Source organism: Nevskia sp., from assembly GCF_051860985.1.
In the GTDB taxonomy this organism is placed as follows: Bacteria; Pseudomonadota; Gammaproteobacteria; order Nevskiales; family Nevskiaceae; genus Nevskia.
In genome coordinates, this window is sequence record NZ_JBIMKV010000016.1 from 1 (window position 1) to 56,688 (window position 56,688).

The 56,688-nt window shown below is 67.4% G+C and carries 50 protein-coding genes and 2 pseudogenes; 12 read left to right on the forward strand and 40 right to left on the reverse strand.

The genetic code is table 11. The features are described 5' to 3' along the window. A partial coding sequence (locus ACTIGJ_RS15125; protein WP_439641163.1) for a polysaccharide lyase family 7 protein occupies positions 1–1,115 on the forward strand: 1,115 nt, incomplete at its 5' end. Positions 1,116–1,348: 233 nt separating this feature from the next. Here ACTIGJ_RS15125 and ACTIGJ_RS15130 read toward each other — a convergent pair. The 6 genes and pseudogenes from ACTIGJ_RS15130 to thiC all read right to left on the reverse strand — a co-directional run. Next, positions 1,349–1,554 (reverse strand): annotated as a pseudogene (locus ACTIGJ_RS15130) (REP-associated tyrosine transposase); the annotation flags it as partial. Positions 1,555–1,850: 296 nt separating this feature from the next. Further along, positions 1,851–5,780: a phosphoribosylformylglycinamidine synthase gene (gene purL / locus ACTIGJ_RS15135; RefSeq protein ID WP_439641164.1), complete on the reverse strand. Its 3,930-nt coding sequence runs from the start codon at positions 5,778–5,780 to the stop codon at positions 1,851–1,853. A gap of 7 nt (positions 5,781–5,787) precedes the next feature. Next, entirely contained in the window at positions 5,788–6,549 is a 762-nt protein-coding gene (locus tag ACTIGJ_RS15140) for an MBL fold metallo-hydrolase (RefSeq protein WP_439641165.1), read from the reverse strand. 27 nt (positions 6,550–6,576) lie between these two features. Then, positions 6,577–6,912, reverse strand: a complete 336-nt coding sequence (locus tag ACTIGJ_RS15145; RefSeq protein ID WP_439641166.1) for a DUF1820 family protein — start codon at positions 6,910–6,912, stop codon at positions 6,577–6,579. Positions 6,913–6,984: 72 nt separating this feature from the next. Continuing rightward, positions 6,985–8,010, reverse strand: a complete 1,026-nt coding sequence (locus ACTIGJ_RS15150; protein WP_439641167.1) for a Wadjet anti-phage system protein JetD domain-containing protein — start codon at positions 8,008–8,010, stop codon at positions 6,985–6,987. A 16-nt stretch (positions 8,011–8,026) separates the two neighbouring features. Continuing rightward, positions 8,027–9,940 carry a phosphomethylpyrimidine synthase ThiC gene (thiC, locus tag ACTIGJ_RS15155; RefSeq protein WP_439641168.1) on the reverse strand — a complete coding sequence of 638 codons (1,914 nt, stop codon included), beginning with the start codon at positions 9,938–9,940 and terminating at the stop codon, positions 8,027–8,029. A gap of 380 nt (positions 9,941–10,320) precedes the next feature. Here thiC and ACTIGJ_RS15160 point away from each other — a divergent pair, with 380 nt between their 5' ends. Further along, entirely contained in the window at positions 10,321–12,789 is a 2,469-nt protein-coding gene (locus ACTIGJ_RS15160) for an esterase-like activity of phytase family protein (protein WP_439641169.1), read from the forward strand. Between the two features lie 71 nt (positions 12,790–12,860). On the opposite strand, the gene ACTIGJ_RS15165 is transcribed toward ACTIGJ_RS15160, so the two are convergent. From ACTIGJ_RS15165 to ACTIGJ_RS15220, 12 genes and pseudogenes are all read right to left on the reverse strand, one after another. Next, positions 12,861–13,283, reverse strand: a complete 423-nt coding sequence (locus ACTIGJ_RS15165) for a glycine zipper family protein (RefSeq protein WP_439641170.1) — start codon at positions 13,281–13,283, stop codon at positions 12,861–12,863. Between the two features lie 67 nt (positions 13,284–13,350). Beyond that, positions 13,351–13,875, reverse strand: a complete 525-nt coding sequence (locus ACTIGJ_RS15170) for an NUDIX hydrolase (protein ID WP_439641171.1) — start codon at positions 13,873–13,875, stop codon at positions 13,351–13,353. Positions 13,876–13,975: 100 nt separating this feature from the next. Further along, positions 13,976–16,039, reverse strand: coding sequence for a hypothetical protein (locus ACTIGJ_RS15175; protein WP_439641172.1), 2,064 nt, complete (start codon positions 16,037–16,039; stop codon positions 13,976–13,978). 34 nt (positions 16,040–16,073) lie between these two features. Further along, positions 16,074–16,961 (reverse strand): 23S rRNA (adenine(2030)-N(6))-methyltransferase RlmJ, encoded by an 888-nt coding sequence (locus tag ACTIGJ_RS15180; RefSeq protein WP_439641173.1) that lies wholly within the window; start codon positions 16,959–16,961, stop codon positions 16,074–16,076. A gap of 87 nt (positions 16,962–17,048) precedes the next feature. Then, positions 17,049–17,567 carry a hypothetical protein gene (locus tag ACTIGJ_RS15185; RefSeq protein ID WP_439641174.1) on the reverse strand — a complete coding sequence of 173 codons (519 nt, stop codon included), beginning with the start codon at positions 17,565–17,567 and terminating at the stop codon, positions 17,049–17,051. Positions 17,568–17,653: 86 nt separating this feature from the next. Further along, a complete protein-coding gene (locus ACTIGJ_RS15190) occupies positions 17,654–19,921 on the reverse strand; it encodes a protein kinase domain-containing protein (RefSeq protein WP_439641262.1) in 2,268 nt (755 codons plus the stop codon). Between the two features lie 117 nt (positions 19,922–20,038). After that, positions 20,039–20,437, reverse strand: a pseudogene (locus tag ACTIGJ_RS15195) (winged helix-turn-helix domain-containing protein); the annotation flags it as partial. A gap of 244 nt (positions 20,438–20,681) precedes the next feature. Continuing rightward, positions 20,682–21,161 carry a hypothetical protein gene (locus tag ACTIGJ_RS15200; protein WP_439641175.1) on the reverse strand — a complete coding sequence of 160 codons (480 nt, stop codon included), beginning with the start codon at positions 21,159–21,161 and terminating at the stop codon, positions 20,682–20,684. A 130-nt stretch (positions 21,162–21,291) separates the two neighbouring features. Continuing rightward, positions 21,292–22,410: a hypothetical protein gene (locus tag ACTIGJ_RS15205; protein ID WP_439641176.1), complete on the reverse strand. Its 1,119-nt coding sequence runs from the start codon at positions 22,408–22,410 to the stop codon at positions 21,292–21,294. Continuing rightward, positions 22,407–22,925, reverse strand: a complete 519-nt coding sequence (locus tag ACTIGJ_RS15210; RefSeq protein WP_439641177.1) for a hypothetical protein — start codon at positions 22,923–22,925, stop codon at positions 22,407–22,409. The genes ACTIGJ_RS15205 and ACTIGJ_RS15210 overlap by 4 nt, the downstream gene beginning before the upstream one ends. Then, entirely contained in the window at positions 22,912–23,484 is a 573-nt protein-coding gene (locus tag ACTIGJ_RS15215; protein WP_439641178.1) for a hypothetical protein, read from the reverse strand. The genes ACTIGJ_RS15210 and ACTIGJ_RS15215 overlap by 14 nt, the downstream gene beginning before the upstream one ends. A gap of 151 nt (positions 23,485–23,635) precedes the next feature. Then, positions 23,636–24,121, reverse strand: a complete 486-nt coding sequence (locus ACTIGJ_RS15220; protein WP_439641179.1) for a YHS domain-containing (seleno)protein — start codon at positions 24,119–24,121, stop codon at positions 23,636–23,638. 213 nt (positions 24,122–24,334) lie between these two features. Here ACTIGJ_RS15220 and ACTIGJ_RS15225 point away from each other — a divergent pair, with 213 nt between their 5' ends. The 3 genes from ACTIGJ_RS15225 to ACTIGJ_RS15235 all read left to right on the forward strand — a co-directional run bounded on the left by ACTIGJ_RS15225 (position 24,335) and on the right by ACTIGJ_RS15235 (position 29,079). Next, positions 24,335–26,140 (forward strand): N-acyl-D-amino-acid deacylase family protein, encoded by a 1,806-nt coding sequence (locus ACTIGJ_RS15225; protein ID WP_439641180.1) that lies wholly within the window; start codon positions 24,335–24,337, stop codon positions 26,138–26,140. Between the two features lie 2 nt (positions 26,141–26,142). Continuing rightward, complete coding sequence (locus ACTIGJ_RS15230) at positions 26,143–26,778, forward strand: TetR/AcrR family transcriptional regulator (protein ID WP_439641181.1); 636 nt, start codon at positions 26,143–26,145, stop codon at positions 26,776–26,778. 159 nt (positions 26,779–26,937) lie between these two features. Further along, on the forward strand, positions 26,938–29,079 hold the full coding sequence (locus ACTIGJ_RS15235) for a putative bifunctional diguanylate cyclase/phosphodiesterase (RefSeq protein WP_439641182.1): 2,142 nt from the start codon (positions 26,938–26,940) through the stop codon (positions 29,077–29,079). A gap of 31 nt (positions 29,080–29,110) precedes the next feature. On the opposite strand, the gene ACTIGJ_RS15240 is transcribed toward ACTIGJ_RS15235, so the two are convergent. Next, positions 29,111–30,001, reverse strand: a complete 891-nt coding sequence (locus ACTIGJ_RS15240) for a hypothetical protein (RefSeq protein ID WP_439641183.1) — start codon at positions 29,999–30,001, stop codon at positions 29,111–29,113. Positions 30,002–30,003: 2 nt separating this feature from the next. Further along, positions 30,004–30,840, reverse strand: a complete 837-nt coding sequence (locus tag ACTIGJ_RS15245) for a HEAT repeat domain-containing protein (RefSeq protein WP_439641184.1) — start codon at positions 30,838–30,840, stop codon at positions 30,004–30,006. A 288-nt stretch (positions 30,841–31,128) separates the two neighbouring features. Here ACTIGJ_RS15245 and ACTIGJ_RS15250 point away from each other — a divergent pair, with 288 nt between their 5' ends. After that, entirely contained in the window at positions 31,129–32,304 is a 1,176-nt protein-coding gene (locus ACTIGJ_RS15250; protein WP_439641185.1) for an acyl-CoA dehydrogenase family protein, read from the forward strand. Between the two features lie 289 nt (positions 32,305–32,593). Continuing rightward, positions 32,594–33,376: a BPSS1780 family membrane protein gene (locus ACTIGJ_RS15255; RefSeq protein ID WP_439641186.1), complete on the forward strand. Its 783-nt coding sequence runs from the start codon at positions 32,594–32,596 to the stop codon at positions 33,374–33,376. A 39-nt stretch (positions 33,377–33,415) separates the two neighbouring features. On the opposite strand, the gene ACTIGJ_RS15260 is transcribed toward ACTIGJ_RS15255, so the two are convergent. From ACTIGJ_RS15260 to ACTIGJ_RS15335, 16 genes are all read right to left on the reverse strand, one after another. Continuing rightward, positions 33,416–34,609 (reverse strand): MFS transporter, encoded by a 1,194-nt coding sequence (locus tag ACTIGJ_RS15260; protein ID WP_439641187.1) that lies wholly within the window; start codon positions 34,607–34,609, stop codon positions 33,416–33,418. Between the two features lie 58 nt (positions 34,610–34,667). Then, complete coding sequence (gene der / locus ACTIGJ_RS15265) at positions 34,668–36,134, reverse strand: ribosome biogenesis GTPase Der (RefSeq protein ID WP_439641188.1); 1,467 nt, start codon at positions 36,132–36,134, stop codon at positions 34,668–34,670. Between the two features lie 116 nt (positions 36,135–36,250). Next, positions 36,251–37,405, reverse strand: coding sequence for an outer membrane protein assembly factor BamB (gene bamB, locus ACTIGJ_RS15270; RefSeq protein WP_439641189.1), 1,155 nt, complete (start codon positions 37,403–37,405; stop codon positions 36,251–36,253). Then, on the reverse strand, positions 37,402–38,064 hold the full coding sequence (locus tag ACTIGJ_RS15275; RefSeq protein ID WP_439641190.1) for a YfgM family protein: 663 nt from the start codon (positions 38,062–38,064) through the stop codon (positions 37,402–37,404). The genes bamB and ACTIGJ_RS15275 overlap by 4 nt, the downstream gene beginning before the upstream one ends. A 69-nt stretch (positions 38,065–38,133) precedes the next feature. Beyond that, a complete protein-coding gene (gene hisS, locus ACTIGJ_RS15280; protein WP_439641191.1) occupies positions 38,134–39,402 on the reverse strand; it encodes a histidine--tRNA ligase in 1,269 nt (422 codons plus the stop codon). A 37-nt stretch (positions 39,403–39,439) separates the two neighbouring features. Further along, on the reverse strand, positions 39,440–40,465 hold the full coding sequence (locus ACTIGJ_RS15285) for a RodZ domain-containing protein (protein ID WP_439641192.1): 1,026 nt from the start codon (positions 40,463–40,465) through the stop codon (positions 39,440–39,442). Further along, a complete protein-coding gene (gene pilW, locus ACTIGJ_RS15290) occupies positions 40,462–41,229 on the reverse strand; it encodes a type IV pilus biogenesis/stability protein PilW (RefSeq protein ID WP_439641193.1) in 768 nt (255 codons plus the stop codon). Before pilW ends, ACTIGJ_RS15285 begins: the two co-directional genes overlap by 4 nt. Continuing rightward, positions 41,226–41,393: a hypothetical protein gene (locus tag ACTIGJ_RS15295; RefSeq protein WP_439641194.1), complete on the reverse strand. Its 168-nt coding sequence runs from the start codon at positions 41,391–41,393 to the stop codon at positions 41,226–41,228. The genes pilW and ACTIGJ_RS15295 overlap by 4 nt, the downstream gene beginning before the upstream one ends. Further along, positions 41,390–42,556: a 23S rRNA (adenine(2503)-C(2))-methyltransferase RlmN gene (gene rlmN, locus ACTIGJ_RS15300; protein WP_439641195.1), complete on the reverse strand. Its 1,167-nt coding sequence runs from the start codon at positions 42,554–42,556 to the stop codon at positions 41,390–41,392. Before rlmN ends, ACTIGJ_RS15295 begins: the two co-directional genes overlap by 4 nt. A 49-nt stretch (positions 42,557–42,605) precedes the next feature. After that, the gene (gene ndk / locus ACTIGJ_RS15305) at positions 42,606–43,037 is read right to left on the reverse strand and encodes a nucleoside-diphosphate kinase (RefSeq protein WP_439641196.1); all 432 of its coding nucleotides are present in this window, start codon (positions 43,035–43,037) and stop codon (positions 42,606–42,608) included. Between the two features lie 142 nt (positions 43,038–43,179). Next, on the reverse strand, positions 43,180–43,506 hold the full coding sequence (locus ACTIGJ_RS15310) for a HesB/IscA family protein (RefSeq protein WP_439641197.1): 327 nt from the start codon (positions 43,504–43,506) through the stop codon (positions 43,180–43,182). Then, the gene (locus ACTIGJ_RS15315; protein ID WP_439641198.1) at positions 43,503–43,907 is read right to left on the reverse strand and encodes an iron-sulfur cluster assembly scaffold protein; all 405 of its coding nucleotides are present in this window, start codon (positions 43,905–43,907) and stop codon (positions 43,503–43,505) included. Before ACTIGJ_RS15315 ends, ACTIGJ_RS15310 begins: the two co-directional genes overlap by 4 nt. Next, positions 43,907–45,097: an aminotransferase class V-fold PLP-dependent enzyme gene (locus ACTIGJ_RS15320; RefSeq protein ID WP_439641199.1), complete on the reverse strand. Its 1,191-nt coding sequence runs from the start codon at positions 45,095–45,097 to the stop codon at positions 43,907–43,909. The genes ACTIGJ_RS15315 and ACTIGJ_RS15320 overlap by 1 nt, the downstream gene beginning before the upstream one ends. Next, positions 45,094–46,227 carry a cysteine desulfurase family protein gene (locus ACTIGJ_RS15325; RefSeq protein ID WP_439641200.1) on the reverse strand — a complete coding sequence of 378 codons (1,134 nt, stop codon included), beginning with the start codon at positions 46,225–46,227 and terminating at the stop codon, positions 45,094–45,096. Before ACTIGJ_RS15325 ends, ACTIGJ_RS15320 begins: the two co-directional genes overlap by 4 nt. Positions 46,228–46,285: 58 nt before the next feature. Beyond that, positions 46,286–47,218, reverse strand: coding sequence for an isopenicillin N synthase family dioxygenase (locus ACTIGJ_RS15330; protein WP_439641201.1), 933 nt, complete (start codon positions 47,216–47,218; stop codon positions 46,286–46,288). Further along, entirely contained in the window at positions 47,215–48,024 is an 810-nt protein-coding gene (locus tag ACTIGJ_RS15335; RefSeq protein ID WP_439641202.1) for an RNA methyltransferase, read from the reverse strand. Before ACTIGJ_RS15335 ends, ACTIGJ_RS15330 begins: the two co-directional genes overlap by 4 nt. Positions 48,025–48,111: 87 nt before the next feature. On the opposite strand from ACTIGJ_RS15335, the gene ACTIGJ_RS15340 reads away from it, so the two are divergent. Beyond that, on the forward strand, positions 48,112–48,915 hold the full coding sequence (locus ACTIGJ_RS15340) for an inositol monophosphatase family protein (protein WP_439641203.1): 804 nt from the start codon (positions 48,112–48,114) through the stop codon (positions 48,913–48,915). Positions 48,916–48,981: 66 nt separating this feature from the next. Here the strand turns inward: ACTIGJ_RS15340 and secF are convergent, their stop codons facing one another. The 3 genes from secF to yajC form a co-directional block, all read right to left on the reverse strand. Then, the gene (gene secF / locus ACTIGJ_RS15345) at positions 48,982–49,947 is read right to left on the reverse strand and encodes a protein translocase subunit SecF (protein ID WP_439641204.1); all 966 of its coding nucleotides are present in this window, start codon (positions 49,945–49,947) and stop codon (positions 48,982–48,984) included. Between the two features lie 15 nt (positions 49,948–49,962). Further along, a complete protein-coding gene (gene secD / locus ACTIGJ_RS15350; RefSeq protein ID WP_439641205.1) occupies positions 49,963–51,831 on the reverse strand; it encodes a protein translocase subunit SecD in 1,869 nt (622 codons plus the stop codon). A gap of 121 nt (positions 51,832–51,952) precedes the next feature. Then, positions 51,953–52,291: a preprotein translocase subunit YajC gene (gene yajC, locus ACTIGJ_RS15355; protein ID WP_439641263.1), complete on the reverse strand. Its 339-nt coding sequence runs from the start codon at positions 52,289–52,291 to the stop codon at positions 51,953–51,955. A gap of 175 nt (positions 52,292–52,466) precedes the next feature. On the opposite strand from yajC, the gene ACTIGJ_RS15360 reads away from it, so the two are divergent. From ACTIGJ_RS15360 to ACTIGJ_RS15375, 4 genes are all read left to right on the forward strand, one after another. Beyond that, on the forward strand, positions 52,467–52,994 hold the full coding sequence (locus ACTIGJ_RS15360) for a hypothetical protein (protein WP_439641206.1): 528 nt from the start codon (positions 52,467–52,469) through the stop codon (positions 52,992–52,994). A 192-nt stretch (positions 52,995–53,186) separates the two neighbouring features. Continuing rightward, positions 53,187–54,932 (forward strand): acyl-CoA dehydrogenase family protein, encoded by a 1,746-nt coding sequence (locus ACTIGJ_RS15365; protein WP_439641207.1) that lies wholly within the window; start codon positions 53,187–53,189, stop codon positions 54,930–54,932. 97 nt (positions 54,933–55,029) lie between these two features. Further along, positions 55,030–55,515: a glutathione peroxidase gene (locus tag ACTIGJ_RS15370; protein WP_439641208.1), complete on the forward strand. Its 486-nt coding sequence runs from the start codon at positions 55,030–55,032 to the stop codon at positions 55,513–55,515. 20 nt (positions 55,516–55,535) lie between these two features. Beyond that, positions 55,536–56,180, forward strand: a complete 645-nt coding sequence (locus ACTIGJ_RS15375; protein WP_439641209.1) for a DUF6989 domain-containing protein — start codon at positions 55,536–55,538, stop codon at positions 56,178–56,180. Positions 56,181–56,240: 60 nt separating this feature from the next. On the opposite strand, the gene ACTIGJ_RS15380 is transcribed toward ACTIGJ_RS15375, so the two are convergent. Continuing rightward, positions 56,241–56,582 carry a DUF4168 domain-containing protein gene (locus tag ACTIGJ_RS15380; RefSeq protein ID WP_439641210.1) on the reverse strand — a complete coding sequence of 114 codons (342 nt, stop codon included), beginning with the start codon at positions 56,580–56,582 and terminating at the stop codon, positions 56,241–56,243. Positions 56,583–56,688 lie beyond the last annotated feature (106 nt).

The following is a 56,688-nucleotide window of genomic DNA, read 5'->3' on the forward strand; positions in this document are numbered from 1 at the left end:
CCGGCGGGCCCCGGGTCTTAATCACCGACACCCCGCGCGCGGGTTCGCCGCCAAATTCCGCCGACGGCGTCGGGCCGCCCGGGCCGCCCCGACGCCTTCGTCAAACCAGAATCAATCCGGGGAATGGGATGCCGCTCTTGAACCGGTGCCGCCGTCGCGCGCACCTGCCGTTGCACCTTGCCCAGCGCAGCCGCGCGGGCCGCATCCATCGCTCCGCTTGGCTGGCCGTGATCGCACCGTGGCTGCTGCTGTCGGCCTGCTCGCCGGCGGAAACCGCCAACGGCACGCCTGCCCCATCGCCGTCACCCTCGACCCCGCCGCCAGCGCCGACGCCACCTCCGGCCCCGCCCCCCGCACCGTCACCCGGCACCACGCCGACCGCGCAACTGCCGTGGTCCACGTACGGGAAACTCACCTTGCCGGTGGATGAGGATGGGACCCGAGGCGCCGACGAGATCGCCGCCGCCGACCTCGCCAACTACTCGTCGCGATACTGGTATCACCCGGCCAGCGGACAGCTGGCGCAGTCCGGCTACCGCGCGGCAGGCGGCGAAACCGTGTTCTGGGCGCCCACCAACGGCAACGGCACCACCGGCAACTCCGACTTCCCGCGCACGGAAATGCGCGAGCAGTTGGACCTCGGCAGCAGTGACCGCAACTGGCGACTCACCGGCACCCATATCCAGCGCGGGACCGTGACCGTGACCCGGCTTCCGACGCCGTTGCGATCCGGCCAAGCCACCCACCTTGTGTTCGCGCAGATGCACAGCGTCGATAACGCACCGCCGGTGAAGCTGATCTTCGAAGCCGCCGCCGACGGCAGCACGAGCGTCTTCGGCAACTACAACCTGCGCCGCCGCGCCGGCACTTCCGAAAACTCGCGCATCGCCCTGCCGATGGCGCTGGGCCAGGCATTCAGCTACGAGATCCGCGTCGTCGACGGCGACGTCACGACGACCATCGACGGCCGGGTCATCGACAGCCGCAACCTGCGGCCGATCTGGACCTTCGAACAGTTCTACTTCAAGGCCGGCAACTACCTCGGCAACAACAGCTCCGACTCGACCGGCTATGGCGAAGTGGTGTATTCGGCCATCGAGCGCGTGCACCGCTGAGGGTTGCGGTCATTCGACAATTGATCGCTGTGCATGATGCTCGGCGGCGTAGTCGCCGAGGCCGCAATCGATAGTGGAATCGGGGCGCGGCTTGCTGTCATGCGGCAAGTCGCCCTACGTCCTACGGCCCTGGCGCGTTGAACTTCTGCGGCAGCCCCGTCTGAATCAGCTGAACGTAGCGTGCGCTCGGCGCATCACCACGCCCCCAGTGACGACTGCATCGTGACCACGCGCTAACGCTCGTCACCCGAATTGCCACTTGTCCCAACGGCCGGCGCCCAACCCTGCCGAACAAATCGGTGGAAGCTCGAATGCGGCCAATCGGCGCTCGCTCGACATGGCCGTGCTTGGCCGGATTCCAGTGGCTGTCATCGACATGCCGGGCGAAATCCTGCTCGTCGCGGATCAGGTGTTCCCAGTAACGCCGCTGCCACAGGCCGATTCGTTCAGCAGCCTTTGGCTGCCGCTGGTACTGACGGTGGAGAGGAAGCAAGCACCCGGAACGATTGCCTAACGGAACATCGCCCTGTCCGATCACTTTCCGCACCCGTGCGCCAGCGCTGTGTCACTTAGACACCAGCAAGCGAGATCCGGGATGGGCATCCCCGCAGCGGCAGCACCCGGATTTCGCGTTGCGCTATCCGGGCGACTACTTCGTTAGGACGGGCCATCGATGACCAGCCGGATCACGCCCCAAGCGCGCGCGTCGGCTGGGAAACGACCGATGCTGCGGCTCTACTTCGCGAACACGCGTGCGTTCTGGAACATCCGGAACCACGGCGTCTTGCCGTCCCAAGCCTTCGGCCAGAACGATCCCGATACCCCTGCAATCGTCCGCTCCGGATGCGGCATCAGGATCGTCACGCGGCCATCGGCGTTGGTGACTGAAGCGATGCCGGCCGGTGAGCCATTCGGGTTCGCCGGGTAGCGCGTGGCAACCCGGCCGCGGTTGTCGATGTAGCGCATCGCAATACCACCGGCGGCTTCCAGCGCAGCCTGATCGGCGGCTTCGGCGAACTCGGCGCGGCCTTCGCCGTGGGCGACGGCGATCGGCATCCGGGTGCCGGCCATGCCCTGGAAGAACATCGACTTGCTTGTCGTCAGTTCGACCATGCTCCAGCGCGCTTCGAACTGTTCGCTGCGGTTGCGGCGGAACGCCGGCCAGTGTTCGGCGCCGGGGACGATGCCTTTCAGCGCGGCCATCATCTGGCAGCCGTTGCAGACCCCGAGCGCGAAGCGGTCGTCCTTGGCCAGGAAGCCTTCGAAGACGTCGCGGGCTCTTGTGTTGAACAGGATCGAGCGCGCCCAGCCCAGACCCGCACCGAGCACGTCGCCATAGCTGAAGCCGCCCGCAGCAGCGAAGCCGGCGAAGTCGGCCAGCTGCACGCGGCCTTCGAGGATGTCGCTCATGTGCACGTCCACCGCGTCGAAGCCGGCGGCGTGGAAGCCGTAGGCCATCTCGACCTGGCCGTTGACGCCCTGCTCGCGCAGCACGGCGACTTTCGAGCGCTTGGCCACGTGGGGGCTGGCTTGGTGCGCGCTTACGGAAGTGCCTTGAATGGCACTTCCGTGCGCCGAGCCAGCGGGCGGCAGCCCCGGGGGGGCCGACGGATCAAACGTCAGCTTCACCGTGATGCCCGGATCGGCCATGTCGCCGGCGGAATCGAACTCTTCACGCGTGCAGTCCGGGTTGTCGCGAAGGCTGGCGATGCGGTGGCTGGTCTCGGCCCAGTTGCGGTACAGCGTCTGCACCTCGTCGCTGAACACGGCCTTGCCGCCGTGGGTGATGGTGATCTTTTCGTCGGCGCTCGGCTCACCGATCAGCCCGGCATGCAGGCCGGCGGCGCGGGCGCTGGCGACGGCCGTATCGACATCGGCCAGGCGCAGCTGGACGACGAAACCCAATTCCTCGTTGAACAGCGCGGCGACCGGGTCCGCACCGAGTGCGTCGAGTGCCACATCGATGCCGCTGCGGCCGGCGAAGGCCATTTCGCAAAGCGTGGCGAACAGGCCGCCATCGGAACGGTCGTGATAGGCCAGCAGCTTGCCTGCAGCGTTCATCGCCTGCAGCCAGTCGAACGCGGCCTTGAGGCGAGCCGGCTCGTCGAGGTCCGGCGCCGTGTCGCCAACTCCGCCGAACACCTGCGCCAGCGCCGAGCCACCGAGGCGGTTCTTGCCGGCGCCGAGGTCGACCAGCAGCAGTCGCGTTGCGGCCTCGGCCTTCAGCTGCGGCGTCAGCGTGCGGCGCACATCGGCAACCGGCGCGAACGCAGTGATGACCAAGCTTAGCGGCGAGGTCTGGGTCTTCGTTTCGCCATCCTGCTGCCAGACCGATTTCATCGACAGCGAATCCTTGCCGACCGGAATCGCGATACCCAGCGCCGGGCACAGCTCGCGGCCGATGGCTTCGACCGCGTCGAACAGGCGGGCGTCTTCATCGCCCTGGCCGCAGGCAGCCATCCAGTTCGCCGACAGGCGGATGTCGGACAGCTTCGTGATGTTCGCCGCCGCGATGTTCAGCACCGATTCGGCGACCGCCATGCGGGCGCTGGCCGCCGCGTTCAGCAGCGCGATGGTCGGGCGCTCGCCCATCGCCATCGCCTCGCCCGTCGTCGCCTCGAAACCCGTGGCGGTGACCGCGACATCGGCGACCGGCACCTGCCAGGGGCCGACCATCTGATCGCGCACGGTCAGGCCGCCGACGGTGCGGTCGCCGATGGTGATCAGGAACTGCTTGGACGCGACCGTCGGCAGTTTCAGCACGCGTTCGGCGGCCGACTTGATGAAGGCTTTCTGCGCCGCATCACCGGCCGGCGGATAGGCCAGCGGTGCCGCGACAGGCGCGCGGCGCGTGGCGCTGCGCTGCATCTTCGGCGGCTTGCCGAGCAGCACCGGCATCGGCATGTCGACCGGCCGCGTGCCATCCAACGTGTCTTCGACGATCAGCTGCTGCTCGACCGTCGCGGTGCCGACCACGGCATACGGGCAGCGCTCGCGCTCGCACATCGCCGCCAGCACTGCGACCGATTCCGGCGCGATCGCGAGCACGTAGCGCTCCTGCGATTCGTTGCACCAGATTTCCATCGGGCTCAGAGCACCATCGGCGCTGAGCACGTCACGCAACTTGAAATGGCCGCCGCGATCATCGGCGTGCACCAGTTCCGGCAGCGCATTGGAGATGCCGCCGGCGCCGACGTCGTGGATCGACAGGATCGGGTTGGCCTCGCCCAGCGCCCAGCACTGGTCGACGACTTCCTGGCAGCGGCGCTCCAGTTCCGGGTTGGCGCGCTGCACCGAGGCGAAGTCCAGTTCGGCACTCGAAGCCCCGGTGGCCATCGACGAGGCGGCACCGCCGCCGAGGCCGATCAGCATCGCCGGGCCGCCGAGCACAATCAGCGCCGCACCTTCGACGACAGCGAGCTTCTCGACGTGCTGGCCACGGATGTTGCCGTAGCCGCCGGCGATCATGATCGGCTTGTGGTAGCCGCGCATCGAACCATCCGGCAGCTGCTGCTCGTAACTGCGGAAGTAGCCGGTCAGCACCGGACGGCCGAATTCGTTGCTGTACGACGCGGCACCGATCGGGCCATCGAGCATGATCTGCAGGCTGCTCGCAATGCGGGCCGGCTTGCCGAGATCCTGCTCCCAGGGCTGCACGAAACCCGGAATCCGCAGGTTCGACACCGTGAAGCCGGACAGCCCGGCCTTCGGGCGACCGCCGCGGCCGGTCGCGGCCTCGTCGCGGATTTCGCCACCGGAGCCGGTCGCCGCACCCGGCGCCGGCGAGATGCCGGTCGGATGGTTGTGGGTCTCGACCTTCATCAGGATGTGCACCGGCTCGCGGTGCTCGCGCCACTGGCGATCGGCTTCCGGGAAGAAGCGCATCGCCTCATGACCTTCGATCACCGAGGCGTTGTCCTTGTAGGCGGACAGCACCCCTTCCGGGCTGGCCTTGTAGGTCAGCTTGATCATGCCGAACAGCGAATCCGGCTGAACCGCGCCATCGACCGTGAACTCGGCGTTGAAGATCTTGTGCCGGCAGTGTTCGCTGTTGACCTGCGCGAACATCATCAGCTCGGCATCGGTCGGGTTCTTGCCCGCCCCCGTGTAATGCGCGACGAGGTAGTCGATCTCGTCGCTCGACAGCGCCAGCCCCCAGTCGCGATTGGCGGCGACCAGCGCCTCGCGGCCGCCGCTCAGCACGTCGACCGTGCGCAAGGCGCGGCGAGTGCCGGTGGCGAACACGTGCTGCAGGTCGGCGGACGTGGTCAGCACAGATTCGGTCATCGGATCGTGCAGGTCGGCGAGCGCGGCTGCCGGAAGCGATTGAACGCCATCGAGCAGATAGAGACGACCGCGTTCGACCCGATTTACGCCCTTGAGCCCGCAGACCCTGGCAATGTCGGTCGCCTTGCTCGACCAGGGGCTCAGGGTGCCGAGGCGCGGCACGATGTAGAGCGTGCTGTCGGCGGTCGGCAGCTGAGCCGTCGTGGCATCGAGCAGCTGGCACAAGGCCGCCTCGTCGACGCCATCGGCATCGACCATGAAGAACTCGACGGCGCGCAGGCCGCTGACACTGGGGGCGTACGCGGCAAGGCTCGCGCGCAGGCGCTCGATGCGGAAAGGCGACAGGGCGGTGCCGCCGGCGAGGATGTGCAGGGTCATTTCAGTCTCAGTTGACGTGACGCCAGTCGAGGCCGGCGTCCTGATGGGCGCAGACCAGCCAGTCAGGCTGGGCGCCGAGCACGTCGGACGCCGCGGCGAGCGCGTGTTCCGGCGTGTTGTTGGTTTCGGACAGATGGGTCAGCACCAGATGCTGAAGCCGGGAGATATCGAGGCTGCCCAGCAGTTCGGCGGCCTGGGCGTTGCTCAGATGGCCCTTGTTGCCGGCCACGCGCTGTTTCAGGAACGAGGGGTACGGCCCGTTCATCAGCATCGCGCGGTCGTGGTTGAACTCCAGCAGCAGCGCGTCGATGCCGCTCAACACTTCGCGCATGTACGGCGTGACCGAGCCGGCATCGGTCAGCACGCCGACCCGGCGGCCCTCGAAGCCGAACACGTACTGGCAGGGCTCGCGGGCATCGTGCGGCACCGGGTACGGCATCACGTCCAGCTCGCCGATGGTCAGGTGCCGGTGCGGCGTCAGGGTGCGCAGCCATTCATCGGGTGCGGCCTTCCAGGCAGCGCGAGTGCCGGCGGTCAGCCAGACCGGCAGCTGGTTGCGCCGGGCCAGCTTCGCCACGCCGCCGATGTGGTCGCCATGCTCGTGGGTGACGACGATCGCGGTCAGGTCCGACGCCACAAGGCCGAGCCGCGCCAGCCTTGTATCGACCTCGACCAGCGGCAGACCGCAGTCGAGCAGCACGCGGGTGCTGCCGGCCTCGACGACCAGCGCGTTGCCGCGGCTGCCGGAACCCAGATAGGCGAAGCGCATCAGCGGGCGCCGGCGGAACGCTGCGGATCAGGGCTTATGGTCGCCACCCGGCGTGAACACCGGAAACGGCATGACCTTGCCGGACTCTCCACCCGCCATGATCCGCGCGGCACCGGCCTTGTCGACCTGATCGATGCGGACAATCGCGTGCACCGGCACGAAAGTGCGGGTGACGTTGGCGAACTCCGCCTTCAGCTTCTCCTCGCCGGGGTCGACGAGGATCGTGGTGCGTTCGCCGAAGACCAGCTTTTCGATCTCGACGAAACCCATCATCGAGCCGTGGCTGACCGAGCGGGCGTAGATCTCGTAGACGCTGCCCTGATTCAGGAAGGTGACGCGGTACAAGCGCTGGGGGGTGCTCATGCGGACGGCGGGCTCGCGATCCCGGCAACGGGACGCCGGGGCGCGCGATTTTCCCATACATCGGCCGAACCTTCAGGTGCCGGCGTGTCTCCCGGCCGGCCAGCCCCGCAGTTCGCGGCTGCCGAAGTTCTCCTGGGCGATGCGCTGGCCGGCGGCGAACAGCGCGGTGATCGCCGCTGCCAGATCGGCCGGCCAGCCGGCCGACGACACGGGTGCAGCCGGCCCGCCCGCCAACGGCGCCCGCCGGCCGTGCTGCAGCAGCCAGCGGTACAGCGCCGGATGCGGCTGCAAGGCCGGCACGGCCAGCCGCAGGCGGTCGAGGATGGCCAGCCCGTCCGGGTCGATGTCGCCGACATAGAACAGCGCCGACGCGCCTGCCCGCGCCGCCAGCTGCTGCAGGGCGTCAGTGGCGGCCAGCAGCGCCGGGCCGCCACCGTACACGACCGCCGAAAGCGCGCGCGCCTCCCGGTTCCAGCTTGCGACGCTGTGGTAGCTGGCCAGACCGGCCAGCACCAGCAGCGGCGCGCCGAGTGCGGCCGGCTGCATCTCGTGCGCCAGCGGCGGCGGCGGATCGACCACCCCGAGCAGCGCCAACGGCAGGCGGCCATCGAACAGGCCGTCCGGCGACTGGAAGGCCTCGAGCCAGCGCTCGTCACCGAAGATATGCAGCGACCGCTCGCGCAGCGGCACCGGCGGCTCCAGGTCCGGTCCGGATTTCAGCCAGCGGTTGATCTGCAACAGCGTGTCGCGGCGGGCCGGATGCTGCTCGTGGGCGGCAAACGCCAGCGCTGGCAGCCAGGTGGCGGCGGGCTCGGGCGGCCCGGCCGCCGGATCGCGCAGCAGTTCCACGCTGGTCGGCAGCGGCGGCGGCTGGCTGTCGTCCCAGCGCTTCGGGTCCGGCAGGCGGAGCGCGCCCCGCCCGGCCAGCGCCACCAGCAGCGCCTGCAGCCGGGCCCGGGCATCCGGCGCCGTCGCCAGCGCCGGACAGGCGCCGGTGAACGCCTGGCGGATCTCGCGCTGCGTCAGCCGCTTCTGGCCGGCGGCCCGCAGCGCGCTGTCCAGCGCCTGCAGGTCCTGGTCGGCAACCGCCGTGGTCATCGAAGACGCCGCCCGCTCACTCGCGCCGATAGACCTCGGCGCCGGCCGCCTTGAACTCGGCGGCCTTCTCGGCCATGCCAACCTTCAGCGCCTCGGCCGCATCGAGCTTCTGCTGGGCTGCGTAGTCGCGCACGTCCTGGGTGATCTTCATCGAGCAGAAGTGCGGGCCGCACATCGAGCAGAAGTGCGCGAGCTTGGCGCCTTCCTGCGGCAGCGTTTCATCGTGGAAATCCTTGGCCTTCTCGGGATCGAGGCCGAGGTTGAACTGGTCTTCCCAGCGGAACTCGAAGCGCGCCTTGCTGAGCGCGTTGTCGCGCACCTGCGCGGCCGGATGGCCCTTGGCGAGGTCGGCCGCGTGGGCGGCGATCTTGTAGGTGACGATGCCTTCGCGGACATCGTTCTTGTCCGGCAGACCCAGGTGCTCCTTCGGCGTGACGTAGCAGAGCATCGCCGTGCCGAACCAGCCGATCATTGCCGCACCGATGCCGGAGGTGATGTGGTCGTAGCCTGGCGCGATGTCGGTGGTCAGCGGCCCCAGCGTGTAGAACGGCGCTTCGTCGCAGTCCTTCAGCTGCTTCTCCATGTTCTCCTTGATGAGATGCATCGGAACATGGCCGGGGCCTTCGATCATCACCTGCACGTCGTGCTTCCAGGCGATCTGGGTCAGCTCGCCGAGCGTTTCCAGCTCGCCAAACTGCGCGGCGTCGTTGGCGTCGGCGATCGAGCCCGGACGCAGGCCGTCACCGAGGCTGAAGGTGACGTCGTAGGCCTTCATGATTTCGCAGATCTCTTCGAAATGCGTGTACAGGAAGTTTTCCTTGTGGTGCGCGAGGCACCACTTGGCGAGGATCGAGCCGCCACGCGAGACAATGCCGGTGACCCGGTCGGCGGTCAGCGGGATGTAGGCCAGCCGCACGCCGGCGTGGATCGTGAAGTAGTCCACGCCCTGCTCAGCCTGCTCGATCAGCGTGTCGCGGAAGATTTCCCAGGTCAGGTCCTCGGCCTTGCCGTTGACCTTTTCCAGCGCTTGGTAGATCGGCACTGTTCCAATAGGTACGGGCGAGTTGCGGATGATCCACTCGCGGGTTTCGTGGATGTTCTTGCCGGTGGACAGATCCATGACCGTGTCGCCGCCCCAGCGGGTGCTCCATACCATCTTCTCGACTTCTTCGGCGATCGAGCTGGTCACGGCCGAGTTGCCGATGTTGGCGTTGATCTTCACCAGGAAGTTGCGGCCGATGATCATCGGCTCCAGCTCCGGATGGTTGATGTTGGCCGGAATCACCGCACGGCCGCGCGCCACTTCGGACCGGACGAACTCCGGCGTGATCAGCGCCGGGATGCTGGCGCCGAAGCTGTTGCCGGCATGGCGCTTCAGATAGCCGGCGGCCTTGTAGCTGTCGTGCAGTTCCTGGATGCGCATGTTCTCGCGGATCGCGATGAACTCCATTTCCGGCGTGATGATGCCGGCCCGCGCGTAGTGCATCTGGCTGACGTTCCGGCCGGCCTTGGCGCGCAGCGGCTTGCGGATGTGGCTGAAGCGCAGGTGCGCGGTCTTGTCGTCGGCGGCGCGGATGCGGCCGAAGATCGAGGTCGGGCCCTTCAGCTCCTCGGTGTCGGCACGCTCGCTGATCCACGGCGCGCGCAGCGGCGCCAGCCCCTTCAGCAGATCGATGTGGACATCGGGGTCGGTGTAGGGCCCGGCGGTGTCGTAGACGGTGACCGGCGGATTGGCGACTTCGCCGCCTTCGGGGCCGTGCAGCCGGGTGGCGGTCTGGCTGATCTCGCGCATCGGCACCCGGATGTCCGGGCGCGAGCCGGTCACGTAGATCTTCCGGCTCTTCGCGAACGGCTCGCGCACTTCGGCGCTCAGGGCGTCGGCGCGGGTCTGGGTCAGCTGGTCGGCAACGGCTTTGGGGACAGCGCTCATCGGTCTTCCTCGGGCGGGAACGTCAGCGGGAAGACGCGGCCGGGGCGCGAAGCATCGCGCGCCGCCGCAAGCCTTCCCTATGCCGAGCGCCGGTGCGCTGCGGCCAGGTTCCAAGGGTTTGTTCTCAGCCCGCCGCCGATTCGAAACTTCGGCAGCCGGCACCCCCGGCTTCGTCGCGCGACGATAGGCCAGCCGCCCGGTCGTCGCAACACGGCAGGCGCTGCGCGGCCATTTCATCGGACGGCATTGACACCGGCGGCGATCCCGGCTTCGGCGGTCCGGCGCCGGTAGGCCGCGTCATCGCAGTGTTATCAAGCCGCCATGGCGACGACACCTGCGGCGGCAACGATGCCACCTCCCCGGATCAGGAGGTCTTCGGCATGAACATCAAACGCGGCACCGTGATCACCCTCGCCGCCCTCGCGGCCAGCGTCGGCACTGGCCCAGCAGGCGCCACCACCACGCTGGAAGGCCGCGCGGTGCTGCCGGCCGCCACCTTCGCCGCCGGGCCGACCTCCGGCCAGTACCTGGGCGGCGCGCCGATCAATGGCATCGCCGTGCCATTCGTGGACCGCCAGCCGGTGCAGGGCTTCTCGGCGGTGCTGCGCAATGCCGACGGCACGTTCGCGGTGATGGCCGACAACGGCTACGGCAGCCTGCAGAACTCCGCCGACTTCAACCTGCGCGTCTACACGGTGCGCACGAACCTCGAGACCGCACGCGGCGGCGCCGGCACGATCGACGTGCTGGGCCACATCGAGCTGCGCGATCCGGACCACCGGATTCCGTTCGCCATCGTCAACCACTTTTCCGAAGCGCGGGTGCTGACCGGTGCCGACTTCGACATCGAATCGATGCAGCGCGCCCCTGACGGCACGCTGTGGTTCGGCGACGAGTTCGGCCCGTTCCTGCTGCACACCGATGCCAGCGGCCGCGTGCTGGAAGCGCCGATCGCGCTGCCGGATGTCGACAACCCGGGCCGCGAGGTGCGCGCGCCGCAAAACCCGTATCAGGAGGAAACCGCCGCGCTGCGGATCATGAACGCGGTGCGCGCCAACGCCTTTGCGCATGGCGGCCGGCTGACGCCGGTGTTCTCGCCGTACTTCCCGGAGCTGAAGTTTCCCGGCTCGGACCCGAACGCAAGCTACGCGCGCGGCAGCCACTCGCCGGCGGATCTCGGCGCGGCCGCCAGCGACATCCACGACATCGCGCTGCTGCGCGCCGCCGGCTTTCCGGTGGTGCCGTACACGGTCAACGACAAGTCGACGATGCTTGCGCTGATGGCCCAGAAGGTCAGCGGCCTGATTTCCGACCGCCCGGACCTGCTGCTGGAAGCGCTGCGCGAGTTCGATGCCGATGGCGACGGCCGGCCCGGCGACTACCTCGGCGCCGACGGCCTGCCGGACGTCGCCAAGTTCGACGCCCAGGGCCATCGCGGCGCCCGCAACCTGCGGCCGGAAAACACGCTGCCGGCGATGGAAGCCGCACTCGACCAGCTGATGACCACGCTGGAGACCGATACCGGCGTCACCCAGGATCGCGTCGCCGTGCTGTTCCACGATCCGTACATCGAGGCCAGCAAGTGCCGCCGCGCCGATGGCGCGCCGTACACCACCGCCAACGAGGTACTGATCCGCGACCTGACGGTGGCCGAGATCCAGGCGCAGTTCATCTGCGACAAGCTGTTTCGCGGCCCGAGCCAGCAGAACGACCGCGCGCTGTCGCCGGTGGCCAGCGCCTATGCCGCGCGTCAGCGGCTGCGCGATCCGTACATCGTGCCGACCGTCGACCAGCTGTATGACTTCGTCGACTTCTACGCGCAGTACTACAGCGTCGGCCCTGGCCGCTTCGTGACCGGCGCCGCGCAGCGGCTGGCGACCGCGCGCAAGGCGCGATTCAACATCGAAACCAAGCTCAATCCGCGCAGCGATCGCGACGCGCTCGGCAACGTCTACAAGGACCGCACCTTCGGCCCCGAAGTGATGGCACGCGCCGTTGCCAAGGTGGTGGTGCAGCGCGGCCAGCAGGCGCGCACCGACATCCAGAGCTTCGACTTCCGCACGCTGCTGCTGGTGCAGGAAGCGGTGCCGACGATCCGCACGGTGTTCCTGTTCGGCGATTTCCCGGTGATCACCGATCCGGCGCGGCTCGGCGATTCCGACGACGGCACCAACCTGCAGCCGGAAACCGCGGGCGGCAATTCGCCGTGGCTGGCCGGCCTGTACTGGCCGTACCGCAGCACGGTGCTGACCACGCCGTTCCGCGCCGCCACCAGCGGCGGCTTCGAAGGCATGGCGATCGACCGCGCCGGCACCCGGCTCTACCCGCTGCTCGAACGGCCGCTGGTCGGCGCCGATCCGCGCCGCCTGCAGATCAGCGAATTCGATCTGGTCAGCCGCCGCTATACCGGCCGCCGCAACTTCTATCCGCTGGATGCACGCGGCAGCAACATCGGCGACTTCGTGCTCTACAACGCGCTGGGCGAAGGCCTGGTGATCGAGCGCGACGGCAGCCAGGGCACGGTCAGCGGCTACAAGGCGGTGCACCGCATCCGCCTGAATCCGGCCGATGGCGGCGAAGTCAGCAAGTCGCTCCTAGTCGATCTGCAGGCGATCGCCGACCCGGCCGGCATCTCGCTGCCGGGCCAGCCCGGCGACGTGGGCCTGGGCAACCCGTTCTCGTTCCCGTTCACGACGATCGAGGACATCGTGGTGCTCGACCAGAACCGGATCGGCGTGATCAACGACAACAACTTCCCGTTCAGCATCGGCCGCCACGTCGGCAGCGGCGCGCCGGATGACGCGGAGTTCCTGCTGCTGAAGCTCGATGCCCCGCTGAACCTGCGCTGATCTCGAGCAGGACGGCGTAATGCCCAGATGACCGGCCTGCGGGCCGGCCATCCGGGCGACCGGTCAGGCGATCACTTCCAGCCCAGCACTTCGTAACCCTGATCGCGCAGGCAGCGGTCGACATAGGCCTTGTACAGCGGGCTGGGCCCGGACGAGCGGAACAGCCCGCCGATCAGCCCGTGCGCGCCGCCGCCGGCCGCGCCGGTAGCCGCACCGCGACCGGCATTGCCGAGCACGGCGCCGACTGCCGCGCCGGTCGCTGCGCCCACGGCCGCCCCCACGCCAGTGGATTTCGCGACTTCCGTCGCCTGTCCGTCATCGACGTTTGCGGCATCGGCCTTTCGCTGGCAATCCTGCACCGCCAGCTTGCCGACCGCCGGCCCGCTCTGGTTCAGCTTCGCGTTCGGGTACAGCACCGGGCGCGACGCGGCGCAGCCAGCCAGCAGCAACAGCGGCAGCAACGCGCTGGCAACGACGGTGGACGTGGTAGTCATCAGGCAGACATCCCTTGGAAAGTTGAGCGTGATCATGCCGCGCCGAAACCGGCATGGCGACCGGGGTTCAGTCCGTCGGCGCTTGAGCCAGGAACCAAAGGCCGACGAATACCCGCGGATCGACCCGCTTGCCGGCCGCCATCTGCGCCATCAGCCACGGCTGGATGGTCGTGATCGGCACTCGGTGCACGGTGATGTTCTCGCCTTCGACCCCGCCGCCGTCATGAACGCGGGTCAGCTTCGTGGCCACATAGAAATGCAGCAGCTCCGAGGACATGCCCGGCGCCGTCGGGCCGGTCAGCAGATGCCGGATGCGGCCAGCGCGGTAGCCGGTCTCCTCTTCCAGCTCGCGCAGCGCCGCCGCCTCGAAATCCTCCTCGGCGTACGCCGCTTCATCGCCGACGATGCCCGCCGGCAGCTCGATGCACGGCGCATCGAGCGGCACCCGGAACTGCTCGACCAGCAGCAACTCGCCCTCATCGGTACGCGCCGCAATGAACGCCGCGCCACGGGCATTCGCCCGCGCCACGTACTCCCAGGTGCCGCTGCGGTACAAGCGGAGGAAACGGCCTTCATGGAGGATTTCGGGCATGGACACAGGACGATCGGGGCTCGCCGCGATTATCGTTGGTCGAGGGTGACTGCGGATGTCCGCGCGTTGGACGTGAACCGGCTCACGGGGCCGCCGCGGTTCAGGATCGAAAGGCCCATCTGCCGACCATCCACTGCCCGATAACGATCAACGATCGCAGCAGCGCATCGAACATCTGGTTCATCGCTTGGCCCATGACGGTCAATGGCTTGTGTTCCCGCAGGCAACGGCCGAGTCGCCACTCTTGCAGCCGGGTCAGGCGGGTCTCAAACATGTGCTCGACCTTCTCGCGCTCCTGCTGGCTCAGTACGGTTCGAACATCAATCAGCAATGCGGCTGCCGTCAGCTGCCTCAGATTCGCGCCTGGCAGCGCAGCGCGCCGCTTCGCCTCTATCCCAGCATAGTGCGGCCGAAGCGTACGGTTCTTCATCGCGGTTTTGATGGCTGCAATTCCCTCGCGAAGATGGTCGCCGCCAATCACCAGCGTCAGCAGCAAGTCTCGCGCGTCACGCACCGACTCCGCCGCACTCTCATCCGCTTTGCTGCGGGCTGGATTGACCATGACCGAGGCCTTGCCGACCACGATCCACGGCGTTTTACCGTCATGCCACCGCAACGCCACTTCAATTTCGTACTTGCCAGGTTTGGGGAACAACGCGCCTTCGCCACCACGCAACAAGGTGAGTGCACCCTCGACGCTAGAATTTAGCGGCAATTTCTGCAGTTTGCCGCCGTCGCCCGGAATCAGCAGCGGACGAAAACTGCGGCTCTTGCCGTCCGGATAGGGACCGAAAACTTCGCCACGCACATGCGCCCCAGACAGGCCAATGTCGGCCGGCACCAACACCTCATCGCCAGACGCGCCACAATGCTTCAGCAGTAGCTCCACGCGTACCGGGGCCCCGAGCGGAATGGTATCCAATACAGGAGTGACCGTTAGCTGCAGGTCATTCGACGGATCGGGATTAGCATCGTCCCCGTAATCAAGATCGTAGGACGGCATATCTCCGCCTGGCCGCACTAGAGGATCAGGTGCATGACGAAGAAACATTGCATCAGCGTCACTGAATGACCAACCAATATTGTTCGGGAACTGCTTACTAGTTTTAACAGCAACGTCTGCGATCGCCTCCGTTGTCCGCATCAGATATACCCCAACATCGTCGTGAAACAGACTCATCGCATGACCAACTTCATGGACGGCAGTTCGAAAATACGGTCCCGGCGCCGAGCAAGACGTTTTCGCCTGCAAATAACCCCATTTCGAATCGACTGGAAATTTCCAGTTCGCGGATACTGCTGCCCCTTCCCGAACAATTGCCGTGCTGTCGCTCGCACCGACGTCATACATCACGCCACGATGTCCGGACATTAGGCTGTCGACACAAAGCAAGTGATAGCGCCACTCACGATCAAGCTCGGCATCCTTGCTCCGCCACTTGCTCATGGCGTCATGACACTCCGCGTTTGTCCAAGGCAGTCGTGGCTTTCGCGCCGGGATCGTGCAGTCATCAATCTGCGCCGAAATCTGCCAGTCGACAGCAGCGCCAATGGCCGTCCAATCTTGGGGCGACGCCCCCGTCCCGGTAGGCGGCGTGATGCCGTCCTCGCAGTCAATTTCGATTTTCGCAGTGCGTAGAAAACTACTCACCCAAGCCAGACGCAGAAATGCAACGGTATCGCCATTACCCTCGAAACGTTTAACACAACCGTAGAGATTTCCATCGCCTTGGCTGGACAAACTCACGCGGTAGGTACCGTCGGGGTCGGTTGACCAAACAGATTTTGCGGAATCAACCTGGGGTTTCGCTCGGGCTAGTAGCTCAAAACTCAGGGAAACGAATTGATCGTCAATCGATGCTGGCTCGATTTGCGAATGCTGAAGGTAGTATCGATATCTGTTCCGTGAGTAGATCGGCACTGTCGCGTCGCAATGCCCTTTATCGTTCAGTGCATCAATTTCGTACAGATCACCACTAACAAAAGGTAATCCATCGCCGTCGTGGTGTACGCGCAGGCTACCCTCGAAACATTGGCCATCGACACCATCCCAGCGCAGACGATAACAGCCGGTTGGAAGATTCTGAGCCCCCCACGCCACCCTTGCTCTAGTGGAAGCATCAGGAAGCCTGATCGGCTCATTGCGGAAGTATTCTTTCGACAAACCCACACCCTGGCGAAATGATACTGAGGAGAACTCAGACTTCCACGCGCTGTATCGACCAGCCCGCGTGCTGACCCTGCGCCATATTGCGGCATAACCACGGAACTGCCGCTCGAGCCTCATCCTCGAAACCAAACGGAGGATTGACAACCAGAAATCCACAAGCAGTCATTCGGCGTTTAGCGATTCCGTTGGCATCAACACTGCGCGAGGGCGCATCGGTTTCGATCCTTAGATCAAGAGCCGGCCTGCGGGTGTCACGCGAAATACGTCGCACAAACTGGTTGCATGCACGTTCATCCTTGAGTGGATACCAAATTGCCTGAACAGCATTCGCGAACCGCTCGCCCGTTCGTTTTGCAAGTTTGGCAATGGCATCGAATTCCCCGGGCTGCTCGAATGGTGGATCGATCAGTATCAGCCCCCTTTTCTCCTGTGGCGGCAGTAGTGACCATGCTTCGTAGCCGTTGCGCATATGAATCTGAGTTGCAATTGCTGAACCGCGCATAGTCATGCGTAGCGTTTCCGCCACCGCCTCAACCTTCTCGCAGAGCACCAATCGATCGCCGACGGCGGGTCTCGCAAAATTTCTGGCCAACTCCGGCGAGCCTGGATAGACAAGATGGCCGGCAGCGGGGTTAAAGCCACAAACACGTAATGCCGTGCGGTAGTCATCGACCATCTTCGGAACTTCCGACCCGATGGCGATGGCGCTGCTGTTCACCAAAGCAACTCCGTGCCGCCACTCAGGCATCGATCCTGCGGCGCCCTCCGCCAACGGGTAAGCACCAGCACCAGCGTGGGTGTCTACGTATACCCAAGCCTTGGCCTTTTTCGATAATTCGGTCAGGAGACCAACGAGCAAGACGTGCTTGAAGACGTCTGCGAAGTTGGCAGCATGAAACGCATGGCGGTAATGCATTGAGTGACGTCGAAAAGGAGCCCAGCGCTATTATCGGCAAATCAGCACGTGCTGGCCTTCCTAAAGCAACACCGGCACCAATCGTTGCTAGCGGGTAATGGGGGTCCCTGGGCAGCTTGATGACTTGCAGCCTCCGTCGCCCGGCCCGCCGGCAAAGCTCGCAAGAGAAACTCGCAGACCGCGACTCTGTGCGTCCGTGCGGACTTCCGCTTCATCGGCGTATTGCTCGCCGCAGCGCTGCCAATTGTCAAGCAATGCTGTCAGTCGAGTCGGATAAACCTCCGGAAGGCAGAGCGCCTGAATAACGATTGGATCCGCATTGACGGCCGCTACATCCTGTCCATTGTTGGCGAGCAGAACGGCACGGATTGGCTGCTTCCCGCCAGAAAATCCGATGCGGGACGGTTCATGCTTGGTCGGGTCAAAGCTGTAGAAGACTTCAAGATGCTGAACAAAGCCAGGCGAGTAGCCACGCTCAATGAGGGTGTCGTACACAATCTGGATTGCGCCTCCGTTCGGCGCAGCGCGCAAACACGCTGCCTGGGCACGCGGATCGCTATCAAACGCATCCTGAATATTTGCAATGACGGTTTCGTCAAATGACATCGGTAGCTCCTGTATCGGTGATGGGTGACGCTGGCTTTACTGTAGGGATGCTCGAACCACTGATCACGCTGCCGCACGATTCACGGTCACAACGGCTTGCCACCTGCCAGAAGAGGTCTCGCGGCCATCAAGCTCGGGTGCCCGGCATACAGCACCTTGGCGAGCTTGCTGATCACCGACTCGGTCGGCGGTGCTTCGAGCATCGCCAGTTGCAGCATCAACGGATGCTCAGGCGCCAAAGCCTTGCTTTCGAGGACGGTTCTGATCGCAACCAGTTCGGCTTGCGCGGCACCTGCATCCGCGAGACCTTGAAGCGCGCGCACCTGTTCGAATCGGATGCGAACGAGCTCAATGCTGTCCGGCGCCAGCAGCGCCGAATCGTGCGGAATCAGAATGTCCAACACGTCGGCGGCTTCCTGATAACGGCCGACATCGTTGAGCACGCGCGTAAGCTGCCACATGCTTTCGCCATTGCCGGCGGAGCCGGTCTTCTCGTTGGTTCGAAACGCCGTTTCGACCGTCGCCCGGAGCGTCGCCAACGCAGTGTCGCTATGCCCACGATGGTGCGCGAGCATGGCCTGTCCACCCGAGATCACGACACGCCAGCCATCCATCTCGTCGAACCAACTGCTGGCAATGGCATCCGCTTCGCGCAAATGCGCTTCCGCTTCGGCCAGGTGGCCGCCCTCAATCTCTGCGTACGCAAGGTTGCACAGCAACGGGACAAGGCGCCGAGACGGCAGTTCCGGCACGGCGCGGCGCAGCACAAGCGCCTTGCTCAAAGACTGTCGCGCATCCTGCACTTCGAGCAGCTGGAACTGGGCCAAGCCGAGACTGCGCCAGGATTCGGATGCCTCCAGCGGGCCAGAGGCGGGCTCAGCGATGCGTTGCAGCGCGCCCACCTTGGCCAGATCATCCTGGCCTAAGAAAAGGCGGGCGCGCACCAGCTCTCCCTTCAACCGACGCAGCGCCGCACGCCCGGCTTCGGAAACCGGCCGTGACTGCTCGGCCACCGTCTCGAACTTCCGGATGTTCTCTTTCAGCTGGCCCAGCGAAAAGCTCACCGTGATCCACTTCGATGCGATGTCCAGCCGTCGCTCGTCCTGCGCGCCCTGGTGCGCGACGACCAGCGCGTCCGCAGCCGCGAACTGCACGCCGCTTTCCTTCGTGTAGCCAAGCGCCGAGTAAGCACGCGCCATCGCCAGGTGCAAGTCGCGCTGGGTATCCGGCGCGGACTGGAACTGCACCGGCATGTGAGCAGCTGATCGGTCCAGAAGGTCTTTGACGGTCATGTCGCCGACCTTTCGCACGTCGCTGTTGATCTCGGCAAACATGCCATCTGCCAGGAAATCACCAACCGCCTTGGCCCGCGCGGCCTCGGTTTCGGCGACTCGCCGGGCCTCATTCGCCCGGTAGGCGAACAGCGAAGTGCCGATCAGGCCCAGCACCATCGAGGCCACGGCGACCCGTAGCCACCAGCGGCGGACGCGCGCCCTTTCGAGTTGCCGGGCCCGGCGCTCGTGCTGCAGACGGGCCTGCCGCTCGGCGGCGCGTTCGGTGCGCCGCTGATCCAGCTGGCGCAGACGCCGGGCCAGCTCGCCGGCATCGGCCAGCCGCCGCTCCGGATTGCCTTCGGTCGCCGCCGCGATGTCCTCGCGCAGCAGTTCGTCGTCGATCTCGCTTTCCCAGCCGGTCGACAGCTGGCGGCCCAGGACGCAGGTGATGAACTGGTACAGCATCAAGCCCAACGCGTAGATGTCGGCCTTCACGGTCGCCGGCTGACCGGCTGCCACTTCCGGCGCGAGGTACAGCAGCGTGCCGGCGGCGTTGCCGCTGCCGGTGTCGAGCATCTGGGTGAAGCCGGCGCGGGTGATTTCGAGGCGCTGCAGGAAGGCGCTGTCGTGCAGGCCGGAGGCGCCGAAATCGGCGAGCCGGATCGTCGGCCGGCCGTCGTCGTCGATGACGACGAAGATGTTGGCCGGCTTCAGATCCTTGTGCAGCACACCGACCGCATGGACGGCGGCCAGGGCGTCGGCGATCTGGATGATCAGGTCGATCCGGGTGGCGAACGGCACGCGGTCGATGCCGCCCTGGGCGGTGAACCATTCCTGCAGGCTGCCGGCTGGGCAGTACTCGGCCTCGGTGAACCACGGGGCTTCGTCGAAATTCCAGTCGAGCAGGTCGACATAGCAGGGCTTGTCGCCAAGGCTTTCGCGCAGCAGCCGGTAGACGGTCACTTCTCGCTTCAGGGCGGAAAGGCCGGCGCTGTCGTTGCTGAACTTGAACACGCGGCGGGCGCGACTCTTGGCGTGTTCGGCCAGCCAGCTGTCGCCAGACAGGCCGAGACGGCGCACCAGCCGCCAGTTCGGCCGCATCGGCGGCGCGTCGCCGGCGTTGAGGTCGAGCTTGGGCGGCGCGGCGCCGGCGCTGCTGTCATCGAGGCGGCGCGGCTCGGCATCGAAGCGGTAGCCGAAGCGGAACACCGTCTTGATCAGAGTCGCGTCGTCGTCGCGCAGTTCGCGGCGCAGCTTGGCGATGCAGTTGCTGAGCATGCCGTCGTTGGCCGCGCCATTGGGCCACAGGGCGTTGACCAATTCGTCCTTGGTGATCAGTTCGCCAGGGTTGCGGAGAAAGACCATCAGCAGGTTCATCGGCTTGGTTTCGAGCTTGACCAGCTCGCCGTTGCGACGAAGTTCCAGCCGTTTCTCGTTCAGCTCGAATTCACCGAACTGCCAACGGGCGCCGGGCTGGATCGACCCCGCCCCGTCGTCGCTGACCGCTGTCGGCAGCTTCCTGGACATCCCCGAACCGTCCCTGTGCAGGCGCGTAGACCTGCTGTTGTTATCTGGTCGCAGCTCGATCGGCTGCATGCCGGCATCACTATCTGCCGGCGGATTCAGGTTGTCGAGATTTTGTTCATCAAATCCGTCGACCGTGACCTCGAAACCGCCGGCACTCCGATGACAAAGGCCGCAGGCCTTCCATCGGAACGGATGATTGCTGCAGATCACAGTTCGCGGGCAGGCCCACCCCGGCCAACTGTGAACTGCCGCACAAATTTGGCGTTACGGCAGCTTGTCGGATTGCCGGCCGCTGCGCGGCTCAGCCGTGCCGTCAGGGCCGGCTGCGGACCAAGGCCAGCAGGTCGTGCCGCCGGGCGGCGATCACCACCAGCGACGACAGCCAGACCAGGCAGGCCATCGCGAACAGCGCGCCGTGATCCGGGCGGCCTTCGGCATCGATCACCGAAATGCCGAGCGGCGTGAACAGATGAAAGCCGATCGCGCCGCTGATCACCGCCAGCGACAGCAGCGCACCCAGGCCCTGGATCACGAGGCGGCCGGGCACCACGGTACCGAACAGCAGCAGCGCCGCCGCCAGCAGTTCGGCGCTGCCGATCACCCGCGCGCTGAACAGGCCGCCGGGCGCGAACAGGCCCGGGAAACCGAGGCTGGCTGCCCAGGGATCAAGCCGCGTCTCGAAGATGTAGATGGTTTCCGGGTGGCGGGTGAACTTGAAGTACAGCGACTGCACGAACACGAAGCAGATCAGCAGCACGGGCAGTTTCAGGCCGTGCCGGCGCAGAAGGGTCATGGCGAACTCCGGGGATGGGGCTGGATCGGCATGACCCGGCCAGGCTTGCAGATTGAACGCTGCCCGGCGGGGCCGACAGCGGCTGCCGTACGCGCTTTGCTACCGATCGTCCGCGCCCGGCGCGCTGTGTTCAGAACCAGCGCTGGCCACGGGCCAGGTCGTCGCGCCAGAGCTTCAGCAGTTCCACGAAACCGGTGATGCGGGCGCCGGCGGCGGCGTTGGCCTCGCCGATCTCGATGGCGATGCGCCACTGGCGGATCATCGCCCGCCAGCCTTCGATCAGCGGTGTGTCCGGGTGGTAGATGTGTGCCGATTCGGCGGTGACGCCGTTCATTTCCAGCACCTTCAGCTCGCGACCGGCGACCAGGTGCGCTTCGTCCGGGCAGCGCAGGTCGAGACGGCCGAAGTGATAGCCGGGCACGGCGTCGACGATCGCCGTCATCGCCTGGCGCAGCGCTTCGCTGCGCAGGTGGTTGCCGTCGAGAAACAGCGCGCCGCGACAGTGCGCGCCGATCTCCACCAGCGGCACCGCCTCGCCGGCCGCCGGCACCGTGTCGAGACGCGCCGCCAGCCGCTGGAACAGGCCCGGTGCGATCAGCCGGGCGCGGGCGTCGGCGAGGATCAGCGCGCCCAGCGTGCGGCGGCCGTCACCGGTCACGGCCGGGAAGCACTTGTGGACGATCGACAGGATTTCCACGCGGCCGCTGCGCGGATCGCGGTAGACGAACACGCCGTACTCGCTGCCGCCGACGTGGCGCTGGGCGATCACGTCATCGATCGCCGCCGCCAGGTATTCCGCCGCCTGCGCTTCGCTGCGGATCACCGCGACACCACGGCCGCGCTGGCCGATGTCCGGCTTCAGCACCACCGGGTAGCCGGAACCGGCGGCGACGAAGGCACGCAGGGCGGACAGCCGCTGATCGGGCGACCAGGCCGCCGGCAGCATCGTGAAGGCCGCCACCGACGCCGGCGCATGGGCCTGCAGCGGCGCCAGCGCGTCGCGCTTGGTCTCGCCGACGATGCCGCTGGCGCGCAGGCAGGGATTGGCCGCTGTCACCGCCATGAACGGCCGGGCCCGCGCCGAGCGCAGCAGGATGTACAGCACGATCGGCGGATAGAACGCCCAGGACGGCCAGAACTCCCAGCGCAGCAGCCGAGACAGGCCGATGCCCAGCCGCTGGCGGCGGCTGATCCGGAACCGTTCCGGCGAATGAGTGCCGGCGGCCGATGGCGGCAGTGGTGGGCTCATCCGGCCTGGCGCTCGCGTTCGTAGCGCAAGGTGGCGGCGGCCTTGCCGATCGATTCCGGCAGGTTCAGGCCGTGCTGCCGCAGCGCCAGCCGCAACAGCGCGTAGTGATGCACGGCGTGGGCGGCGACGAACAGCAGCTCGCGCAGTGGCGTGGAGCCGCTGACGAAGCGGTCGTCGCCGGCAATGCCGCCGTCGAACGCGACGGCGATGGTGTCCGGCCACGGCTGCTCCAGGCGGCGCTGAAAGCCGTCGGCCAGCGTGTCGCAGCGCTGCCGCGCCAACGCCGGGTCGCATTCCAGGCTGCGGTCCCGGCAGCGGTTGTCGTAGTCGATCACGCCCTGATCGAGGCCGGCCAGCAAGGCTTCGTAATGCTCGATGACGTGGCGCAGGTGCGGGCCGATCTGCTCGGCGAACGCCAGCCCGGCACGCTCGGCGACCTCGGCGATACCGGCACCCTGGCGCAGCGTGTCGATCGCGTAGCCCACCGCGCGGCCGATCGGATCACGGGCGCGCATGGGGCACTCCGGACGTCTCGATCACCGCTGCGGCCGGCGCGGGCCGGCGCGACGGGAGCGACGTTGCCGACGCCCGCAGCAGCAGCGTCGGGTAGACGACTGCGAAGCCGATGGTCGGCAGCAGGCCAGGCGCCAGCGTCAGCAGGATGTTCGGCGTGCCGAGTGCCAGGTGCACGCCGATCAGCAGCGTGTAGGTCGCCAGCACGCTGCCGGCTGCGGCCAGCAGGGCGCCGTCGCGCGGCCGCGCCGGAAGACGGAACAGCGCACGCATCAGGCGGACGCTGCTGACGGTGATCACCACGCTCATCAACCAGTGCGCGCCGCCGCTGCAGGCGGCCTGCCGCAGGCCGTCGGCGCGGTTGGCGTAGAACGCCCAGCCGCCGTAGGCGAGAGCGCCGAGCATGGCGCCGTACGGGCTGTCCATCAGGCGGAACAGCGTACTCAGGCAGCGATCACGAACGCGGTCCACCATCCCACTCGACTCCGGTCGGACGCCGATCGGCGCCGGGAAACCGGCCTGCGACAGGCCGGCACCTGCTGCGGTGGTGCGGATCACCACGGCTGCATCCCACGTACGGCGAAGACCTCGTGCGGGAGGCAGCCGGTGCGGGAGGCAGCGCGCAATTCTACGACGGGCCGCCAGCCCGTCTGGCGCACCGCCGGCCGTGGGGCTGCCTGCGAAGATGGCCGTTGAAGCGATCGTCGATCCTTCATCGGGCCCGGACCAGACCATCGAAGGCCGCATCGGCCTTGCGGATGTAGCCGGCCGGGTCCTTTTTCCACTTGCCGGCCACCGCGGCGTCGTAGTTCAGATACAGCTTGCCGTCGATCACTGCCCACTGGTCCGGCTCGATCTTCACCAGATGGCCTTCGGCCACGCCGTACGCGCAGTAGCCGCCGTACTGCGGCGCGTACTGCTCGGGCGCGGCAACGAAGCGATCGAGATGCGCCTGGCTGGCGAACTTCCAGCGGGCGCCGCGCCAGACGTGGACATAGCGATCACTGCCCGCCACCGGCCGGCCGTCGAGAAAATAGGCGACCGGGTCGTAGCCGCGGATCGCGATATCGGTGCGGGGCGGATCGCTGAAGAAACCGCCGCCTTCACCGAAGGTGTTGATCGGCGGCGCGGCGCAGACGCCGCCCGCTGCGACCAGACCGAACAGCAGGGCGAGTAAACGGACGCGAATCGGGTGCATGACATTCCTCGGGGATATGGCCGGCCGCATCGCCCTTCAATGCCGAACGGCGGCGGGTCCGGCAGGTGAATGCAGCGTGCGTGACAGGACGGCGGCCAGCCAGTCGGCGGCGTCCGGCTTTTGCTACGCATCGTTCGCGTAATTTAGATTGCAAACACTCTCTATCTTTCGTAGATTTTGCCGCACACGCTGCACCCGACCGAGGAGAAGCCGATGCGCGCAGACGCCCCCCACACCGCCCCCTTTGACCTGATCATCCGCAACGGTCGCCATTTCGACGGCACCGGCGGGCCGTCGGCCGTCCGCGATCTCGGCATCCGTGATGGCCGTGTGGTGGCGATCAGCCCGGAACCGCTCGACGCCCGCGATTGCCCGGAAGTGATCGACGCGTCCGGCAAGTGGGTGGTGCCCGGCTTCCTCGACACCCACACGCATTACGACGCCGAACTGCTGGCCTCGCCAGGCCTGAAGGAAAGCGTGCGCCACGGCGTCACCACGGTGACTTTCGGCTCCTGCTCGATCGGCATGGTCTGCTCGGCGCCGGAAGACTGCTCGGACCTGTTCACCCGCGTCGAATCGATTCCGCGCGACAACGTGCTGCCGTTGCTGCAGAAGACCAAGACCTGGAACACGCCGCGCGGCTATGTCGAGGCGCTGAACCGGATGCCGCTCGGTCCGAACGTCACCGCCTTCCTCGGCCATTCCGACCTCCGCGTGTCGGTGATGGGCCTGTCGCGCGCGGTCGACAAGCACACGCAGCCCAGCGAAGCCGAGATGCAGCGCATGGAAGCGGTGCTCGAGGAAGGGCTGGATGTCGGCCTGCTCGGGCTGTCGACGATGACCACCAAGTGGGACAAGCTCGACGGCGACCGCGAACGCTCGAAATCGCTGCCGACCACCTACGCCCGCTGGAAGGAATACGCCCGCCTGAACCGCGTGCTGCGGCGGCGCGGCCGCATCCACCAGGGGGCGCCGGACATCGTCACCAAGATCAACATGTTCGCCTTCCTGTTCGCCTCGTTCGGCTGGTTCCGGAAGCCGCTGAAGACGACGCTGATCACGTTGATGGACGTGAAGTCGAACGGCCTGCTGCACCGGGTGGTCGGCAAGCTGGCGCACTTCTGCAACCGCTTTCTCGGCGCCGATTTCCGCTGGCAGGCGCTGCCCTGCCCGTTCGAGGTCCATGCCGACGGCATCGATCTGGTGATCTTCGAGGAATTCGGCGCCGGCGAAGCGGCGTTGCACCTGGCCGACGAAGTCGAGCGCAACGAGCTGCTGAAGGACGAGCAGTACCGCCGCTGGTTCCGCAAGAACTACGAGTCGAAGCTGACACCACGCGTCTGGCACCGCGACTTCCACGATGCCGAGATCGTCGGCTGCCCGGACGCCTCGGTGGTGGGCCAGAGCTTCGGTGCGGTGGCCGATGCCCGCGGCATCCACCCGGTCGACGCCTTCCTCGATCTGGTCGTCGCGCACGGCAAGCAGCTGCGCTGGAAGACCACCATCGGCAACTACCGCAAGCACCGGCTGGAAGCGATCGTGCAGGACAAGGGCGCTATCCTGTCGTTCTCCGATGCCGGCGCGCATATCCGCAACATGGCGTTCTACAACTTCCCGCTGCGGATGCTGAAGCTGGTCAACGACGCAATCAACGAAGGCCGCGCCTTCATGAGCATCGAGCAGGCCGTGTGGCGGCTGACCGGCGAACTGGGCGACTGGTTCGGCATCGACGCCGGCCACCTGCGGCTCGGCGACCGGGCCGACATCGCGATCATCGAACCCATCGGCCTTGATGCCGCCACTGCCGCCTACGCCGAAGCACCGATGCCGGAGTTCGGCGGCATGCTGCGGATGGTCAACCGCAACGATGCCGCCGTGGTCGCCACCGTCATCAACGGCCGGATCGCCTACCGGCAGGCCGGCTTCGCCGCCGACTTCGGCCAGCAGCGCGGCTATGGCCGCTTCCTGGCAGCCGGGGCATCGACCGGCGCTTCGGCGGCCCTGGCTCACGCCGCCTGACGATGCCTGACGCCGCCGGCAGCGCCGCCCCCGCCCGTCGCACCCAAGCCGAGCGCCGCGCCGGCACGGTGCGACGGCTGCTCGACGCCACGACGGCGGCCCTGATCGAGATCGGCTACTACCGGACCACCGTCGCCGAGGTCTGCGCCCGCGCCGGCCTGTCGCAGGGCGCGCTGTTCCGCCATTTCGAAACCCGCATCGCGCTGCTGATCGCGGTGGCCGAGGACATCGACAGCGGGCTGCGGGCGCTGTATCGCCAGGACTTCGAGCGGCTGCGGCCGAGCCACGTCGATGAACTGGTGCTGGCGATGGAAGTGCTGCGCGCCAACATCGCCTCGCCGCTGCACCAGGCCTGGTTCGAGCTGCTGATGGCGGCGCGTACCGACACGGCCCTGCACGCGGCCCTGCTGCCGATGTGGCAGCGGCGCGCCGACGATGACCAGCAGCTGGCGGCTCAGCTGCTCCCCGAACAGGCCCGGCAGCTGCCGGATTTCGCGGTGCTGGTCGACACCATGGTCACGCTGTTCCACGGCGAAGGCGTCGACCGTTTCCTGCGCCACGATCCGGCCGCCGAAGCGCGGCGGATGCGCTGGCTGATCGACCGGATGCGGCCGCTGCTCGACCTGCCGCCACGCTGACGGCCGGTCCGCAGGCCGCCGCCCGGCCCGCGACGGAACGACCGACATAGTCCGTTTGTCTTAACGACGCCGGTCGACCCATCCTCTATAGTGATTGGGACCACCTAGCGAACGGATTCCAACCGGTGGCCAAGTCCTGACCCCGATATGTCCCGCCGGATGAAAAGCCTGTTCCTCAGCGTGCGAATGCGCCTGCTGGCCTTGTGCCTCGGGCTCGTTTTCGTGCTGGGCGGCGCCAGCGCTGCGGTGCTGCTGCTGATGGCCCAGGGCCGCGACGCCCGGAATGCGCAGCAGGCCCAGTTCCAGCGCTACGAGACGGTGCTGGCGGTCCAGCAGGCGCAGGCCCTGTTCCGCCATCGCAGCGGCCAGATGACCTCGGCCAGCGCGGCCGGCGAGGAAACCTGGCGGATGACCGCGCGCCTGGCCCAGCAGGCCGCCAAGGCCGATCTCGATCGCGAACTCCAGGAGCTGGCGCGCTTCGACGAAGCCAGCGCCGACCAGCTGCTCGACGCCAACAGCAGCGTCGGCCAGCTGTCCGAACAGGCCATGGCGGCGGTGATGGCCGGGCGCAAGGTCGAGGCCTCGGTCGCGCTGAAAGACCTGCAGCGGCGTCTGGAACAGATCGAGGACACGCTGCGCAGCGCCAAGCAGCGCGAGCAGGAACGGCTGAATGAACTGCAGGGCCGGGCGCAGCGGCGCATCGAGCGGGCGCTGCTGGTGGCCAGCATCGTCATCAGCGTGGCCATCGTGCTCGGGCTGATCGCCACCTTCCTGGTCGTGCGCTCGGTGATCCGGCCGCTGAAGATCACCACCGACGCGATCCGGCAGGTCAATTCCGGCGCCATCGAAATCGACCTGCCGCCGATCCGCCCGGACGAGTTCGGCGACATGGCGGTGGCACTGCGCCAGTTCCGCGACCAGGCTGAACGGCTGCGCCGGCTGGCCTATCACGATCCGCTGACCGGCCTCGGCAACCGGGCGCGGCTGGAGGAAAACCTGCAGCGAGCGATCGACCGCTCGCGGCAGACCCGCGAACCGGTGGCGATGCTGTACGTCGATCTCGACAACTTCCGCGCCGTCAACGACAAGTTCGGCCACAAGACCGGTGACCGCTATCTCGGTGAAGCCGCCAGCCGCCTGAACCGCTTCATGCCCGATGGCGCGCAGCTGTACCGCCACAGCGGCGACAAGTTCGCGATCACCATCGACAACCTCGACCCCGGTTCGGCGCTCGAGCACACGCTCCGCGAACAGGCCGACAACGTGCTGCGCGGTCTTTCGGAAAGCTACCCGCTGGGCGACAACCTGCTGAACATGTCGGTGTCGATCGGCATCGCCGTGTTCCCGGGCGACGGCGAGACGGCCGAACAGATGGTGGCCAGCGCCGAAGCCGCGATGTACGTCGCCAAGAAGAACGGCCGCAACAATGTGCGCTTCGCCTCTGCCCAGCTGACCGGCACGATGCGCAAGCAGCTGGCCCTGGCCAGCGAGATCCGCCGGGGACTGGAGCGCGGCGAGTTCGAGCCGTTCTACCAGCCGGTGGTCGATGTCGATCAGGGCCGGGTGATCGGCGCCGAAGCGCTGCTGCGCTGGCGGCATCCGGAAAACGGCCTGATGCCGCCGAGCGAGTTCATCCAGGTGGCCGAGGAATCCGGGCTGATCAACCAGCTTGGCGAGTTGTGCCTGGTCAAGGCGCACGAGCAGGCGCAGATCTGGGCATCGCGCAATCGGCGGCTGCGGGTGTCGGTGAACCTGTCGGTGCGCCAGGTGCACGACGGCAAGATCCTGCAGATCCTGCGCGGCTTCGGCAGCGCGCCGGGCTCGCGCGAACGGCTGATCGACTTCGAGCTGACCGAATCGGCGCTGCTCGATTCCACCGAGTACAGCCACACGATGCTGACCGAGATCAAGCGTCTCGGCTTCCGCATCGGCCTCGACGATTTCGGCACCGGCTATTCCTCGTTCAGCTATCTGCAGCGGCTGCCGATCGACAAGATCAAGATCGACCGCCAGTTCGTCGTCGCGATGGGCGCCTCGAAGCAGGCGCTGGCGATCGTCTCCGCAACCTTGACCCTGGCCCAGAACCTCGACCTCGGCGTGATCGCCGAAGGCGTCGAAAGCACCGAGCAGATGCGCCAGCTGCGGATACTCGGCTGCAAGCTGCAGCAGGGCTTCTACTTCACGCGGGCGCTGCCGGCGGCGGAGTTCGAAGCGTGGTCGGTGGCCTTCGAGCGCAACGGCATGGATGGCCACGCTCGCACCGTGGCCGACCGCGAGCCGATCACCATCGGCGTTCGCTGAAGCCCGGTCCGCCAGCTGCGGCCCAGCGCAGCTAGCTGCGGCCCAACGCCGACAGCCGCGCCCGCGCCTCGTTGGCAACCAGCGGCGCGCGATCGTCGCAGGCCCGTTCCCAGATCTTCACTGCATCGTCCGGCAGCAGCCGGACCAGGGATTCATAGGCAGTCAGTCGGGTCCGCCGGCATGGGTGGCGGCGCGCCAGATCGCCAAGCAGCTGGCAGGTGTCGCCATTACCGGCATACCCGGCAATGGCCACTGCATCAACGCGCCGCGCGGTGTCGGTGTCGAGGCCGAAGCCGTTGATGGCCTGCCGCTGCAGATCGAACAGGTACTGGTCGCGCGCCTTCAGCGCCGGCGGATCGAACATCAGGCTCAGCGTGATGCTGATGTCCTCCGGCGGGTACTGCACATGCACGTCGCGGCTGCCGCGATAAAGCATGGCCCTGCCGGCAACGAACTTGGTGCGTTCCAGGAAGCGCAGTTCGACCGCTTCGCCGACATAGCCCTCGATGGCGTCGTGGTCGTATTCGTAGATCTCGGTGATGTAGCCGGCGCCGAAGTAGGCGGCCGTCAGGAAGTGGTAGTTGTGATCGTGGGCCACGTCGTAGGCCGGCTCGCCCTGCTGCACGCGGCCGGCGGTGAGATCGGCGGTCGACGGCCAGATGTTGGCCCGCAGCCGCACCTGCTGCCCCTGGCCCAGCGCGATCGACTGGGCCAGCCCGGTGAGCCCGCCGTCGACCCGGCCGCGCAGCCGCCAGTTGAGCAGCCGGACGATCAGTTCGCGGTCATTGGCCAGCGCGCCGAGCAGCGGCGCCAGCGTGGCGATGCCGTTGGGATCATCGAGATCGCGCAGCCGGTCGGCCTGCTCGACAACCTCTTCGACGGTCGCGGTGCGCTCGCTGGCACAGGCAATGGTCAACGCCACGATCAGGCCTCGCGCAGCGGCGGATCTTCGCCGCGTTCGAGCGCCTGCCGGGCGGCGCGGCGCACCAGCGGATGCGGATCGTCGAGGGCCTGCGCCAGCAGCTTGCGCACTTCCGAGCGGCTCAGCCGGCCGATGCTTTGCAGCGCGGCCCAGCGGACGCCGGGATCGCCATGGCCGGTCAGGGCCTTGAGCGGCTTCAGCGAGGTCTGGTGCGCCAGCCGCCCGGCCAGCCAGGCGGCCGCCTTCAGATCGCTGACCTCGCGATCGGCCTCGACGAACTGCCAGGCGTGCAGCGTGTCCCGGCTGAAGCGCCATTCGAGCACGGCGACCGGCGCGGTCTCGAAGATCAGCAGCAGCATCGGCGTGGCGATGCGGTAGTCGTGGATCACGCCATCGGCATGCAGCGCCAGCACGTGTCCGGGCGGCACCGTGCGGGAGCCGGCGCGCTCCAGCTTGCAGGACGGATCGAACACTTCATTGCGGAAGCCGGCCGGCAGCTGGTAACGCTCGGTCTCCAGCATCTGGCCGCCCATCGGCGCCGCCAGCGCGTGGCTGGCATTGCTGTGCAGGTAGCGGCGCGGCCGGGTCAGCAGGTGCAGCGCGAGGTTCCAGTGCGGCGTGCGCGCCAGGCTCATCGCCTGGTTGCCCCCGTTGCCGGTGCGCCGGGGGTCGTCGACCATGTCGCGCAGCGCGTCGTTGATCACCGACTCGGCGAACTGCGGGTCGAGCAGATGGCGGAACAGCGGTTCGCAGTCCCAGAAACTGGCCGGCTGACCGGGCTGGTAGCGTTTGTCGACCTGCTCCGCGAAGGCCGTGACGAGCGTGTTCTTGCCGATCATCGCGCGCTGGGGTCGTCGCTGCTGCCGTACCGGTGGGACTCGCTATCCGCGGTCATGGAACCTCGTTCACGTTCATTAAATCCAGTTCCACGACCGGCTTCCAGTGAGTGTTTCGGTCCATTCACGCAAATCGCGCGCCGGGACCATCTGCTGTCGTCCCGAACGCGAACGGCTTCACGACGGCGACCCTGACGCAGGTGCGCGGTCGACTAGCGAACGCTTGTTTCCCGCACTGCGGCAGCGGCGGTATCCTCGCCGTCCCGAATTTCCGACCGGAGTGATCCCCCGATGAACGCTGTCCTTGCTGCCGGCGCTGCGCCCGCTGTCGACGCCGCAGAACTCGAGCTGTTCCGCGACACGGTTCGCCGCTTCTTCGCCGAACACGTCGAGCCGCACTACGAGAAGTGGGAGAAGGACGGCAAGTTCCCGGCCTCGCTGTACCTGGAGATGGGCGCCAACGGCCTGCTCTGCGTCGATCTTCCGGAGGAATACGGCGGCGCCGGCGCGCCGTTCGAGTTCTCGATGGTGGTGCTCGAGGAAGCCGCGCGGATGGGCTTCCTGGCGCTGGCCTCGAACCTGTCGGTGCATTCCGACATCGCCGCGCCTTACATCCTTCACCTAGGCAGCGACTACCAGCGCCAGAAGTACCTGCCGAAGATGGTGACCGGCGAATGCATCGGCGCCATCGGCATGTCCGAGCCGGGCGCCGGCTCCGACCTGCAGGGCATCAAGACCAGCGCGCTGCCGGACGGCAACGGCGGCTATGTCATCAACGGCTCGAAGACCTTCATCACCAATGGCCAGCATGCCGGCGTCGTGGTGCTGGCCACCAAGACCGATCCGAAGGCCGGTGCCAAGGGCACCACGCTGTTCACCTTCGACACCTCGCTGCCCGGCTTCAAGCGCGGCCGCAACCTCGACAAGATCGGCCTGCACTCGGCCGACACCAGCGAGCTGTTCTTCGACAACGTGAAGATTTCGGCCGATGAAGTGCTGGGCCGGGTCGGCGGCGGCTTCGGCCATCTGGTCGACGAACTGCCGCGCGAGCGTCTGGCGCTGGCGGTGACCGCCGTCGGCCACGCCCAGGGCGCGCTGGAGAAGACCATCGCCTACACGATGGAACGCAAGGCCTTCGGCAATCCGATCGCCAGCTTCCAGAACACCCGCTTCGAACTGGCCAAGTGCAAGACCGACATCGAGGTGCACCGCGCCTTTGTCGAGAAGTGCAACGCCCAGTACGCGGTCGGCAAGCTCGACGTGCCAACCGCCGCGATGGTCAAGCTGGCCACCACCGAGATGGAAGGCCGGGTCACCGATGCCTGCCTGCAGCTGTTCGGCGGCTACGGCTACATGACCGAATACCCGATCAGCCGCTACTGGGCCGATGCCCGCATCCAGCGCATCTACGGCGGCACCAGCGAAATCATGAAGGAAGTGATTGCGCGCAGCCTCGTCGGCCGCTGAACCACGGCGATCGCGCGGCGCGTCGGGCCTCGCCGCCCGGCGCGCCGTTTTTCATTCGGCGACCTGCTGCCCGGGGTAGGGCCTTGCGGGAACCGCGCTCGCTGCCGGGGAACGCCTTCAACACTGCTGTGGCAGAGCGGGCACGATTGCACGGTGATCCGCCGGCGTGGACACTACCGGCGGGTCGAGTGCGGATCGACCCGCACACAGCAATTGCCGGTGCACCCATGCGGCCCTCGCGTTTCGACGGGTCGCTGAGAAATGGCACCTTCCCATCCAATGGAATGAGATGAGCAACCCCGTGCCGCCACTCGACAATGTCCCCATCGTGCAGCGTGGCATCCGCGCTGCAGCCGGCAGCGACTGGATCGAGTCGGGCTGGCAACTGTTTCGCGCCGCACCACTGCGCTGGTCGCTGATCTTTGCAGTGGTGATGCTGCCGCTGCTCGCCCTCTCCCGGATTCCAATGGTGGGCATGCATCTCGCTGCACTGCTGGGTGTGCTGGGCTCGGCGGTGTCCATGCAACTCGTCGATGCCGCCGTCAAAGGCGAGCCGCCCCGGGCGAGTGGGGTCGTGGCGGCGTTCAAACGACTGCGTTTCGATCACCTGCTCGCGCTGGGCATCGTCAACGCCTTGGTCACCGAGGCGCTGGGCGTTGCGACTTCTCTGCCTGGGCCGAGTCCGGTCACTGGAGAAGCGGCTGAAGCCGGCCTTGCTCCAGGCGAGTCATTCGGCGTCCTTCGCGGCCTGGCGGTGGCAGGCCTCGTGAGCTTCCCGGTTGCGATGGCCTTCTGCGTTCAGCTGATCCAGCTGGATCGGTGCAATGTGCTTCGCGCCATCCCGCTCAGTGCCATGGCGTTCCTTCCCAATTGGGCTCCGCTGCTGGTCTGGTTGCTGCAGTCACTGTTGATCCTGCTGCCACTGCTGATCCCGATCGCTGCCGGATTCTTCGTCAATTCCCCAGCGATCATGATGCTCGGCTTCGCACTGGTGTTCTGTTGGGCGATGGTGATGGCCATGTCGTCCTACTTCGCCTGGCGCGATCTCTTCGGAGCCGCGCCAACCGGCTGAGCGTCAACTCCGGTACGGCCTTTGACGGCGAGCCGCGCCTCAAGCCTCGCCGCCACACTCCGGCAGTGCATCGGTGACCGGATGCGGCTCGTCCTTCGGGAAGCGGTAGCTTTTCCAGCCGATCACCGAGGCCAGCGCGCCGGCGGCGCACAGCAGACCGACCACACCGGGCCAGCCGGCCCAGTGCCAGACCACGGACGGCAACACGCCGCCGACGCTGCCGCCGAAGTAGTAGCAGGTGACGTACAGGCCGACGGCCGGGCCGCGCTCGGCGCCGGCGATCTCGCCGACGAAGCTGGTGGTGGCGGTCTGGGCGATGAACAGGCCGACCGAAAACAGGCACAGGCCCAAAGCCACCGGCAGCAGCGCCGGCCACAGGGTCAGCAGCAGGCCTGCGAAGCCCAGCCCCCAGGCCATCACCAGCACGCGGGCGTGGCCGAAGGCGTTCAGCAGCCGGCCGGAGTACGGCGTCACCACGACACCTGCGAGGTAGACGGCGAAGATCATCGACAGCGCGGCCGGGCCGAGCGAGAACGGCGGCGCGCTGAGGTGCAGGGTCATGTAGGTGAAGCCGCCGACCAGGCTGAACAGCATCAGGAAGCCGGTGGCGAACGCGCCGCGCAATCCGGGCCGGATCAGCAGCGGCAGCAGTGGCGTGCGTGCGCTGCCGCGCGTCTTCAGCACATCCCGCCCGGGCGGCAGCCAGGCGCGGATCAGCAGCGCGATCAGCAGCTGCAGTGCGGCCAGCGCGACGAAGCCCCAGCGCCAGCCGAAGAACTCGGCGACCACGCCGGACATCAGCCGTCCGCAGAAGCCGCCACCGATGGTGCCGGCGACATACACAGCGGTGACGCCGCGCGCTTCGCTGGCCGGCCATTCCTCGGCGATGTAGGCCACCGTCACCGCGAAGATGCCCGGCAGGCACAGGCCCTGGGCGAGGCGGATCAGCATCAGCCATTCCGGCGTCGGCGCAAGACCCGACAACAGGCCCGGCAGCACCGCCAGGAAAGCCGCGAAGACGATGACCCGGCGACGGCCGAAGCGGTCCGCCAGCAGGCCGGCGAACGGCGCCGCCAGCGCCACGCCGAAAGTGCCGGCCGAGACGATCATGCCGGCCCGGGCCGCGTCCTGGCCGATCCACTCGCGCAGCAGCGGCAGCAGCGACTGCGGCGCGTACAGGTTGATGAAGGCCGCGACACCCGCGAGGGTCACGGCGATGCGGCGGCGGTTCATGGCCGGCCCGGCTGACGACTCACGCCCTTCTCCGTCTGGCGCCAAGCACCACCGGCACCTACTTCTTGGTCCGCGCCGACTGCGCCGCCAGCCGCTTCGCCTTCATCTGCATCGCCGGCGACAGGTCGCTCTTCTTGTTCTTGAACGGGTTGTCGCCGGTCTTGAATTCGAGCTTCAGCGGCACGCCCTGCAGCTTGAACGCGGCGCGGAAGGTGTTGGCGAGGTAGGCGACGTAGCTGTCCTTGAGTTTGTCGGTCTGGTTGCCGTGAATCATGATCGCCGGCGGATTGCGGCCGCTCTGGTGGCAGTAGCGCAGCTTGATGCGGCGGCCGAGCACCGCGTGCGGCGCGTGCTTTTCCACCGCCGCGATCAGCACCCGGTTCAGCTCAGGTGTGGCCATTTCGCGGGTGGTTGCCTCGTAGCCGGCGATCACGTGTTCCATCAGCTCGCGCAGGCCGGAGCCGTGCAGCGCGGAGATGAAATCGACCGGCACGTAGTCGAGGAACGGCAGCTTGAACTCGACCATCTCGCGCACCCACTTGCGCTTGTCGGCATCGAGCCCGTCCCACTTGTTGACCGCCAGCACCATCGCCCGGCCGTGGTGGGCGACCAGGCCCATCACCCGCGCATCGTGGGTGCCGATCTCGTCATGGGCGTCGACCATCGAGATCACCACATGGGCGCGGTCGATGGCCTGCAGGGTCTTGACGATCGAGAACTTCTCGATCACCTCGGTGACCCGCGACTTGCGCCGGATGCCGGCGGTGTCGATCAGCTGGAATTTCCGGCCGCCCCACTCGAACGGCACGGTGATCGAATCGCGCGTGGTGCCCGGCTCGTTCGAGGCCAGCACCCGGTCTTCGCCGATCAGGCGGTTCAGCAGAGTCGACTTGCCGGCGTTCGGGCGGCCGACGATCGCCACCCGAATCGTGCCGTCGTCGAACTCCGGATCGATGGCCGTCACCGGCGTGTCGGCCAGCAGACCGCGCAGCAGGCCGCCGACACCGTCGCCGAACTCGGCGGAAATCACCGTCGGGTCGCCGAGCCCGAGCTTGTAGAAATCGGCGACCAGCGAGGCGGCCATGCCTTCTGACTTGTTGGCCAGCAGCCGCACCGGCTTGCCGAGCTTGCGCAGTGCGCGGGCGATCTCGAGGTCGCTGCCCACCAGCCCGGCCTTGGCGTCGACCAGGAACAGCACGTGGTCGGCATCCTCGATGGCGATGCGCGCCTGTGCCTCGGCCAGCGCGGCGAGCGCATCGGAGGATTCCGGCATCAGCCCGCCGGTGTCGACGACGATGAAGCGCTTGCCCTCGAACGTGCCCTGCCCGTACTGGCGGTCGCGGGTCAGGCCGGCGTAGTCGGCGACCAGCGCGTCACGGCTGTTGGTGAAGCGGTTGAACAGGGTCGACTTGCCGACGTTGGGCCGGCCGACCAAGGCGATGACCGGCAGCATCTTCGGTTCCGCCACGGCGGGCGCATCAGCGTCGGAGGCTTCGGCAGGGGGCACTTCAGGGATGCTGCTCATGATTCACGACCATCTGGAAAACCATCGCTGGCGGCAGCCTACGCGGCCTGACGCCAAGACGACAAAAGCCCCGAGCGCAGTGCGCCCGGGGCGGAAACCGCAGACACCGCCTGGCCTTACGGCTTCGGCGTCTCGATCCGGTAGGCGGCGATATCGCCGGTGGTGTCGAGCAGGTAAACGCGCTCGCCATCGCTGACCGGCGCGCTGATCACCGGATCGCCACCCAGGTTGACGCGCGCCACCGCGTGGCCATCGCCCGGATCGAAGAAATGCACATAGCCCTGGAAGTCGGCGGCGATCACGTAGTTCGCCAGCATGCCCGGCGGCGACAGGCGACGGAACTTCAGCGACTCCTGCTTCCACGACACCGCGCCGGTGTCCGGGTCGAGCGACCACAGCACGCCGTCGTTGTCGGTGACATAGAGCGCCTTGTCGGTGGCCGTCATGCCCGAGTAGCTCTTGATGCTGCGCCGCCAGCGGCTTTCACCGCGCGTCGGATCAATCAGCGCGATGTCATTGCCGTAGGTCACGGCGTAGATGCCGTTGTCGGCAGCCAGCAGGTCGGCGTCGATATCGGTCAGCCGCTCCAGTTCCGAACGACCGGTCGGCACCGACACGTTCTGCTCCCAGGCCGGCACGCCGTCGGCGAGGTTCAGCGCCACCAGCTTGCCGTTGTCGAGCCCGGTGTAGACGCGGTTGCCGAGGATCAGCGGCTTGGAAAGGCCGCGCAGGGTCAGGTTCGGAATGGTGCGGTCGAAGCTCCAGATCCGGCTGCCGTCGGTGACCGACAGGCCGAACTCGCGGCCGTCCGCCGCGCGCGCGACAACGATGTCGCCGCTGGCGGCCAGCGGTGCCAGCACTTCGCTCGGCAGCGACGCGCGCCAGCTTTCGGCGCCGCTGGCGCGCTTCAGCGCGATGACTTCGCCATCGAGCGTGCCGACCAGCACCAGGTCACCGGACACCGTCGGGCCGGCGATGATCCGGGCCTTGGTCGCGGCGCGCCAGATGGTGGCGCCGTTGGCCGGCGTCAGCGCGAACACCTGACCGTCGATCGAGGCGGTGTACAGCGCATCGGCTTCCAGTGCCAGGCGCAGACCGGAGTACAGCGTCTTGCTGCCGTTGCCGGCCGAGCGCGACCAGACTTCCTTGAGCCGGATTTCAGGCTGCTTGATGGCGACCAGCTCGGTCGGCTCGCGAACCTTCGGCTTCGACGAGCAGGCGCTGACGGCCAGCGCCGCCGCGACCAGCATCAGGGCAAACCGCGATGTCACGATTTCACCGCCGCGACGTCGGCGAGATCGTCGATCTTCTTCTGCAGCGCATCGGCGATCGGCGCGTTGGCGGTGCCGGTGGTGGCGTCGCCGAGGCTGGCCACCGCCTTGGTGTACGCCGCGAGCGCAGCTGGGCGGTCGCCTTCGGCGAGCTTGATGTCGCCGCGCAGTTCTTCGTAGAGCACCACATAGCTGCCGGCTTCGGCGTCGAGCAGCTTCATCGCGTCGCCCGGCTTGCCCTGCTGCCAGAGCACGCGCGCCAGCCGCAGCTGGATCAGCGGCTTCAGCGCAGCGTCATCGGCGTGGGCGCCCGCCCATTCGAGACGGCTGCGCGCGGCATCGAGCTTGGATTCTTCGACCGCCGCCTGCGCCAGCTTCATCGCGCCGGCCACGGCATACGGCGTCGACTCGAATTCGGCGACCAGGCGATCGCCCATGCGGCCGGCCTCGTCGAACTTCTTCGCCGACACCGCCTTCTTGAGTTCCTCGAACAGCTGCGAGGCTTCGGCGCGGGTCTGGTTCTTCCGGTTCTGGTAGTACTCCCAGCCGAAGATCGCGCCGAGGCCGAGGCCGAGGCCAACCGCCAGCGCCAGCCAGTTTTCCTTCCACCAGCGGCGCAGGTCTTCGACTTGGGCTTCGTCGTCGTAATGGGTGCTCATGTCTCGTTCTCGCGTGGCGACGGGGCGTCGCCCGTTCGGGTGGTCAGTCGGCTGATGGGAGGGCGCGAATCAGAGCGCAAGTCGGCTGCCGAGTTCCGCAGCCAGCTCCGTTTGGCGACACAGGTAGGCGTCGCCTTCGCCGCGCAGGGATTTTACTTGAACGGTGCCGGCAGCCGCTTCGTCGTCGCCGATCACCAGCGCGTAGCGGGCACCGGACTGGTCGGCGCGCTTGAGCTGCGACTTCAGCCCGCCGCCGCCGGCATTGAGCACCAGCCGCAGGCCCGGGTAACGGTCGCGCAGCGCTTCAGCCAGCTGCAGCGCCTGGCGTTCGGCTTCGGCGCCGAAGCGGCAGACATAGACCTGCGGGCTGTTCGAGGTGATCGCCACCTTCTGCACGCCCATCAGCAGGATCAGCCGTTCGATGCCGAGGCCGAAGCCGACGCCGGTGGTCTTCGGCCCGCCGAGCTGTTCGACCAGGCCGTCGTAGCGGCCACCGGCGCAGACCGTGCCCTGGGCGCCGAGCTGGTCGGTGACCCACTCGAACACCGTGTGCGTGTAGTAGTCGAGGCCGCGCACCAGCCGCGGATTGACCGTGTAGGCGATGCCGAGCGCATCGAGCCCGGCCTTGACCGCGTCGAAGTGCGCGATCGAGGCATCGTCGAGATGGTCGAGCAGGCGCGGCGCACCGGCGACGATCGCCTGCGTGGCCGGCACCTTGGAATCGAGCACCCGCAGCGGATTGCTGTGCAGACGGCGGCGGGCATCTTCATCGAGCGCCGCCTCGTGCTGTTCGAGATAGGCGATCAGCGCCGCCCGGTGCGTGGCGCGGCAGGCCGGCGTGCCCAGGGTATTGATCTGCAGCTCGAAGCCGGACAGGCCAAGCCGCTTCCACAGCTGCGCGGCGATGGCGATGACTTCGACATCGGCATCCGGCGTGGCGATGCCGAAGGCTTCGACATCCAGCTGGTGGAACTGCCGGTAGCGACCGGCCTGCGGGCGCTCATAACGGAACACCGGGCCGGTGCACCAGACGCGCTGCTGCTGGTTGAACAGGATGCCGTGCTCGATGCCGGCGCGAACCACGCCGGCGGTCAGCTCGGGACGCAGGGACAGCGCTTCGCCGCCGCGATCTTCGAACGAGTACATCTCCTTCTCGACCACGTCGGTCACTTCGCCGACCGCGCGCTTGAACAGCTCGGTGCGCTCGACCACCGGCAGGCGCAGCTCGCCATAGCCATAGGCGGCAAAGACTTGCGCAGCGACGGCGTGGACGTGCTGCCAGGCGGCGGAATCGGCCGGCAGGACATCGTTCATGCCGCGAACGGACTGGATCTTCATGAGGCGGGCGGGACGAGAGTGACGGCCGGTGGCCGGCTTACTGGGCGGCAGGGACGTACGGCAGGTTGATGCGCACGGTCGAGTTCTGGCGCAGGTGCGGCGTCAGGTCGAACGGCTTGCCGTCGAACTCCACCCGCACGCCCGGCGCGTAGCCGATGAACAGCGCATACGGCGGCCGGCCGCGCAGCAGCTGGCGATCGCCGGACGGAATGGTGCCGGACAGCAGGGTGCGGCCATCGGCATCCTCGATGCGCACCCACGACGCCGACTTGAAATCGAGCAGCAACGCGCCGCCCGCCGAGCTGACCACCGCCGCCGGATCGACGGCCGTGGCGGCGGCGCCGGTCGCAGCATCGGCGGATGCCGGCAGCGACGACAGCGTGGTTGCCGCCATCAGCGCCAGGCCGGATCCGGTCGACGACGACGCGGCGCCGGGGGCCGGCGCAGGAGCTGCGCCATTCGCGGCATCGCCGCCAGCGGCAGGCGCGACTTCCGCCGGGGCCGGCGCGGTTTCCGGGGTGGCCAGCGCGCTGGCCGGGATCGCCGGACCGGTGGCCGGGCTGGCCGCGCCGGCCGGCGTCGGTGCGGCGGCGCCATCGGCCGCATCCTGGTTGATGAACCACAGGCCGGCGCCCACCAGCGCGGCGATCACCAGCACGATGATCCAGCCGGAGCCGCTGCCGCTGCTGGGCCGGCCGGAGCCCATCGTCGAACCGCTGTTGCCGAGCAGCATCTTGGTCGGCAGCGGCGCGCTTTTCGGCGCGTAGAGCTTGTCGTAGGCGGCGATCAGCTCGGCTTCCGGCAGATTCAGCACCTTGGCGCACTTGCGGTAATAGCCGCGCACGTAGACCGCTTCGGTCAGCGTGCTGAAGTCGTTGCGCTCCAGCGCCTCGAGCGTGCCGCGCGCCAGCCGGGTCAGCGTCGCCAGCTCCTCGATGCCGAGCTTGGCGCGTTCGCGCGCCTGGCGTATCGCCTGGCCGGGACCAGCCGTGGCGGGGGACAGCGGGGCGTCCGGGTTGTCGGACGGGTCGCGCAGGTTCGGAGCGGTCGGATCGGAGGTCATGGTGCAGGCGGGTTCTTCAGCAGTTGCACAGCCTGGTCGGATTCCGGGAATCCGCTGATCAGGGTCTGTTCGTAGCGGCGCGCCGCCGCCCGGTCACCAAGCTTGCGCTGGGTGGAGGCGGCGATCAGCAGCAGGTCCGGCGGCAGGCTGCCGAGCTTTTCGTAGCGCTTCAGAAAAGCATCGGTGCGCGCCCAGTCGCCGGCGGCGTAGGTCAGCTGGGCAATCTGCGCCAGCGCTGCGCGGTATTCCGGATTGATCTTCAAGGCTTCGCGGAAGCTGGTCTCGGCGCGCGGATCGCTCGCCTGCCGCTGACAGATGCCGGCATTGGTCCACGCCGCTTCCGGGGTGGCGTAGTTGCGGTTGGCCAGCGCGGCCTGAAACGCCCGGTCGGCCTCCTTGACCTTGCCGAGCTCGCAGAGCAGTACGCCGAAGTTGTTGTGGGTGGCGGCGTCATCCGGCGCCAGCGCCAGCGCGCGCCGGTACTCGCGCTCCGCGCCCTCGCGGTCGCCCCGCTGCGTCAGCACGAAGGCCAACACGCCATGCGCCTGGGCGTAGCGATCGTTCTGCTCGACCGCCTTGCGCAGCTTTTCCTCGGCCACCTCGAACTGCCCCTGACGGGCGTAGTCGACGCCGAGCTGCGTGTTGATCCGCGCCGCTTCCTCGAGATCCGGCGGTGACTGCGGCCGCAGCTCGCCGCTGGTTTCAGTGACGCAGGCGGTCAGCGCAAGCGCCGTCAGCACAAGAGCCACCGCGCTGCGGATCACTGCACGCGCACCGGAATGTCACCCAGGCGCTTCTTCTGCTTCGCCTGCACCTTTCCCACCCATTGTCCGCAGGGAGCCCGTGCGCCACCGACGAGGGGCCCCGCCGCGAACGCGGTGGGGATCGGAGCAAGGCGCATCGCGGCGAAGGCCTGCGGGCGGCTCATTGCACGCGCACCGGTATGTCGCCAAGGCGCTTCTTCTGCTTCGACTGCACCTTGCCGACGAGTTGCCCGCAGGCCGCATCGATATCGTCGCCACGGGTGCGGCGGGTCATCGTCAGCAGACCCTTGGCGCGCAGGATTTCGGAGAAGCGGTTGATCGCGTCCGGCTTCGAGCGCTTGTAGCGCGCGTTCGGAAACGGGTTGAACGGAATCAGGTTGACCTTGGCCGACGCCTGGCTGCCATGCGTGGCGTTCAGCAGGCGGGCGAGTTCGCGCGCGTGCTCCGGCTGGTCGTTGACGCCGTCGAGCATCACGTACTCGTAGACGATGTGGGCCTTGCGGTCCTTACCGGCCAGATAGCGGCGGCAGGCGTCCATCAATTCGGAAATCGGGTACTTCTTGTTGATCGGCACCAGCTCGTCGCGAAGCTGATCGTTTGGCGCGTGCAGCGAGATCGCCAGCGCGGTGTCGACATCGCTGGCCAGCCGGTCGATGAACGGCACCAGGCCCGAGGTGGAGATCGTCACCCGGCGCTTGGACAGGCCGAAGCCGAAGTCGTCGAGCAGGATGCGGATCGCCGGCAGCACCGCGTTGTAATTGGCCAGCGGCTCGCCCATGCCCATGAAGACGACGTTGGAGATCACCTTCTCGTTCTGGAAGTCGCCGCCGAGCGCTTTCCCGGCGAAATACACCTGGGCCACGATCTCGGCCGTGGTCATGTTGCGGGAAAACCCGCCCTGCGCCGTCGAGCAGAACGAGCAGTCCATCGCGCAGCCGGCCTGCGAGGAGATGCACAGGGTGCCGCGGTTGGCTTCCGGGATGTAGACCGTCTCGATCATCGTTTCCGGACGGCCTTCGCGTTCCTCCAGCTTCAGCACCCACTTGCGGGTGCCATCGGTGGACAGCTGCTCGGTGACCAGTTCCGGCGGCCGAATCACGAAGTGCTGTTCGAGCCTTGCGCGCAGGGCCTTGCCGACATTGCTCATCAAGGCGAAGTCGACGACCCCGCGCCGATAGATCCACAGCATGATCTGGTCGGCGCGGTAGCCGGACTCGCCCATCTTTTCGAACTCGGCGCGCAAGGCGGCGCGGTCGAGTCCGAACAGGTTGACGCGCGCGCCTGCCACTGCCGCCGGGCGCGGCTCGGCGTCCGTCGGCGGGGTCATCGGGGCGGGCTGTTCAGCGGTCACGCGTCACCTGTGGGCCGCAACCGGCTCAGCGCGTGCGCGGCGCGAGTTCGGTGGTGCGGAAGAAGTAGCCGATTTCGCGGGCGGCGTTTTCCAGGCTGTCCGAACCGTGGACGGCGTTCTCGTCGATCGAGTCGGCGAAGTCCGCACGGATCGTGCCCGGGGCGGCCTTCTTCGGATCGGTGGCGCCCATGATGTCGCGGTGCTTGGCAACCGCGTCTTCGCCTTCCAGCACCTGGATGATGACCGGGCCGGAGATCATGAAGCTGACCAGGTCCTTGAAAAACGGACGGGCGCTGTGCACCGCGTAGAAGCCCTCGGCCTCTTCGCGCGACAGGTGCTGCATGCGGGCGGCGACGATGCGCAGGCCGGCAGCTTCAAAGCGCGAATAGATGCCGCCGATGACGTTCTTGGCAACGGCGTCGGGCTTGATGATCGAAAGGGTGCGTTCAACCGCCATGATGATGTTTCCGTGTGTGGATGTAGACGACGCCCCGCTGACAGCATCCGGGGCGGAAAAACACGGAATGTTAACGGGTTGCGCGCAGGCCCGGCAATCTGCGGCGCTGCAGCAAGCGGGGCGCCGGGCCGCAGCGCGGGCTTTAGCCGACCGCGAAGCTCTCGCCGCAGCCGCACTCGCCGGTGACGTTCGGGTTGCGGAACTTGAACGCTTCGTTGAGACCTTCGCGCTGGAAGTCGAGGGTCAGACCATCGAGGAACGACAGGTGTTCCTTCGCCACCACCACCTTGGCGCCGTGGGCGTCGAACACCGCATCGTCGGCACCCGGGGCGTCAGCGTAATCCAGCACGTAGGCGTAGCCGGAGCAGCCGGATTTCTTGACGCCGATTCGCAGGCCATAACCCTTGCCGCGCTTGGCGATCTGCGTCTGGATGCGTTGTGCCGCGCTTGCCGTCAGTTCGATGCTCATGCTCGTGGCTCCTGAAACCGGGTCAGCAGCGCCTTCAGCGCATCTTCCCCCAGCAACGCACAGTGTGCACGATCCTCCGGGATTTCAAGCGCTTCGCGGAGATCCGCCGCTTTCAGGCGACGTAGTTCATCGACCGTGCGGCCGGCACACCAGCCGGCGATCCAGGCGCCGACGGCGATGGTCGTCGGGCAGCCGTAGGCCTGGAAGCGCCCTTCGGTAACCCGGTCGCCGTCGACGCGCAACGCCAGCCGCAGCACCGAGCGCGCCGCCGGCGTGCCGGCGTCGGCGCTGATCACGCCAGCCGTGCCGTCGGCAAACACGCCGGCATTCGGCGCGCTGCGGAACAGCCGCCAGATCGCCGGTGCGTAGCCGTAGGGGTTGTCGTCGTCGATCTCGTTCATCACCTGCTCCCGGGCAGCGGCGACAAGGCGCGCAGCCACGCGACCTGGGCGATCACGGCAGCGGCGGCCTGTTCGATCTCGGCCATCGTCGTCGGCCGGCCGAACGAGAAACGCAGGGACGCATTGGCCGTTTCATCGTCGCGACCCAGGGCCCGCAGCACATACGACGGCTCGGCCGTGGCCGACGAGCAGGCCGAGCCGCTCGACACCGTGAGGTCGGGCAGCGCAGCACGCAGCGCCTCGCCCTCGACGCCGGGGAAGCTCAGGTTCAGCAGATGCGGCGCGGCGCTTTCGCCGCCCGCCGAATCGCCGGCCGGACCGTTGCGCAGCACGCCGGGAATGCCGCGCAGCCGCGCCCACAGCGCGTCGCGCAGGCCGCTGCAATGGGTGGCATCGGCATCCAGCCGTTCGGCCGCACGCTGGCAGGCCGCGCCCATGCCGACCACCTGATGAGTCGGAAGCGTGCCGGAGCGCATGCCCTGCTCGTGGCCGCCGCCATGCATCTGCGGCGCCAGCCGCGCGCGGGGCCGGCGGCGGACGTACAGCGCACCGACACCCTTCGGCCCGTACAGCTTGTGCGCCGACAGGCTCAGCAGATCGACCGGCACGGCCTTCAGGTCGATCGGCAGCTTGCCGGCGGCCTGTGCGGCATCGACATGCAGCATCACGCCGCGCTCGCGCAGGCTCGGCGCCAGCCGCTCGATGTCATTGACCGCGCCGATCTCGTTGTTCACCCACATCAGCGACACCAGCGCGGTGTCCGGCGTGATCGCCGCCAGCACCGCATCCGGCGTCACCCACCCCTGCCCGTCCGGCTTCAGATAGCTGACCCGAGCACCGAGCGTTTCCAGATGGCGGCAGGTGTCGAGCACGCACTTGTGCTCGGTCTTCGAGGTGACGATGTGCACCGGCTTGCCGTTCTTCGGAAAGCCGCGGAACTCCAGCGCGCCCTTGATCGCGAGGTTGTTCGATTCGGTGGCGCCGGAAGTCCAGATGATCTCGCCGGGCTCCGCACCAATCAGCGCCGCAACCTGCTGGCGCGCCCGCTCCACCGCCGCGCGGGCCTTGAAGCCGGGGCCGTGCGTGGAAGCCGGATTGCCGTGCAGGCCGCCCGGCGCCAGGTACGGCAGCATCGCTTCGAACACCGCTGCGTCGAGCGGCGTGGTCGCCGCGTAGTCGAGGTAGATCATGCCGCCACCGCCTGCGCGCGCAGCTCGGCCAGCACCGCCAGGAAACGGTCGATCTCGGCTTCGGTGGTCGAAACGCCCAGGCTGATGCGGATCGCGGAGAACGCGATGTCGCGTTCCCAGCCCATGCCGATCAGCACATGGCTGGGCTCGCCGGTGCCGGCGGCGCAGGCCGAGCCGCTCGAAACGGCAATCCCTTTCCGGTCGAGCGCCATCAGCAGCGCCTCGCCTTCCCAGCCAGCGACCCCGCACTGCACGGTGTTGGCAAGACGCGGGCTGCCATCGCCGAAGATCGTGATGCCGGGCAGTGCGCGCAGGCCAGCTTCGAGCCGCGCCTTCAACTCGGCCCAGCGGGTGACGCGTTGCCCGACTTCCGCGACGGCCAGTTCGCAGGCCGCGCCGAAGCCGACGATCGCTGCAAGGTTTTCGGTGCCGCCGCGCAGGCCGCGCTCCTGGCCGCCGCCGTGCAGCTGGGTGCGCAGCTCGACATGCGAGCGCACCAGCAGCGCGCCGACACCCTTCGGCCCGTACAGCTTGTGCGCCGACAGGCTCATCAGATCGGCACCGGTGTCGGCGAACGAAAAGGCCAGCTTGCCGCCGGCCTGCACGGCATCGACATGGAACAGGCCACCCGCGTCGTGGACCAGCCGCGCGGCGCGCGCGCAGTCCTGGATCACGCCGGTCTCGTTGTTGGCCAGCATCAGCGCCGCGACCTGCACCGGCCCGCGCGCCAGCTGCGCTTCAAACGCCGGCCAGTCGATGAGGCCGGCGCGGTCGATGGCGATCGTTTCGACCTGCCAGCCGTGCGGCCGCAGCGATTCGGCGGTTTCGAGAATCGCCGGGTGTTCGGTCGCGCCGTACAGCACGCGGCTCGGCGCGCGGCCTTCGGTCAGGCCTTTCAGCGCCAGGTTGTTGGATTCCGTGGCGCCGCTGGTGAATGTCACTTCCGAGGCTTCCGCGCCGGCCAGTGCAGCCACCTGCACGCGCGCCGCCTCGATCGCATCGCGCGCCGCACGGCCGTAGCGGTGCACGCTGGAGGCATTGCCGTACGGCCCGGACAGGTACGGCAGCATCGCCTCCAGCACCCGCGGGTCCAGCGGCGTGGTGGCGTTGTGATCGAGGTAGATCGGCATGACGCGAAGTTTACCGCCGCGCCGGCACTGCACCGGCGACAGCCGCCGGCCTGAACGATCAGCCCAGCTTGATCTCCCGCAGCCGCTCCCAGAGATAGTCGTTGGCGGTGATCGGCACCGGATAGCGGCTCGGGTTGCCCGGCGTGATGCAGGACGGCAGCACGTCGATCAGGAAATCCGGATTCGGGTGCAGGAAGTACGGCACCGAGTACCGGGCCCGGCGTGCCGCAGCGCCATGCGGGTTGACCACCCGATGGGTCGTCGACGGATACACGTGGTTGCTCAGCCTTTGCAGCATGTCGCCGATGTTGACGACGATGGTGTCGCCCTCGGTGGTGATCGGCAGCCACTCGCCGCGCCGGCTCAGCACTTCCAGCCCACCTTCGCTGGCGCCGACCAGCAAGGTGATCAGGTTGATGTCCTCGTGGGCGCCGGCGCGGACGTTGGGGATGTCGGCCGAGGTGATCGGCGGATAGTGGATCGCCCGCAGGATCGAATTGCCGTGGTCGATCTTGTCGTCGAACCAGTGCTCGTCAAGGCCGAGATTCAGCGCCAGCGCCGCCAGCACCTGCCGACCCAGCTCGCCGAGCGCCTCGTACAGCGCGTAGCCGCAAGCCTGAAAGCCCGGTACTTCGGCCGGCCACAGGTTCGGCGCCATGATCGCGGCGTAGCGCGAATCGCGCGGAATCTCGCGGCCGATGTGCCAGAACTCCTTTAGGTCCGGCAGCGATGCACCCTTGGCGGTCTCGATCTTGAACGGCGTCAGCCCGCGCGTACCGCCGGGGCCGGCGGCATAGCGACGCTTGACGTCTTCCGGCAGCGCGAAGAACAGCCGGAACACCCGGTAGGCCTCGTCGATCAGCGCCGGGGCGATGCCGTGGTGGCGGATGCCGCAGAAGCCGTACTCGCGATAGGCCGCGCCCAGTTCGGCGACGAAGGCGGCGCGGTCGTGCTGCCAGCGCCGGAAATCGAGCGTCGGGACGCCGCTCACGGCTGCGGCTCGACGGCCTCGGGCGGACGGTACTTCGGCTCCTGCGGCAGATGCGGGAAGCGTTTGTTGGTCGGCTTCAGGCCCAGCGCCTCCTCGACCGAGGTCAGGATGCCACGCACGATGTTGAACTCGTGGCTGTCGGGTGCGGCACGGCCGAACATCCGGCGCATCCGCCGCATGATGTAGCGCGGCGCTTCCGGGTCGATGAAGCTGGTCGCGATCAGCACCTTTTCCAGATGGCCGTACAGGTGTTCCATCTGCCCCTGCGGCACCGGCTGGTGCTCGGGCATTTCCGGCAGCTTGGCGCCGGCGGCCAGCCGCAGCTCGTAAGCCATGATCTGCACGGCGGCAGCGAGGTTCATCGAGCCGAACTCGGGGTCGGTCGGGATCGCCACCGCTTCGCGGCAGTGGTCGAGCTCCTCGTTGGTCAGCCCGGTGCGCTCGCGGCCGAAGACGATCGCGATCCGCCCCGGGTGCTGGCCGGCGGCCAGCCGGGCCACGCATTCGCGCGGTTCGGAGAACGGAATCTGCACATAGCGCACGCGCGCCGTGGTGGCGATCACGTGCTCGCAGTCGGCCACCGCATCGGCCAGCGTTTCGTGGATCGTCGCGCCGGCCAGGATGTCGTCGGCGCCGGAGGCCAGCGCAGTGGCTTCAGGATCGGGAAAGCGGTGCGGCGCGACCAGTGCCAGGTCGCGCAGACCCATGTTGCGCATGGCGCGGGCAGCGGAGCCGATGTTGCCCGGATGATGGGTCGCCACGAGTACAACGCGGATGCGGGATAATAGTTCCACTATCTGATTCATCGACGGCAAAGCCGGAAGTTTCCGGCTTTGATCGTGCGGACGCCAGTCTTGCGCCGCAGCCTCGTTCACCGGACCCGCTTCCCCGCCATGCATCCGCTCGTCAACATCGCCGTCAGTGCTGCCCGCTCCGCCGGCAATTTCATCATGCGCAGCCTCGACCGGGTCGACCAGCTGACCGTCGAAAGCAAGGGCCGCAACGATTTCGTCACCCAGGTCGACCGCAGCGCGGAAGCCGAGATCGTCAAGGTGATCCGCAAGGCCTATCCGCAGCACGCGATCCTCGGCGAGGAAGGCGGCGCAAGTGGCAATAACGAAGTGGTCTGGATCATCGACCCGCTCGACGGCACCACCAACTTCCTGCATGGCCTGCCGCACTTCGCGGTGTCGATCGGCATCCAGGTGCGCGGCAAGCTCGAGCACGGCGTGATCTACGCGCCCTGCACGCAGGACCTGTACTGCGCCACCCGGGGCTCCGGCGCCACCTTGAACAACCGCAAGATCCGCGGCAGCACCGCCAAGGAACTCGACAGCGCGCTGATCGGTACCGGCGTGCCGCTGAAGCCGGAACTGCTCGATGCCTACCTGCCGATGCTGAAGACCATCGCCGGCAATTCGGCCGGCATCCGCCGCGCCGGCTCGGCCGCGCTCGACCTCGCCTATGTCGCTGCCGGCCGTCTCGACGGCTTCTTCGAACTGGGCTTGAAGCCCTGGGACATGGCCGCCGGCATCGTGCTGGTGCAGGAAGCCGGCGGCACTGTCACCGACCTCTACGATGCCCGGGGCGACGTGATGAGCAGCGGCCACATCCTGGCCGCCCCGCACAAGTTGCACGCCCAGCTGGCCGAGGCCCTGCGCGGCGTGGCGCGGCCGATCGAGCCGGCTGTCGAATAACGGCGTCAGCCGCCATGAAAAAGCCCCGCTCGAAGCGGGGCTTTTCGTATCAGACGTCGTCGCCCCTCAGACCACCGCGCCATCGTTCTCGGCCTTGGCCTGCTTCTCGGCGCGGACCTTCTCGTCCTTTTCTTCCGGCGGCAGCAGGTCGTCGCGGGTGACGCCGAGCGCGACCGCGAGCCCGGTGGAGACGTAGATCGACGAATAGGTCGCGACGATCACGCCGACGATCATCGACACCGAGAAGCTGTGCACCGTCGAACCGCCGAGCGAGAACAGCGCGACGCAGACCAGCAAGGTGGTGACGTGGGTGATGATCGAGCGCAGCAGGGTCTGATTGACCGACAGGTTCACCACTTCGAATACCGACGCCTTGCGGGTGCGGATCAGGTTTTCGCGGACGCGGTCGAAGATGACGATGGTTTCGTTGTTCGAGTAGCCGATCAGCGCCAGGATCGCCGCCAACGTGGTCAGATCGAATTCGACCCAGGCCAGCGACAGGAAGCCGAGCACCATCACCGCGTCGTGGACCAGGGCGGCGATCGCGCCGATCGCGAACTTCCATTCGAAGCGGAAGGCGATGAACGCTGCGATCAGGCCGAAGGCCACCAGCATCGCGATCGAGCCTTTCTCGCTCAGCTCCTCGCCGACCTGCGGGCCGACGAACTCGACACGGCGCATCTCGACACCGGCTTCGCCGGCCCCGACCGCCGCCAGCACCTTGCTGCTCAGGGAGGCCGAGGTTTCCGAGTTCGGCGGCAGGCGGATCAGCACCGTCGACGAGCCGCCGAAATACTGCACCACGCCATGCTCGTAGCCGCCCTTGGCGAGGTCCTCGCGGACCTTCTCGAGCTGCACGGACTGCGGGAACGCCACTTCGACCAGCACGCCGCCGGTGAAGTCGATGCCGAAATTCAGGCCCCGGAAGATCACCAGCAGGATCGACGCCGTGGTCAGCAGCGCCGACAGCACCAGGCCGACCTTGCGCTGGCGCATGAAGTCGAACTTCGGAACATTCGCGAACACTTTCATTGGCTCAGCTCCGGGTTACCAGATCGGCAGATCTTTGAGGTTGCTGCGCTTGCCGAACACCCAATGCGCCAGCGTGCGGCTGCCGACGATGGCGGTGAACTGCGAGGTCACGATGCCGATGGCCAGGGTGATCGCGAAGCCCTTCAGCGCACCGGCGCCGAGGAAGAACAGAATCAGGGTACCGATCAGCACGGTGACGTTGGCATCGGCGATGGTCAGGAAGGCGCGGTCGTAGCCGGCGTCGATCGCCTGATGCGGCTTGAGCCCGGCGCGCAGTTCCTCGCGGATGCGCTCGTAGATCAGCACGTTGGCATCCACCGCGATGCCCATGTGCAGCACGATGCCGGCGATGCCGGGCATCGTCAGCGTGGCCTGGAACAGCGACAGCACGGCAGTCAGCAGCAGCAGGTTGGCGGTCAGTGCTGCGATCGCGAACAGGCCGAACACGCGGTAGTAGAGGACCATGAACACCATCACCAGGCCGAGGCCCAGCAGTGCCGCCGACATGCCGCGGCGGATGTTGTCGGCGCCGAGGCTTGGACCGATCGTGCGCTCCTCGATGATCTCGATCGGCGCCACCAGCGCGCCGGCCTTCAGCAGGTCGGCCAGGTCGCGGGCTTCGCGGCTCGACAGACCGGTGGTCTGGAAGCGGCTGCCGAAAACGCCGCGGATGGTGGCGGCGGAAATCACTTCCTGCACGTCGCGGCGCTCGCGGATCGCGTCGCCACGGGCGTTGTAGGTGGTCTTGATCTCGGTCTCGCGATAGACCACCGCCATCAGCTTGCCGACGTTCTTCGAGGTGAAATCGAGCATCCGCTTGGCACCGCTGGCATCGAGCGTGACGCTGACCGCCGGCGTGCCCGACTCATGGTCGACGGTCGGCTGGGCGCTGGTCAGCTCGGCACCGCTGGCGATCGCTTCCCGCTTCAGCAGGAACGGCCGGCGTGTGCCGCGCTCGTAGTACAGCTCGTCGCCGAGCGGGATCACGCCGCTGGCGGCGGCGGCATTGGCGTCGGCGTTTTCGTCGACCGCGCGGTATTCGAGGGTGGCGGTGGCGCCCAGCAGCTCCTTGACCCGGGTCGGGTCCTGCACGCCGGGCAGCTGCACGACGATGCGGTCGGCGCCCTGGCGCTGGACGATCGGCTCGGCGACGCCGAACTGGTTGACGCGATTGCGCAGCGTGATCAGGTTCTTGTCGACGGCGTCGTCGATCAGCTTCTTGGCGGCGATGTCCGACAGCGCCACCTGCAGCGCCGGGCCAGCGGCATCTGGCGGCGTGCTCAGAGTCAGGTCGCGGTTTTCCTTGGCGATGGCGCTGCGCGCCTTGTCGAGCCGTTCGGCGTCGGCGAATTCGATGACGATCGCCTCGCCGGCCTTGCGCCGCCCGGTGTAGCGGATGTCCTGGTCGCGCAGCAGCTTGGGCACGTCGTTGATCAGCCGCTCGACGGCGGCCTTCTTGACGTCCTCCACCGCCACCTGCAGCAGGAAGTGCACGCCGCCGCGCAGGTCGAGGCCGAGCGCCATCGGCTTCCCGCCGAGCGCCGACAGCCACTTCGGCGTCCGCGACGCGAGGTTCAGCGCGGTGACGTAGCCCTGTCCGTCGAGGTCGCGCTTCAGCGCATCCACGGCCTTGAGCTGCGCTTCCGGCGTGCCGAAGCGCACGACCCACTGGCTGCCTTCCAGCGCAGAGCCGGAGGTGCTCAGCTTCTCGGTGTCCAGCGTCTTGGCCACGGTATCGCCAAAGCTCGCCGGCAGCGGGTCACCGGAGCTGGTGCTGATCTGCACCGCGAGGTCTTCGCCATAGAGATTCGGCAGCGCGTACAGCGCGCCGAGCAGCGTGACGATGACAAGCGTCACGGGCTTCCAGAAAGGGTAGTGATGCATGGCGGTTCGTCGGGCGGCGGGGGACGGCGGCGTTGACGGCGCGCCGGGATACGCGGTCAGCGGGTCGGTCGGCGGCGGTCGGCCCGGCAGGCCGCCGGGGCAACTGCCAGGCGCGGGGAAACTACAGGTTCTTCAGCGTGCCTTTCGGCAGCACGGTGGTGATCGCGGCCTTCTGGAACTTGACCTCGACCTTGTCGGCGACTTCGACGGTCAGATAATTCTCGCCGATCGCCGTGATGCGGCCGGCCAGGCCACCGCTGGACACCACCTCGTCGCCCTTGGCGAGCTTCGACAACATGTCGCGGGTTTCCTTGGAACGCTTCATCTGCGGCCGCAGCAGCAGGAAGTAGAACAGCGGCAGCATCACCAGCAGCGGCCAGATGGACGCCAGCAGGCCCGGCGGCTGCGGCGCGGCAGTCTGGGCATGGGCAACCGGGATCAGCAGATCGAGCAATTCCAGCACGTCGGAAACCTGGGCAGGCGGCAAATGGGGCTGGATTATGCCATACGGCCTTTTGCCGGCCGTCCGCGCTGGAAGCACGCCGCAGCGGCGGTTTGCGGCGGTCGTCCGCAGCCGGAAGCCGGCTGCGGCAGTGCTAGCATGCCGACCCGTTTTCCGCTCGCCCTGCCTTCCGATGACCGCAACGCCCCCGCTGCCCTCGCGCGATTTCCGGACCGCCGCGCTGATCCTGGTCGGCATCGCCGCCGCGCTGGCGCTGGCCTGGCGTGCGCCGTCCGACCTGCCGCCGCCGGTAGCCGTCAGCGCGCCAGCACCCGGACCGGCGGTGGCCCCGGCAGCCGCGTTCGATCTGGATACCGCGATGCGGCTGGCCGGCACCCAGGTGCCGCCGGATCTCGACAGCTTCTATTTCTTTGCGATGCTGGAGCCGGCGCCGGAAGCGCAGGACATCGCCGAACTCGGCAGCAAGATGCAGGCGGCCGCCCGCGAACGCGACTACCTCGGCGTGGCCGGGCCGGACCCGGAGCGCAACCGGCGCACGCTGCTGGCGGCGCTCGAAGCCCACCATGGCGAGGACCTGAGCGGCATGATCCTGATCTACCTCGGCCCGGACCAGCACCGCGCCGAGGTGGCCAGCGCGGCCCGTGCCGCCGGCGTGGAACTCCGCTTCGTCGCCTACCCGGAAGCGAGCCCGCCGCTGTAGGCCCCAAGTTCCGAAACGGGACATTCCCGGCACCGGGTTGTCCCGCAGATGACGCAGCACCGGCCGAAGGCAGGGGCCTTCGTGCTAGCCTTCCGCCTGAACGACCGGTTTATCCGCGCCGCCTTGTCAGGTGCCCAGGCGCGAGGCGGCGCCGATAAACCCATTCCATCCTGAACCGGAGTTGCTTTAGTCATGGCGACCTACGCTGCGCCCGTGCGCGAAATCCAGTTTGTCCTCAACGACGTGCTGAACGTCGCTTCCCTGACCGAGATGCCGGCCCTGGCCGATGCCACGCCGGACACGCTGAACGGCTTGATCGAGGAAGCCGCCAAGCTGATCCAGAACCAGATCGCACCGCTGAACGCACCCGGCGATGCCGAGGGCTGCAAGCTCAGCAACGGTGATGTCACCGTGCCGAAAGGCTTCAAGGAAGCCTACAAGCAGTACCAGGAAGCCGGCTGGGTCGGCATTGCCAATCCCAGCGAATGGGGCGGCGCAGGCCTGCCGTACACGCTGGGCAAGGTCATCGACGAGATGCTCTGCTCGGCGGACGTCGCCTTCGCGCTGTATCCGGGCCTGACCGTCGGCTGCTTCGAAGGCATCCTCGCGGCCGGTTCGGACGAGGTCAAGCAGACCTATCTGCCGAAGCTCGCCACCGGCGAGTGGACCGGCACGATGTGCATCACCGAGCCGCAGGCCGGCACCGATCTGGCGTCGATCAAGACCAAGGCGATCCCGAACGGCGACGGCTCGTACTCGCTGGAAGGCGGCAAGATCTTCATCACCTCCGGCGAGCACACGATGGCGGACAACATCGTCCACTTCGTGCTGGCCCGCATCGAAGGCGGCCCGGCCGGCGTCAAGGGCCTGACCACCTTCGTGGTTCCGAAGTACCTGGTCAACGCCGATGGCAGCCTGGGCGCCCGCAACAAGGTCACCTGCACGTCCATCGAGCACAAGATGGGCATCCACGGTTCCTGCACCTGCGCGCTGCAGTTCGAGGGCGCCACCGGCTGGCTCGTCGGCGCGCCGAACACCGGCATCCAGAACATGTTCGTGATGATGAATCTGGCGCGCATCCTGGTCGGCATGCAGGGCCTGGGTTTGTGCGAGCTGGCCACCCAGAACGCCATCGCCTACGCCAAGGACCGCAAACAGGGCAAGGCCTTCAACGGCGGCGCGACGATCATCGACCACCCCGACGTGCGCCGCATGCTGCTGACCATGCGCGCGACCACCGAGGGCGCCCGCGTGCTGGCCTACGAGACCGGCATGTATGTCGACATCGCCCATCACCATCCGGACCCGGCGGTCCGTGAGGAAGCCAACGACTGGGTCGAGCTGAACACGCCACTGGTCAAGAGCTTCTGCACCGACTCGGCGGTCGACCTCGGCAGCCTGGCCATCCAGGTCTACGGCGGCCACGGCTTCATCCGCGAGCACGGCGTCGAGCAGATCATGCGCGACGCCAAGATCCTCTGCCTCTACGAGGGCACCAACGGCATCCAGGCCATGGATCTGGTGCGCCGCAAGCTGATGATCGACAACGGCCGCCTGCCGAAGCGCTTCTTCGCGAAGGTGCGTTCGGAATCGACCGCCGACGCGCCGCTCGGCTTCATCGCCAAGCCGCTCCGCGAGGCGCTCGACGAGCTGGAAAAGACCGCCGCCTGGCTGCAGGAATCGTTCAAGACCAATCCGAACGATGCCGGCTTCGGCGCAGTCGATTTCCAGCGCGCGTTCTGCCTGACCTATCTCGGCTACAACTGGCTGCGGATGGCCAAGGCGGCGATCAACTCGTCGGACGAGATCTTCAAGGCCCAGAAGCTGAACACCGCGCAGTTCTTCGCGGCCCGCATGCTGCCGCAGGTGATGAGCCTGTGCGCCAACGTGCGCCAGCCGGCCAGCGAACTGATGGCGCTGGACGCAGCCAACTTCTGAGTTCGGCCCCGCGGCATCATCGATGAACCCGGCGGGCCGACGACAAGTCGGCCCGCTTTCGTTGCACTCCCCGCGCATCCACGTTCCGGAGCATCCGATGGCCTCGATCTACGACTTCACCGCCAACACCATCGACGGCAAGGCCGTGTCGCTTGCCGACTACAAGGGCAAGGTCCTGCTGATCGTCAACGTCGCGTCCAAGTGCGGCTTCACGCCGCAGTACAAGGGTCTGGAAGAGAGCTACCGCAAGCTCAAGGACCGGGGCGTCGAGATTCTCGGCTTCCCCTGCGACCAGTTCGGCCATCAGGAGCCGGGCGACGAGAAGGAAATCCAGCAGTTCTGCTCGCTGACCTACGACGTCAGCTTTCCGATGTTTGCCAAGATCAAGGTCAATGGCGACGACGCCCACCCGCTCTACAAGTTCCTGAAGAGCGAGGAGAAGGGCATCCTCGGTTCGGAAGCGATCAAGTGGAACTTCACCAAGTTCCTGGTCGGCAAGAACGGCGAGGTGCTGAAGCGCTACGGCTCGATCGACACGCCGGCATCGATCGCCAAGGACATCGAGAAGCTGCTTGCCGCCTGAGCCGGACCCAGCAGCCGCCCATGCGTGAACTGCGCGATGCGCTGATCCTCAACGGCCTGCTCGCCGCCGGCGGCTGGGCCGCGTTCCAGTACCTGCACGCGCCGAAGCTCGGGCTGGCGGTGCTGGCGCTGGTGATTGGCTACAACCTGCTGCTGCCGCTGTTCGCGCGCAGCAGCGGTCATGGCCACTGGTTCGGCCTGTGGGCCTTCCTGCTGCCGCTGTCGGTGTTCCAGGTGGTGCCGGACTGGGTGCTGTCGCAGCTGGTCGGCATCCTGCACTTTCCAGATCTCGGGGCACCGAGGATCGGCCAGCATGTTCCGGCTTACATGGCCGGCATGTGGGTGATTCCGCTGTTCTGGGTGCTGCTGGCGGCGCGCGGCTCGGTGCCACTGGCCGGTGTGCTGGCGCTGCTGGTGTTCGGCGCCTCCGAATGGGCCGCGCCGATCTTCGATCTGTGGCGGCCGCGCGGTGTCGGCAGCCATTACGGCATCGCCGACTACGTGCTGCTGCCCGAAGCGCTGCTCGGCGCCGCCGCCGCCTACGCCTACCGCGAGACCGGCCATTCCGGCATCGCCGTGCGGATCGCCGCAGCGGCGGCGGTCAGCGTGTTCTACACCGGCGCGCTGGTGGTGTCGTACTTCCTCATCGAACGCGCGGTGTTCTGAACGCGCTGCGGCAACCGGCACCGGCCGGCTGTCGCAGCGTTCGGCCGCAATCGCCGAAGGCTACTTGCGATGCGGCTTCGCCAGCGCATCGACCTTCGCCTTGACGGCCGGATCGCGCTCCATCGCGGCAAAGATCTCGGCGTAGCGATCGGCGCTCATGCCCTTGGCCTGGATGGCCTTTTCCATCTTGTCGGTCGCTTCGTCCTCGAGCTTCTCGGCCTCGGCGGCCGTGGTCGCGGCTTCGCGGCGTGCCAGCAGCGCGGTGTTGATCCGGTTCACCTCGACCGAGGCCAGCACGAACTGCTGCAGTTCCCGATCGCTGGGCGCAGCCGGCGTTGTGGCAGCGGTGGCGGCCAGCGACAGGCCGAGCGCCATTAGCGGCGCGATGTGGCGAATCTTCATGGTGTGTCCTCGCAAGGGCGGGCCTGTCCCAGCGCCCGCGTTGGGGTCGTCCGCGCCGCCATACCTGGCCATCGGACCGGCATGCCCCGTGCGGGGCAGCGGCTGC

Excerpts from the sequence above, each read along its gene's own strand:
- purL (WP_439641164.1), bottom strand. The coding sequence starts at position 5,780 with ATGACCCTGCACATCCTCGCCGGCGGCACCGCCCTGTCGCCTTTCCGC.
- ACTIGJ_RS15140 (WP_439641165.1), bottom strand. The coding sequence starts at position 6,549 with ATGCGCTTCGCCTATCTGGGTTCCGGCAGCCGCGGCAACGCGCTGGTC.
- ACTIGJ_RS15145 (WP_439641166.1), bottom strand. The coding sequence starts at position 6,912 with ATGAGCACCCCCCAGCGCTTGTACCGCGTCACCTTCCTGAATCAGGGC.
- ACTIGJ_RS15150 (WP_439641167.1), bottom strand. The coding sequence starts at position 8,010 with ATGACCACGGCGGTTGCCGACCAGGACCTGCAGGCGCTGGACAGCGCG.
- thiC (WP_439641168.1), bottom strand. The coding sequence starts at position 9,940 with ATGAGCGCTGTCCCCAAAGCCGTTGCCGACCAGCTGACCCAGACCCGC.
- ACTIGJ_RS15160 (WP_439641169.1), top strand. The coding sequence starts at position 10,321 with ATGAACATCAAACGCGGCACCGTGATCACCCTCGCCGCCCTCGCGGCC.
- ACTIGJ_RS15165 (WP_439641170.1), bottom strand. The coding sequence starts at position 13,283 with ATGACTACCACGTCCACCGTCGTTGCCAGCGCGTTGCTGCCGCTGTTG.
- ACTIGJ_RS15170 (WP_439641171.1), bottom strand. The coding sequence starts at position 13,875 with ATGCCCGAAATCCTCCATGAAGGCCGTTTCCTCCGCTTGTACCGCAGC.
- ACTIGJ_RS15180 (WP_439641173.1), bottom strand. The coding sequence starts at position 16,961 with ATGCATTACCGCCATGCGTTTCATGCTGCCAACTTCGCAGACGTCTTC.
- ACTIGJ_RS15185 (WP_439641174.1), bottom strand. The coding sequence starts at position 17,567 with ATGTCATTTGACGAAACCGTCATTGCAAATATTCAGGATGCGTTTGAT.
- ACTIGJ_RS15200 (WP_439641175.1), bottom strand. The coding sequence starts at position 21,161 with ATGACCCTTCTGCGCCGGCACGGCCTGAAACTGCCCGTGCTGCTGATC.
- ACTIGJ_RS15205 (WP_439641176.1), bottom strand. The coding sequence starts at position 22,410 with ATGAGCCCACCACTGCCGCCATCGGCCGCCGGCACTCATTCGCCGGAA.
- ACTIGJ_RS15210 (WP_439641177.1), bottom strand. The coding sequence starts at position 22,925 with ATGCGCGCCCGTGATCCGATCGGCCGCGCGGTGGGCTACGCGATCGAC.
- ACTIGJ_RS15220 (WP_439641179.1), bottom strand. The coding sequence starts at position 24,121 with ATGCACCCGATTCGCGTCCGTTTACTCGCCCTGCTGTTCGGTCTGGTC.
- ACTIGJ_RS15225 (WP_439641180.1), top strand. The coding sequence starts at position 24,335 with ATGCGCGCAGACGCCCCCCACACCGCCCCCTTTGACCTGATCATCCGC.
- ACTIGJ_RS15230 (WP_439641181.1), top strand. The coding sequence starts at position 26,143 with ATGCCTGACGCCGCCGGCAGCGCCGCCCCCGCCCGTCGCACCCAAGCC.
- ACTIGJ_RS15235 (WP_439641182.1), top strand. The coding sequence starts at position 26,938 with ATGAAAAGCCTGTTCCTCAGCGTGCGAATGCGCCTGCTGGCCTTGTGC.
- ACTIGJ_RS15245 (WP_439641184.1), bottom strand. The coding sequence starts at position 30,840 with ATGATCGGCAAGAACACGCTCGTCACGGCCTTCGCGGAGCAGGTCGAC.
- ACTIGJ_RS15250 (WP_439641185.1), top strand. The coding sequence starts at position 31,129 with ATGAACGCTGTCCTTGCTGCCGGCGCTGCGCCCGCTGTCGACGCCGCA.
- ACTIGJ_RS15255 (WP_439641186.1), top strand. The coding sequence starts at position 32,594 with ATGAGCAACCCCGTGCCGCCACTCGACAATGTCCCCATCGTGCAGCGT.
- ACTIGJ_RS15260 (WP_439641187.1), bottom strand. The coding sequence starts at position 34,609 with ATGAACCGCCGCCGCATCGCCGTGACCCTCGCGGGTGTCGCGGCCTTC.
- der (WP_439641188.1), bottom strand. The coding sequence starts at position 36,134 with ATGAGCAGCATCCCTGAAGTGCCCCCTGCCGAAGCCTCCGACGCTGAT.
- ACTIGJ_RS15275 (WP_439641190.1), bottom strand. The coding sequence starts at position 38,064 with ATGAGCACCCATTACGACGACGAAGCCCAAGTCGAAGACCTGCGCCGC.
- hisS (WP_439641191.1), bottom strand. The coding sequence starts at position 39,402 with ATGAAGATCCAGTCCGTTCGCGGCATGAACGATGTCCTGCCGGCCGAT.
- ACTIGJ_RS15285 (WP_439641192.1), bottom strand. The coding sequence starts at position 40,465 with ATGACCTCCGATCCGACCGCTCCGAACCTGCGCGACCCGTCCGACAAC.
- ACTIGJ_RS15295 (WP_439641194.1), bottom strand. The coding sequence starts at position 41,393 with ATGAGCCGCCCGCAGGCCTTCGCCGCGATGCGCCTTGCTCCGATCCCC.
- rlmN (WP_439641195.1), bottom strand. The coding sequence starts at position 42,556 with ATGACCCCGCCGACGGACGCCGAGCCGCGCCCGGCGGCAGTGGCAGGC.
- ndk (WP_439641196.1), bottom strand. The coding sequence starts at position 43,037 with ATGGCGGTTGAACGCACCCTTTCGATCATCAAGCCCGACGCCGTTGCC.
- ACTIGJ_RS15310 (WP_439641197.1), bottom strand. The coding sequence starts at position 43,506 with ATGAGCATCGAACTGACGGCAAGCGCGGCACAACGCATCCAGACGCAG.
- ACTIGJ_RS15315 (WP_439641198.1), bottom strand. The coding sequence starts at position 43,907 with ATGAACGAGATCGACGACGACAACCCCTACGGCTACGCACCGGCGATC.
- ACTIGJ_RS15320 (WP_439641199.1), bottom strand. The coding sequence starts at position 45,097 with ATGATCTACCTCGACTACGCGGCGACCACGCCGCTCGACGCAGCGGTG.
- ACTIGJ_RS15325 (WP_439641200.1), bottom strand. The coding sequence starts at position 46,227 with ATGCCGATCTACCTCGATCACAACGCCACCACGCCGCTGGACCCGCGG.
- ACTIGJ_RS15335 (WP_439641202.1), bottom strand. The coding sequence starts at position 48,024 with ATGAATCAGATAGTGGAACTATTATCCCGCATCCGCGTTGTACTCGTG.
- ACTIGJ_RS15340 (WP_439641203.1), top strand. The coding sequence starts at position 48,112 with ATGCATCCGCTCGTCAACATCGCCGTCAGTGCTGCCCGCTCCGCCGGC.
- secF (WP_439641204.1), bottom strand. The coding sequence starts at position 49,947 with ATGAAAGTGTTCGCGAATGTTCCGAAGTTCGACTTCATGCGCCAGCGC.
- secD (WP_439641205.1), bottom strand. The coding sequence starts at position 51,831 with ATGCATCACTACCCTTTCTGGAAGCCCGTGACGCTTGTCATCGTCACG.
- ACTIGJ_RS15360 (WP_439641206.1), top strand. The coding sequence starts at position 52,467 with ATGACCGCAACGCCCCCGCTGCCCTCGCGCGATTTCCGGACCGCCGCG.
- ACTIGJ_RS15365 (WP_439641207.1), top strand. The coding sequence starts at position 53,187 with ATGGCGACCTACGCTGCGCCCGTGCGCGAAATCCAGTTTGTCCTCAAC.
- ACTIGJ_RS15370 (WP_439641208.1), top strand. The coding sequence starts at position 55,030 with ATGGCCTCGATCTACGACTTCACCGCCAACACCATCGACGGCAAGGCC.
- ACTIGJ_RS15375 (WP_439641209.1), top strand. The coding sequence starts at position 55,536 with ATGCGTGAACTGCGCGATGCGCTGATCCTCAACGGCCTGCTCGCCGCC.
- ACTIGJ_RS15380 (WP_439641210.1), bottom strand. The coding sequence starts at position 56,582 with ATGAAGATTCGCCACATCGCGCCGCTAATGGCGCTCGGCCTGTCGCTG.